The organism is Candidatus Polarisedimenticolia bacterium (assembly GCA_036004685.1).
In the GTDB taxonomy this organism is placed as follows: Bacteria; Acidobacteriota; Polarisedimenticolia; order Gp22-AA2; family AA152; genus DASYRE01.
The window spans coordinates 57672-115342 of the sequence record DASYRE010000024.1 but is presented as its reverse complement, the minus strand read 5'-3'; the positions used below and the strand labels follow the sequence as shown (position 1 = coordinate 115342).

43 protein-coding genes and 2 pseudogenes (2 of these 45 cut by a window edge) are annotated in these 57671 nt (G+C 66.5%); 14 read left to right on the top strand and 31 right to left on the bottom strand.

Annotated elements, in window-relative coordinates:
* The 5 genes from VGR67_05730 to VGR67_05710 form a co-directional block, all read right to left on the bottom strand.
* On the bottom strand, positions 1-901 hold the 5' portion of the coding sequence (locus VGR67_05730; protein HEV8335896.1) for a hypothetical protein. It extends 35 nt beyond the left edge of the window; only the first 901 of its 936 coding nucleotides appear in the window; the start codon lies at positions 899-901; the stop codon falls past the left edge of the window.
* A 169-nt stretch (positions 902-1070) separates the two neighbouring features.
* On the bottom strand, positions 1071-3032 hold the full coding sequence (locus tag VGR67_05725) for an Nramp family divalent metal transporter (GenBank protein ID HEV8335895.1): 1962 nt from the start codon (positions 3030-3032) through the stop codon (positions 1071-1073).
* Positions 3029-3694 carry a metal-dependent transcriptional regulator gene (locus VGR67_05720; GenBank protein ID HEV8335894.1) on the bottom strand — a complete coding sequence of 222 codons (666 nt, stop codon included), beginning with the start codon at positions 3692-3694 and terminating at the stop codon, positions 3029-3031. The genes VGR67_05725 and VGR67_05720 overlap by 4 nt, the downstream gene beginning before the upstream one ends.
* A gap of 58 nt (positions 3695-3752) precedes the next feature.
* The gene (locus VGR67_05715; protein ID HEV8335893.1) at positions 3753-5651 is read right to left on the bottom strand and encodes an acyl-CoA dehydrogenase family protein; all 1899 of its coding nucleotides are present in this window, start codon (positions 5649-5651) and stop codon (positions 3753-3755) included.
* A 97-nt stretch (positions 5652-5748) separates the two neighbouring features.
* Positions 5749-6864: a site-2 protease family protein gene (locus VGR67_05710; GenBank protein ID HEV8335892.1), complete on the bottom strand. Its 1116-nt coding sequence runs from the start codon at positions 6862-6864 to the stop codon at positions 5749-5751.
* A 131-nt stretch (positions 6865-6995) separates the two neighbouring features.
* Here VGR67_05710 and VGR67_05705 point away from each other — a divergent pair, with 131 nt between their 5' ends.
* Positions 6996-9035 carry an aconitase family protein gene (locus tag VGR67_05705; protein HEV8335891.1) on the top strand — a complete coding sequence of 680 codons (2040 nt, stop codon included), beginning with the start codon at positions 6996-6998 and terminating at the stop codon, positions 9033-9035.
* Between the two features lie 429 nt (positions 9036-9464).
* Here VGR67_05705 and VGR67_05700 read toward each other — a convergent pair whose 3' ends face one another.
* Positions 9465-9713 carry a VOC family protein gene (locus VGR67_05700; GenBank protein ID HEV8335890.1) on the bottom strand — a complete coding sequence of 83 codons (249 nt, stop codon included), beginning with the start codon at positions 9711-9713 and terminating at the stop codon, positions 9465-9467.
* 199 nt (positions 9714-9912) lie between these two features.
* Here VGR67_05700 and VGR67_05695 point away from each other — a divergent pair, with 199 nt between their 5' ends.
* From VGR67_05695 to VGR67_05680, 4 genes and pseudogenes are all read left to right on the top strand, one after another.
* The gene (locus tag VGR67_05695; GenBank protein HEV8335889.1) at positions 9913-10419 is read left to right on the top strand and encodes a MarR family transcriptional regulator; all 507 of its coding nucleotides are present in this window, start codon (positions 9913-9915) and stop codon (positions 10417-10419) included.
* Positions 10420-10472: 53 nt separating this feature from the next.
* Positions 10473-10925: pseudogene (gene arsN2, locus VGR67_05690) on the top strand (arsenic resistance N-acetyltransferase ArsN2).
* Positions 10926-10931: 6 nt separating this feature from the next.
* On the top strand, positions 10932-11777 hold the full coding sequence (locus tag VGR67_05685; GenBank protein HEV8335888.1) for an arsenite methyltransferase: 846 nt from the start codon (positions 10932-10934) through the stop codon (positions 11775-11777).
* Positions 11778-11895: 118 nt separating this feature from the next.
* Complete coding sequence (locus VGR67_05680; protein ID HEV8335887.1) at positions 11896-13215, top strand: M20/M25/M40 family metallo-hydrolase; 1320 nt, start codon at positions 11896-11898, stop codon at positions 13213-13215.
* 136 nt (positions 13216-13351) lie between these two features.
* Here the strand turns inward: VGR67_05680 and VGR67_05675 are convergent, their stop codons facing one another.
* Complete coding sequence (locus tag VGR67_05675; protein HEV8335886.1) at positions 13352-13696, bottom strand: hypothetical protein; 345 nt, start codon at positions 13694-13696, stop codon at positions 13352-13354.
* Between the two features lie 270 nt (positions 13697-13966).
* Between VGR67_05675 and VGR67_05670 the strand changes: the two genes are divergently transcribed.
* From VGR67_05670 to VGR67_05640, 7 genes are all read left to right on the top strand, one after another.
* A complete protein-coding gene (locus VGR67_05670) occupies positions 13967-17194 on the top strand; it encodes a putative metal-binding motif-containing protein (GenBank protein ID HEV8335885.1) in 3228 nt (1075 codons plus the stop codon).
* Positions 17195-17403: 209 nt separating this feature from the next.
* Positions 17404-18279, top strand: coding sequence for a sigma-70 family RNA polymerase sigma factor (locus VGR67_05665; GenBank protein HEV8335884.1), 876 nt, complete (start codon positions 17404-17406; stop codon positions 18277-18279).
* Positions 18280-18293: 14 nt separating this feature from the next.
* Complete coding sequence (locus VGR67_05660; protein HEV8335883.1) at positions 18294-18938, top strand: zf-HC2 domain-containing protein; 645 nt, start codon at positions 18294-18296, stop codon at positions 18936-18938.
* Complete coding sequence (locus VGR67_05655) at positions 18938-22261, top strand: CHAT domain-containing protein (GenBank protein HEV8335882.1); 3324 nt, start codon at positions 18938-18940, stop codon at positions 22259-22261. Before VGR67_05660 ends, VGR67_05655 begins: the two co-directional genes overlap by 1 nt.
* 1397 nt (positions 22262-23658) lie before the next feature.
* Positions 23659-24675: an ABC transporter substrate-binding protein gene (locus VGR67_05650; protein ID HEV8335881.1), complete on the top strand. Its 1017-nt coding sequence runs from the start codon at positions 23659-23661 to the stop codon at positions 24673-24675.
* Positions 24676-24685: 10 nt separating this feature from the next.
* Complete coding sequence (locus tag VGR67_05645; protein HEV8335880.1) at positions 24686-25522, top strand: ABC transporter ATP-binding protein; 837 nt, start codon at positions 24686-24688, stop codon at positions 25520-25522.
* A complete protein-coding gene (locus VGR67_05640; protein ID HEV8335879.1) occupies positions 25519-26298 on the top strand; it encodes an ABC transporter permease in 780 nt (259 codons plus the stop codon). The genes VGR67_05645 and VGR67_05640 overlap by 4 nt, the downstream gene beginning before the upstream one ends.
* 96 nt (positions 26299-26394) lie before the next feature.
* On the opposite strand, the gene VGR67_05635 is transcribed toward VGR67_05640, so the two are convergent.
* The 23 genes and pseudogenes from VGR67_05635 to VGR67_05525 form a co-directional block, all read right to left on the bottom strand.
* The gene (locus VGR67_05635; protein HEV8335878.1) at positions 26395-27072 is read right to left on the bottom strand and encodes a M15 family metallopeptidase; all 678 of its coding nucleotides are present in this window, start codon (positions 27070-27072) and stop codon (positions 26395-26397) included.
* A gap of 99 nt (positions 27073-27171) precedes the next feature.
* Entirely contained in the window at positions 27172-27582 is a 411-nt protein-coding gene (locus tag VGR67_05630) for a VOC family protein (protein ID HEV8335877.1), read from the bottom strand.
* Between the two features lie 25 nt (positions 27583-27607).
* A complete protein-coding gene (locus VGR67_05625) occupies positions 27608-27760 on the bottom strand; it encodes a hypothetical protein (protein HEV8335876.1) in 153 nt (50 codons plus the stop codon).
* 59 nt (positions 27761-27819) lie between these two features.
* On the bottom strand, positions 27820-29736 hold the full coding sequence (locus VGR67_05620) for a PAS domain S-box protein (protein ID HEV8335875.1): 1917 nt from the start codon (positions 29734-29736) through the stop codon (positions 27820-27822).
* A gap of 99 nt (positions 29737-29835) precedes the next feature.
* Positions 29836-31341, bottom strand: coding sequence for a helicase HerA-like domain-containing protein (locus VGR67_05615; protein ID HEV8335874.1), 1506 nt, complete (start codon positions 31339-31341; stop codon positions 29836-29838).
* A gap of 302 nt (positions 31342-31643) precedes the next feature.
* Positions 31644-33053, bottom strand: coding sequence for an FAD-binding oxidoreductase (locus VGR67_05610; GenBank protein ID HEV8335873.1), 1410 nt, complete (start codon positions 33051-33053; stop codon positions 31644-31646).
* Positions 33054-33171: 118 nt separating this feature from the next.
* Positions 33172-33930: a hypothetical protein gene (locus VGR67_05605; GenBank protein HEV8335872.1), complete on the bottom strand. Its 759-nt coding sequence runs from the start codon at positions 33928-33930 to the stop codon at positions 33172-33174.
* Between the two features lie 64 nt (positions 33931-33994).
* Positions 33995-35479 carry a hypothetical protein gene (locus VGR67_05600; protein ID HEV8335871.1) on the bottom strand — a complete coding sequence of 495 codons (1485 nt, stop codon included), beginning with the start codon at positions 35477-35479 and terminating at the stop codon, positions 33995-33997.
* An 82-nt stretch (positions 35480-35561) separates the two neighbouring features.
* Positions 35562-35858 (bottom strand): hypothetical protein, encoded by a 297-nt coding sequence (locus VGR67_05595; protein ID HEV8335870.1) that lies wholly within the window; start codon positions 35856-35858, stop codon positions 35562-35564.
* Positions 35859-36087: 229 nt separating this feature from the next.
* Complete coding sequence (locus tag VGR67_05590; GenBank protein ID HEV8335869.1) at positions 36088-38172, bottom strand: sigma 54-interacting transcriptional regulator; 2085 nt, start codon at positions 38170-38172, stop codon at positions 36088-36090.
* Positions 38173-38338: 166 nt separating this feature from the next.
* On the bottom strand, positions 38339-39289 hold the full coding sequence (locus tag VGR67_05585) for a TIGR01777 family oxidoreductase (protein ID HEV8335868.1): 951 nt from the start codon (positions 39287-39289) through the stop codon (positions 38339-38341).
* 97 nt (positions 39290-39386) lie between these two features.
* Entirely contained in the window at positions 39387-39983 is a 597-nt protein-coding gene (locus tag VGR67_05580; GenBank protein ID HEV8335867.1) for a hypothetical protein, read from the bottom strand.
* Positions 39984-40077: 94 nt separating this feature from the next.
* On the bottom strand, positions 40078-40638 hold the full coding sequence (locus VGR67_05575) for a hypothetical protein (GenBank protein ID HEV8335866.1): 561 nt from the start codon (positions 40636-40638) through the stop codon (positions 40078-40080).
* Between the two features lie 192 nt (positions 40639-40830).
* Complete coding sequence (locus VGR67_05570) at positions 40831-41817, bottom strand: NAD(P)-dependent alcohol dehydrogenase (protein HEV8335865.1); 987 nt, start codon at positions 41815-41817, stop codon at positions 40831-40833.
* 84 nt (positions 41818-41901) lie between these two features.
* Positions 41902-42768, bottom strand: a complete 867-nt coding sequence (locus tag VGR67_05565) for a hypothetical protein (GenBank protein HEV8335864.1) — start codon at positions 42766-42768, stop codon at positions 41902-41904.
* 122 nt (positions 42769-42890) lie between these two features.
* Positions 42891-43427, bottom strand: coding sequence for a hypothetical protein (locus VGR67_05560; protein HEV8335863.1), 537 nt, complete (start codon positions 43425-43427; stop codon positions 42891-42893).
* A 22-nt stretch (positions 43428-43449) separates the two neighbouring features.
* On the bottom strand, positions 43450-43905 hold the full coding sequence (locus tag VGR67_05555; protein HEV8335862.1) for a hypothetical protein: 456 nt from the start codon (positions 43903-43905) through the stop codon (positions 43450-43452).
* Between the two features lie 88 nt (positions 43906-43993).
* Complete coding sequence (locus VGR67_05550; protein ID HEV8335861.1) at positions 43994-44308, bottom strand: hypothetical protein; 315 nt, start codon at positions 44306-44308, stop codon at positions 43994-43996.
* 670 nt (positions 44309-44978) lie between these two features.
* Entirely contained in the window at positions 44979-46682 is a 1704-nt protein-coding gene (locus tag VGR67_05545) for a phospholipase D-like domain-containing protein (protein ID HEV8335860.1), read from the bottom strand.
* A 323-nt stretch (positions 46683-47005) separates the two neighbouring features.
* Positions 47006-47908 (bottom strand): hypothetical protein, encoded by a 903-nt coding sequence (locus tag VGR67_05540; GenBank protein HEV8335859.1) that lies wholly within the window; start codon positions 47906-47908, stop codon positions 47006-47008.
* Between the two features lie 5 nt (positions 47909-47913).
* The gene (locus VGR67_05535) at positions 47914-49287 is read right to left on the bottom strand and encodes an alkaline phosphatase family protein (GenBank protein ID HEV8335858.1); all 1374 of its coding nucleotides are present in this window, start codon (positions 49285-49287) and stop codon (positions 47914-47916) included.
* A 686-nt stretch (positions 49288-49973) separates the two neighbouring features.
* A pseudogene (locus VGR67_05530) lies at positions 49974-50961 on the bottom strand (IS5 family transposase).
* 91 nt (positions 50962-51052) lie between these two features.
* The gene (locus VGR67_05525) at positions 51053-53230 is read right to left on the bottom strand and encodes an ATP-dependent RecD-like DNA helicase (protein HEV8335857.1); all 2178 of its coding nucleotides are present in this window, start codon (positions 53228-53230) and stop codon (positions 51053-51055) included.
* A 290-nt stretch (positions 53231-53520) separates the two neighbouring features.
* Between VGR67_05525 and VGR67_05520 the strand changes: the two genes are divergently transcribed.
* Complete coding sequence (locus VGR67_05520) at positions 53521-56199, top strand: protein kinase (GenBank protein ID HEV8335856.1); 2679 nt, start codon at positions 53521-53523, stop codon at positions 56197-56199.
* Positions 56200-56466: 267 nt separating this feature from the next.
* On the top strand, positions 56467-57357 hold the full coding sequence (locus tag VGR67_05515) for a hypothetical protein (protein ID HEV8335855.1): 891 nt from the start codon (positions 56467-56469) through the stop codon (positions 57355-57357).
* Positions 57358-57361: 4 nt separating this feature from the next.
* Here the strand turns inward: VGR67_05515 and VGR67_05510 are convergent, their stop codons facing one another.
* Positions 57362-57671: the 3' portion of a glycosyltransferase family 4 protein gene (locus VGR67_05510; GenBank protein HEV8335854.1), read on the bottom strand. The gene runs 923 nt beyond the window's last position; 310 of the gene's 1233 nt are visible here — the last part of the coding sequence; its start codon lies off the right edge, out of view; its stop codon occupies positions 57362-57364.

Sequence of the window (57671 nt, the reverse complement as noted above, 5' to 3'; positions counted from 1 at the left end):
AGCCCACTTTGGTCACCAGGGCCAGTCCGAAGCCGATCACCGACAGAACCAGCCAGACCAGCTCGCCGAGGACCGGCACGAACCGGACGAGCGCCACGAGAAAGAACCCGACCATCACCGTCGCCAGGACCGACGCCTCGGGGCCGATCAGGCCCGTGCCCAGGCCGACCCGCCTGCCGAGGGGCACGAGGATCGCCGCGACGCCCATCAGGCACAGCACCTTGGCGACCAGATAGAGGAGGAAGGCCAGCGGAATGCCGATGATCGTGACGAAGAATATGGCGAACAGCATCCCGACGAGCACCGACGCCAGCAGGCCAAATCCGAGGGAGGCCGGCCAGCGGGGCTGGACCGAAAGCGACATCCTCTCGATCCGATCGGGGACGAGCAGGGCGAGCAGGAAGACGATGACGAGCGACGTGATGATGGAGATCAGCCGCAGGAGGATCAGGATCCCAAGCAGGCCGCGCGAGACGAGGTGCTGGATTCTCGGTGGCAGGTGCGAGCCGATGTCGATCCGCTGCCCCCCCACGGTGAAATCGGCAGGTTTCTGGAGCGTCCCCAGGATCTGGACGAGATCCCCGTGCACCGAGGCTCCGGGAGAGATGGTCGATTCCGACAGGACGGCGATCACGTCCTTGGCCTCTCCCGAGAGGTTCAGCTTGCCGTCGATCACGATCACGTTCCCCTCCACCTTCCCTTCGATGGTGGCGGTCCCCCGGAGGCAGATGACGTCGTCGGGAACGACTTCTCCCTTCTCCACCTTCACGTCACCGAGCACTCCCACCCGCGGCTTGTCCCCGCCGAACGCCGGGGGTAGGAAGAGGAAGGCCGCGGTCATCGCGACTCCGGCGATGCGAGCCAGACCCAGGAGCGATCCCGTCGCGCGAGTTCTCCCCATCTCCTCCTCCTTTTTCCACCGCCCGGGAGCTGGATTGGAGCGCGAATCTTTCCCCGTTGCCAGCGAATTCTATGTCTCGCCCTCGGCCTGGGTCAAGCCAGGGCCGAGCCGGAGCGCAGGAGGCGCGGCGCTCGCCGACCGGCGGCGCGCGGGCCTGGGGGCGCGGCGATCAAGAGGAAGGAGGCGGCAGGGTTCCTGAAGGGATGGGCCCGCCGGGCTGGCGGATCGTGACGACGGGAATGGTGACGGCGTGGCGGACCGAGGAGATCGTCTGCCCCTTCATCATGTCGGCAAAGAGCCGGTGGCCGTGCCCGCCCAGGACCAGGAGATCGATGTGGTACTCCTTGGCGATCTCCACCAGCGCGACCGACGGGACGCCGTAGCCGAGGACCGTCCGGGCCTTGTAGCCGCGGGCGACCAGATCGGCGCAGATCGAGTCGAGATAGCGGCTGGCCTCTCTCGTCTCCCGGTCCCCCACTTCCTCCCCGTAGACCTGTGCGCCGACTCCCTCGACGACGTGGATCAGGATCAGGGTCGTGTCGCGATCCCGCGCCAGGCCGAGCCCGTACGACAGGACGCCCTTGTCGTTCACCGACCGATCCAGCGCCAGGCCGGCCCGCTTGACGGACGGCGCGACCAAGCCGCTGAGGACCTCGGAGGCTTCCAGGATCACCGGCACGGCCTCCACTTTCCTCGCCGGCAGGAACGGCCTGAGGATGATCCATCCGAGCAGCAGGGTGCACGCACCGACCAGGGGGACGACCAGGGACCAGGTCAGGGTGGAGGCGGGCGGAGGCAGCGCGACCCAATCGGCGATCAGATCGTAAATCAGCTTGGCATTCAGCGCGATGATGATGGTGGCGGCGATCCACGCCAGGATCTTCACCCAGGGAGGGCTGACAAACTCGCCCATGCGCTTGCGATCGCTGGTCACCTGGATCAGCGGGATGATGGCGAAGGGGAGCTGCAGGCTGAGAATGACCTGGCTGACGATGAGCAGCTTGTAGGTGCCCCCCTCGCCGTGAATCAGGATGACGACGACTGCCGGGACGATGGCGATGGAGCGCGTGATCAGCCGGCGGACCCAAGGCTTCAGGCGGATCTGGAGGAAGCCTTCCATGACCACCTGTCCCGCCAGCGTCCCGGTGAGCGTCGAGCTCTGGCCGGAGCAGAGCAAGGCGATCCCGAAGGCGGTGGAGGCGAAGGCGGTTCCAAGGAGCGGGGTCAGGAGCTCGTGGGCCTGCTGGATCTCGGTGACGACGATGCCCCGCCGGTTGAACGTCGCGGCCGCGACGATCAGGATGGCGGCGTTGACGAAAAGGGCGGCGTTCAGCGCCACCGCGGTGTCGACCAGGTTGTATCGGCAGGCTCTCCGGATTGCCTCGGGGGTACGCTTCACCCGCCGCGACTGCACCAGGGCCGAATGGAGGTAGAGGTTGTGCGGCATCACCGTGGCGCCCAGGATACCGATGGCCACGAACAGCGCCTCCGGATGGGAGAAGACGTACGGAGTGCTGGATTGAAGGCGGGGGATAAAGCCCTTGAAGACCTGGCCCCATTGCGGGTTGGAAAGGAAGATCTCCAGGAGGAAGCAGCCGCCGATGGTGAGGACCAGCAACAGGATAAAAGCCTCCATCTTGCGGATCCCGAGACGCTGGATGGCAAGCAGCATGAAGGTATCGCAGAGCGTAATCAGGCAGCCCCAGAGCATGGGGATGCCAAAGAGAAGGTTCAGTCCGATGATCGTCCCCAAGACCTCCGCCAGATCGCAAGCGGCGATGGCGACCTCGCACAGGATCCAGAGCACGAACCCAACCGGTCTTTCGGTACTGGCGCGGCTCGCCTGGGCCAGATCCATCCCCGAGGCCAGCCCCATCCGGGCGGCGAGAGTCTGAAGAAGCACCGCCATGGCATTCGACATCAGGAGGACCCAGCACAGCTCGTAGCCGAAGCGCGCCCCCCCTTCCAGGTCGGTGGCCCAGTTCCCCGGATCCATGTAGCCGACGCTGACCAGATAGGCGGGGCCCGCGAAGGCGAAGAGCCTGCGCCAGGTGCTCGGCTGATCGACGGCGACGGAGGAGTGCACCTCGTCCAGCGAGCGCTGCCGGAGCGTCTCGACGCCCGTCCTCATGACGCCGCCCCCCGAAACTCGCGGACGACCAAGGCCCCGGCCACGCCGGGGCCGATCTCGACCGTCTTCCTTCCCACCGCCAGGCGAATCGGGCCGCCGTACGGCTCGACCCCGCTGACCCGGAACCGGCGGCCGGGCTCGAGCCCCATCCGCCGCAGATGCTCCAGGAGCCCCGCGTCCTGATCGAGACAGCGCAGGATTTCGCCGCGATCGCCGGCCTTCATCGCCGCGAGCGTCAGCCGGGCGGCGTCCCGGATCACGCCGTCGTCGCCGGGGATTGGATCGCCGTGAGGATCCCGCGAGGGGCGGCCCAGCAGCTCGAAGAGCCGGCGCTCCAGCTCGTCGTCGGTGGCGTGCTCCAGCTTCTCGGCGTGCTCATGGACCTCCTCCCACCCGAACTTGAGGTGCTGGACGAGGAACAGCTCCCAGAGCCGGTGCTTGCGCACCATGCGCAAGGCGAGCGCCTCCCCCGCGGCGGTCAGCCGGACGCCCCGGTAGGGGACGTGCCGGAGCAGCTTCTTCGCGGCCAGCTTCCGCACCATCCCGGTGACGGAAGCCTCGGAGAGCCGGAGCTTCCGCGCGATCGCCGAGGTGCTCACGGCCCCCGCGCGCCGACGAAGCAGGTAGATCGCCTTCAGATAGTCGTCGACCGTGTCGCTCATCGGGCGGAGTGTATCATTGTTCGGCGGATGGAAACAATAATTTAGGCGAGCCAAACTTTCAAGAGACTTCGCGCTCTCGCTCGGCCGCTTCCGGCGCCGCACGGGAGAAGTCCGGCGCGAGGGCACCCTCTTCGAGCCAGCCGTACCGGCCCGCGAGGACTTCCCGGGAGACGCGGTATTTGGCGGCGTCGTCGTTGCGCCAGATGGCGCGGAAGTTCTGCGCGATCCTGCGTCGGGCGTTGCGGCAGAAGAGATCGGCGAGGACCTCGGCGTCGCGCCCGGCGTCCGATCCCGAGGCCGAGAGCGCCCGGGCGCGCGACAGGGCCGCCGCCATGGCGAAGAGATCCGCGCCCACGTCCACCGCCCGGAACAGCAGCGCCTGCTTCTTCTCCAGCCGCGCGCCGTAGACGATCATGGCGTGGAACAGGTTGCGCGCCAGCCGGCGGCTCGCGCGATCCACGTAGCGCACGTGCGTCGCCAGCCGGCCGAACTCGGAGTAGCGGGGGAAGTGCCCCCACCCCAGCCAGCGGGTCGGGTACCACCCGGCGTAGAAGGCGACAACCTTGGGAAGGCTCGCGAGCTTCTTGCCGGCCGGGGCCTTCGGATCGACGAGCGTCCCGGCCACCGCCAGATGCCGATCGAGGGCTTCGCGGGCGATGAACAGCCGCATGATCTCGCTGGACCCTTCGAAGATCAGGTTGATCCGGTAGTCCCGCATGATCCGTTCCACCGGGATGGGCTCGTCTCCCCGGCCCCTTAAGGAGTCGGCCGTCTCGTATCCGCGCCCCCCGCGGACCTGGAGCGTGCGATCGACGACCTCCCATCCCGTCTCGGTGTTCCACATCTTCGCCACCGCCGCCTCGAGCCGGATATCGTAGCCTCCCCGGTCGGCCATCTGGGAGGAGAGCTCGGAGACCGACTCCATGGCGAACGCGGCGGCGGCCATGTCGGCGAGAATCTGCGCGATCGCCTCGTGCTTGCCGACCGGCTGCCCCCATTGGACGCGCTTGCCGGCCCAGTCGCGGCAGATCCCGACGCAGACCTTGGCCACGCCCGCCACCGAGGCCGGCAGGGTGAGCCGGCCGGTGTTCAGCGTGACCAGCGCCAGCTTGAGCCCGCGCCCCTCTTCCCAGAGGAGGTTCTCGCGCGGGACCTGCACGTTCGTGAACCGGAGGACGCCGTTCTCGATCCCCTTGAGTCCCATGAACTCGCACCGGTGGATCATCTCGACGCCCGGCCAGGCGGTCTCCACGATGAAGGCGGAGATCTTGCGGTTCTCGGGATGGCGCGCCATGACCACCAGGAGCTCGGCCACCGTCCCGTTCGTGCACCAGAGCTTCTCCCCGTTCAGGATGTAGGTGCTCCCGTCCTCGGTCTTCTGGACGGTGGTCGAGAGCTTCGCGGGATCGGATCCCACGTCGTGCTCGGTGAGCGCGAAGGCGGAGATGGCACCGGCCGCGAGGCGGGGGAAGTACTTCTTCTTCTGCTCCGGCGTCCCGAAGAGCTTCAACGGCTGCGGCACGCCGATCGACTGATGCGCCGACAGCAGCGCCGTGACGTTGCCGTCATGGCTGGTCACCATCTGCATGATCCGGCTGTACTCCACCTGCGTGAAGCCCAGGCCGCCGTATTCCTTCGGGATCTTCATGCCGAAGGCGCCGAGCGCCTTGAGGCCTTCGACCACCTCCGGCGGGACCTTCCCCTCCCGATCGATCCGATCCGGGTCGACTTTCTCCCGGAGGAAGCGCTCCATTTTCCCGTAGAACTCCTGGTATTCCGGGCGCGGGGCGCGCCCGGCGTCCGGGAAGGGATGAATCAGGTCGAGCCGGAAGTTGCCGAGGAACAGCTCCTTGAGGAAGGAAGGCTTGCGCCATTCCACTTCCCGGGCCTCTTCGGCGACCCGGCGCGCCTCGATTTCGCTGGCGGTCGGCGGACGCGGCGCGTCGGAAACACTCATGTCAGGTCGTCTCCTGGATCGATGAGCAGAGAGAGCGGAAGCCTTCGCGGCATTCTATCACCCCCGGTCGAACGCCCTCCGCGAGCCCCGGGCGCCCTCACGTCTTCAGCTCCAGCCGGTTCTCGACGAGGGCGAGAAGCCGGTCCCGCCCGACGACGCCCATCACCTTGCCGTCCTTCACGACCGGCACCTGCCCGATGTTCCCTTCGATCATCATCTGCAGGACCTGATGGACGGGAGTCTCGGGAGCGGCCTTCTTCAGGCTCTCCTCCGGGACCATCACCGCCTGCAGCGAGGTCGTCTCCCATTCCTGGCGCGGGATCTTCTTGATCTCGTGGAGCGTGAGCAGGCCGCGCAGCCGATCGCCGTCAGTGATCAGGGCGCATCGCGCCCCGCCGCGCAGGAGGTGGTGCTCCACCAGCTCGGCGACGCTGAGCGACCCCGGAACCTCGAGGCACTCCCGCGTCATGAGGTCCTCGGCGCGGATGCCCCGGAGCGCCCGCCGGAAGCTCACCTGCGCGGCGGTGGTCTGCGCAGCCGTGAGGAGGAACCATCCGATGAAGCCGATCCACAAGCCTTCCAGCAGCTTCTGGGCGTAGAAAGCCCGCCACCCTCCGTAGATGATCATGCCGTAGGCGAACATCTGGCCCGACGCGACCGCGACGTCCGTGGCCCGCTCGAAGCTCCCGGTGAACCTCCAGACCAGCGCCCGGAACACCCGTCCCCCGTCGAGCGGCATCCCGGGGATCAGGTTGAACAGGGCCAGATACAGGTTGATCGTCCCGAGCCACTGCCCGAGAAAGGCCACCCCTTCGAAGTCGTCCCGCGTCAGGAAGTAGATGGTGTAGAAGAAGAGTCCGAGGGCGGCGCTCACCGCCGGGCCGGCCGCCGCGATCTGGAACTCCTGGGCGGGCCGCTCCGGCTCGCGCGTGATCTGGGCGACGCCGCCGAAGATGAACAGCGTGATCGACTTGACCGGAATGCCGAAATGGAGCGCCACGACGCAGTGCCCCACCTCGTGCAGCAGCACCGAGCCGAAGAACAGCAGGCTCGTCACGATGCCGAAGCCGAAGTGCTGCGGGCCCGTCCAGGCGGGATGGAGGTAGGCGTACTGGGTGGTGAGCGACAGGGTGATCAGGATGAAGATGATGAACCAGGAGGCATTCACCCCGACGGGTATGCCGAGGATCTTCCCGACTCGGAAGCTCTGCATCAGCGCCGTCTCCGCCCGCGGCCGGGCGCCGGGGCGAAGATTACTCTACCACCGCTCCCCGCTCGATGCACCCCCGCCCATCGCGGCCGCCCGGCCTCTGATAAGATGATTGTGACGTTAGGGAGACTGAAGTGACGCCGATCCGACCTCCTCGCTTCAAACCCGGGATGACCGCCGAGGCGATCGCCTCGGCGTCTGCGGGGCAGGCTGCCGCCGCCGATCCGCGGCGCCGGGTCACCGGGAAAGCTCTCATTTTCTGGGATCCGGCCCGCCCGGGAATGAAGCGCGACGCCATCGACACCGACCAAATCACGCCCTCCGCCGATTGCGTCTCGGAGAGTCTCGAGACGCTGGACGCGCGATGGAAGGCGGGATCCTTCCGGCACCTGATGCCCGATTTCCGCGAGCGCGTCCGCCGGGGGGAGACGTTTCTCATCGCCGGCGACCGCTTCGCGATTGGCTCCTCGCGGGAGATGTCGCCGGCGGGCCTGAAGGGGGTGGCGGAAGAGGCCGGGCGCGAGCTGGTGATCGTCTGCGGCGAGAATATGGGGGACATCTTCCGGAAGAACGCCTTGAACCTCGGCCTGCACGTCGTCCAGAGCCGTGAGGCGGTGGAGGAGGCGCGGGACGGCGACGAATTCTCGTTCGACACCGAGACCCGCGAGCTGCGGAACGTGACGCGGGGCAGGACGTACCGGGTGGCGCCCTTGACCGATCGGGAGGAGGAGATCCGGCGCGGCGGCGGGATCTTCACCGTGGGGCGCCGGGACTTTCTCGAATCGCTCCGGACCGTCCCGAGCGTGGAGTTTCCCGATCCGGAGACGGGGCGCCGGATGACGACGACGGAGCAGATCGTCTGGGCGCACCGCGTCGACCGGCGCGCCAAGGTCGCGCCGCGGGAGACCCTGCGGCTCTACGCCGATCTCCTCCCCGCTTCCGACGGCACGGGGCCGTTCGCCATCTACACCTTCAACCGGATCACGGGGGGCGACGCGATCGACCCGCGGCAGGCCGCCTTCGCGAGCGATCATTTCGTGTTCACCGGGAAGGAGGCCGATGAGAGGCAGACCTCGATCTCCCGGGAGTTCGCGAAGCTTCACGGGATCGAGCCGCCCTACTTCGCCACTCCGGGAGACGGGATTTTCCACTTCTATTTTCCGGAGCAGGGCTTGATCGTCCCCGGAGGCTTCTATCCGGGGGCCGACTCGCACAGCCGCGCCTACGGCGCTTATGGGGCCGTGGGGATCGGCGTCGGGAGCACGACGCTCGGTTACGGCTGGGCCACCGGATCGATCTATTTCACCCTCGCGCCCCAGCGGCGCGTCGTCTTCAGCGGCCGCCTCCAACCGTGGGTCAACGGGAAAGACGTCGTTCTCGAGCTGCTTAGGCGTTGGGGCGCTCCGCAGTCCCGCGGCATGGGCGTCGAATTCGTGGATCGCAACGGCCAGCTGCCGATCCCGTACCGCAACACCATCGCCAACATGATGGCCGAGGCGGAGGCGCAGAACGGGATTTTCTCGCCGGACGGGATCACGACCGCCTGGTTCCGGGAACGGGGGATCGAGCTTCCCTACCCGCCCGTGCGCCCCGGGGACGACGCCCGGTACGAAATCGACGAGACCCTCGATCTGTCCGGGGTCGTCCCGATGGTCGCCAAACCCTACAGCCCCGGCAACGCCTATCCCGCCGACGAGGTGGCGCGCGAGCGCATCCGGTTCGACAAGGCGTTCATCGGCTCCTGCACCAACGGCGGCTACGAGGATCTCCTGGGGGCGGCGCTCGTCATCCGCGCCGCGCGGCAGACGGGAGCCGTCCAGATCGCGCCCGACGCCGAGTTCGTGATCTTTCCCGGGAGCGGCCTGGTCAGAAAGCGGATCGAGAACCCCGACCCGCGCCTGGCCGGCGAATCGATCGCCTCCGTCTTCCGGAGCGTCGGTGGAAAAATTCGGGAGTCGTGGTGCGGTCCCTGCTTCGGCCAGGGGCCGGACGCCCTCCGCCCCGGCGAGCGCGCCGTCACCTCCTTCAATCGCAACTGGCAGAATCGCATGGGGGTCGGAGGCGAAGGGTACCTCGCCTCCCCTCAGGTGGTCGCCGCTTCGGCACTGCTCGGCTACATCGCCTCCCCGGCCGAGCTCGGCCTTGCCTGGAAGCCGGAGGAGTTCTCGGTCTAGGGTCGCGTCTCCGAAATCCCGTTACATTCGGCCGTCGGTCCATCCCGGCTTGCTGCGTTGCGCCTTGCTTGCGTACCACATGGGTACGCGGCACTTCGGCGCGCCTTGCAATCCGGGCGCCTCGACGGCCTCGATGTTAACGTCAATTTCTGAGACACAACCCTAGCCAAACCCCGCGACGACCCGCACCTACCTGCCAAAGAACTGGAGCAGGTTCCCCGAGTTGTCCCGAACGACGACGTTCGCTCGCTGGTTGCCGCGCGCCGGGAACGGCCCGTAGGCGATTTCGAACGCCTCGTGACCTGAGCTTTGCGAGGGTGCCCTCGAAATCTTCCACGAACAGCCCGGCTTTGAAGATGCCGTGAACCGATTGCGCTCCTGGCAGGCTCGGCGACACCTTGCTCGACGGCAAAGCCCCGTCGAGCTGCATCAGCTCGACGGGGAGTCCTCCCCCCCGAGGACTACGACAGCCGCCTTGTCCTGCTTCGGGGTCTCCGTCACGATTCTGAGGCCCAGCATCTCCGAGTACCACCGGGAGCTGGCCCGCAAATCGGCGACCGAAAGCGCGAAAAAAGCCCCCGAGGCGGACTTGAACGGCCACTCCACCCCGGACTCGGACGACGGTCCTTGGGTCGCCACGGGGAGAATCAGCCCCAGCAACAAACCGATCGCTTTCATGGTGTCTCCTCGGAATGAGAAACGCCCGGCGTCTTGAGCCCTTTTCCTTCTGGGCCATGGACCTGTTCTGGAACCTCAAGCCTTGATACGCAGAGACGAGCCTACGCCCGCGGGCGCCCGGCGGATTCGCCAAAAAAAGGACTTGACGCCCCGCTTCCTTGGCCGTAATGTTGTCAGCGACAACTATCGGAGAGGCTTCATGCCGACCGCCCCTGCAAGTCTGGCTCGCGACCCGGCGCTGGATCGGGACACGCGCGACCTGTACGCCGCGCTCACCGACCTCGTCCGCCTTTATCAGTTCCGCGACCGGAACGTGATCTGCTGCCACGACGTGTCGGTGACCCAATGCTACGCCCTCCAGACGCTCACGCGCGGCGGCTCCATGACCCTCGGGGCGCTGGCCAGGGATTTGCTGCTCGACAAGAGCACCGCAAGCCGCGTGATCGAGACGCTGGAGCGCAAGGGCTACGTGCGCCGCTCGTCGCACCCGCAGGATGCCCGCGCCATCCTCATCGATCTCACGGCGAAAGGTCGCGTCCTGCACGATCGGATCGAGCGTGAGCTGCTCGCCGAGGAGCGCGGCGTCATCGCCAACCTGGAGCCGGAGGTGCGGCGCGCGGCCATCGGCGTGGTGCGGGATCTGGCCCGGGTGGCCGCGGCGCGCATCGGGCGCAACGCCTCCTGCTGCGCCCCCGACGGGGAGTGATTTTTTTCGACCACACTGTTGTTACTAACATCTACATTCAGCGAGGTGGGATCATGACGGCGAAGTGGCTGAAGCGCGCGGAGCAATCCCCGGCATCGTGGGCTCTGCGGACGGCGCGCGCCGAGGACCTGGAGGCGGCGCGGGCGCTCATGAGGAGCTGTGACCTTCCGGCGGAGGGGCTCGCCGATCAGTTGGACGAGCGCTACGTGGTCGCCGAGAGGGAGGGCGATCTGGTCGGCGTGGCCGGAGTGGAGCGGCACGGCCGGCTGGGCCTCCTCCGCTCGGTCGCGGTCGCCCCGTCGATGCGGCGCTCGGGGCTGGGCGCGGCGCTGGTGGGCGAGCGGATCGCCTGGTCCCGCCGGCACGGCATCGAATCGCTCTACCTCCTCACCATGAACGCCGAGCGCTATTTTTCGCGCCATGGGTTCAGGAGCCTGGATCGCGACGCCGCGCCGCCCGAGATTCGGGCCAGCAGCCAGTTCACCGACCTGTGCCCGTCCAGCGCGGTGCTCATGCGCTACGAGAGCGAGCGGTCCGCCGCGCCCCTGACTGCCGCCGGCGGCCTGCGCGAGGCAGTGCGCGACCACTACGCGCGCGCGGCGCGCGAGGCCCGCGCCGGCAAGAGCGCCTGCTGCGGCGCCTCCTGCGGCGCCGGCGACCCCATCACCTCGGGCCTTTATGAGGCGGCGGAGCTGCAGGACCTGCCGGAGGAAGCCGTCCGCGCTTCCCTGGGCTGCGGGAATCCGGCGCTGCTCGCCGAATTGCGCGAAGGCGAGACCGTGCTCGACCTCGGCTCCGGCGGGGGCATCGACGTTCTCCTTTCCGCGCGCCGCGTCGGCCGGAGCGGCAAGGCCTACGGGCTCGACATGACCGACGAGATGCTGGAGCTGGCCCGCGAGAACCAGCGCCAGGCGGGAGTCGACAACGTCGAGTTCCTCAAGGGGGAGATCGAGGCGCTGCCGCTGCCCGACTCGTCGGTCGACGTCGTCCTCTCCAACTGCGTGATCAACCTCTCGGCGGACAAGGGCCGCGTCCTGAAAGAAGCCTTCCGCGTCCTCAAGCCCGGAGGCCGCTTCGCGGTCAGCGACATCGTCGTGCGCCGCCCGGTCCCGGCCGAGATACGCCGCAACGCGGAGCTGTGGGCCGGTTGCGTCGCCGGCGCCTTGGAGGAGTGGACGTATCGCGATCTTCTGCGCCAGGCGGGCTTCGAGGACGTCGAGGTCGTGCCGACGCGCGTCTACACCGCGCGGGACGCCAAAGCGATCACGGCCAAGGCGGCGCCCGATCCGGAAACCCTCGCGCGGCTTGACGGCGCGTTCATGAGCGCTTTCGTGCGGGCGACGAAACCCCGTAAATAACAGCACTTTCCCCTCATCGTGGGGCGCGCATCCGACGCATGAGTCGGCGGCGGGGAAGCTCGTCCCAGCGGTTCCGGAGGGTTGGCCGATCAACGACTCGACGAGACAAGGAGGACCGATGCGGAGAAGGATGGAACTGGCGACGGCACTGCTGCTCCTGGTCGCCGGCGCGGCGAATCGGCTCGAAGCTTCGGGAGGCATGGCGCCGGCGGCGGATAGGGAGCGCATCGTGGCCGCCGCCCGGGGCGGCGCCAGCGCGGGGACCTTCGCGCGGCATCTGGCGGGCGAGATCGGGCCGCGGCTCACCGGCACGAAGAACCTGGCGATCGCCGAGCGTTGGGCGCGCGACGAATTCGAGCGGATGGGTCTGGAGAACGTCCGCCTCGAGAAGTGGGGCGTCTACCAGGCGGGCAAGGGCTTCGCCAAGCGGCCGGGGCCGCGGGCGCTGGCGGTGCACAACGTGGTGGGCGAGATTCGCGGCAGCGCCAAGTCCGACGAGCTGGTGCTCGTCGGGGCGCACCTGGATTCCTGGGACTTCGCCCAAGGCGCGACCGACAATGCCGCGGGGTGCGCGGCGATCCTCGAGGCCGCCCGGTCGTTGCGGGCTTCGGGCGTGAGGCCGGCGCGGACGATCCGCTTCATCCTCTTCACGGGCGAGGAGCAGGGGCTGTTGGGGGCGAAGGCGTACGTGGAGAGCCACCCCGAGGTGCTCGCGAAGACCTCGGCCTTTCTCAACATGGATGCCGGAACCAACCCGATCTCCGGGCTCGTCGCCACGGAGGCGATGCGCCCCGATCTCTCCGAGGCCCTTGCCGTGCTGTCCCGCCTCGACGCCTCGCGGAGCTTCACGTTGACCACCGTCGCTTCATTCGCGCTCCCGTCGGACTGCTGCAGCGACGGCGCCACCCACTCCCGCGAGACCGGCTCTTCCTGCCGCCCGGCGGGCGACTCCGGCGCGAGCGAACGCGCGGGCGCGCGGCCCCCCGAGCCATCCTGCACCAAGGCTTCGAAAGCCTCGTGCGCGACGGCGCCGCGGGCCGACGCCCCTCCCGGCCCCTCGTGCTCCGAGGCGCCGGGCTTAGGGAAAGCTCCCTGCGGCTCGTCGGCCTGCGCGCGGCAAGCCCCGAACGCGGGCGCGGGCGGCTGCGCCAGCGACCACACGGTCTTCCTGCGCGCCGGCGTGCCGGCCTTCATCTTCGAGCAGGAGGGCCGGGCCGACTATGCACGCACGCACCACACCGAGTTCGACACGTTGGACGCGCTCGATCTGGAGGCGATCCAGCACTCGGCGTTGGTGGTGGCGCTGGCGGCGTTCGGCATCGCCGATCTTCCGGAGAGGCTCTCCCGCGCCAATCTCCTGTCGGCGGACGGCCCGGACGCGCCGCCCCGCTGCGGCGGCCCCTCTTCGAACGGCGCACCCGCGCTCCTGTCCTATTGAGGGCGCCATCACCGGACGGAGGATTGATCCTTCAGCGGTCAGCGCGTCGAGCTGGTGATCCGGGTCCTCGAGCCGATTTTCTTCCTGCTGCAGGCGCGCGATCAGCTCCGCCTCGCGGCCGCGCCGTCCCTGAAGCTCACGCTCGATGGAGGCCACCGCCTGCTTGATCCGTTTGGCTTCCTCCTCGAGGCTGTGCTGCTCCGGCCCGGTCTCGAGCTTCGAGTGCTCCTCGGCGGTCCTTCGGGCGGTCGATCGTGCCCGCTTTCGCATCCTCCAGATTGGCCAGCTCCGAGCGGACGTGCGCCTGCTGGATCCTCATCCGCTCGATCGCCATCTGGAACCGGGTGTTGGCGAGCGTCGCGCGCTGCAGCACCACCCGCAGCTGGTGAACCTCGGCCAGGAGCTTCGGGAGCGTCGTCTCGGCGCCCTGGATCGCGGCGGCGGGCGAATCCTTTCCTTTCAGGAGCCGGCGCGGCGGCAACCGCCAGAGCCCATCCGGCAAGCAGGCCGAGCAGGCAGCACCACGCTGACGTCTTGGCGATGCCCATGAAATCCTCCCCTCAGCGCATTGAAACGATCCTTGAATCTCCTCTCCCGACTCCCCTTCGTCGCCGGCCGAGCCCTCCCCCGGGAGGGCCGCCGAGAGGCGCAGCGGCGTTTTTTGTCCGTTGATCCTCCGGCGAGAGCAAACAGGCCGCGCCTCCGGACCGGCTCCCGCGCCGGAGTGCGCCGGCCCCCAGGGAGGGGAAAGATGAGAGTTCACCGGAGTGCGATCTACCCGGCCGCGTTCCTCGCATTGATCCTGCTGGCGCTCGGCTTCGTCGCCGCCCGGCCGCGCGCCGAGACCCGCGCCAAGCCGCCGCGCCTCAGCTTGGCCCAGAGGGCTTACCGCGTCACCACCGAGAAGCTCCCCACGGGAGAGACGGAGATCAAGAGGGTCTTCAAGAAGGCCATCCCCTATGACGAGTATGTCGAGGCTCTGAACGAGGAGCGCTCGGGCGCCTCGGGATCCGGGCCCGTGATGCCGACGCCCCTCTCCCTCCCTCCGAGCCGCTGGAGGACGCAGGGGATCGCCGGCCTGGAATCGACCAACGTCATGTGCACTCCTCCTCTGGACGGCGACTTCGACGGGGACGGCTTCACCGACGCGACCGTCCCCACCGACGATCGGCCGGAGCGCTCGGGCGCGTACGTGGCGGATCGCGCGCGGATCACCGCCGAGTTCGACACCAAGATCGAGCCCTCGATCACCTACCACTACAACAACAGCACCGAAATCCTGACCGAGATCCAGAGCTTCCACCAGGACAACGTCCAGATCAAGACCGCGGTGAAGGAAGCGCTCGAGATCATCAGCAAGTTCAGCACCCCCGGAGGGATCAAGCTGGGCTTCGGCCTCAAGCTCAAGAAGCCCTTCTTCTCGCTGAGCGACGTGAACGTCGTCTTCGAGACGCAGCGGAACCGCAATTACGCCTGGACGCGCGAGACGACGCGCGACATCGAGACGCGATTCTCGAACCTCCGGACGCTCAAGGAGAACAACATCGTCACCGTCGGCGAGAACGACGGGAAGGTGACGGGCTCGTTCCGCCTGATGAACGTCTCCGACTATCCGATCACCATCGACGTCACCAACTTCACGATCCTGGTCGTCGCCTTCAGCCCCTTCACCGGAGTGAAGCACGTCATCGCCGACATCACGATTCCCGACACCCTCACGCTGGGGTGGGGCGAAAACAACAACTTCGTCTCCCGGCCCGCCCAGCTCGTGGGCGTGAACACCAACGACATGTTGAATTCCCTGGCCGAGGGGTGGGTCTACGATTTCGAGCTGGCGGGCGGGTACACGGTCACGGACCATGCCAGCGGGGCCGACGTGGGGGCGCTGATCTCCCGGATCAACGGCCGGAACGCCCGGATCTCCATCATCTATGGGGATACCACGCCGCGGCAGTACGGGCAGGTCTCCGTCTATCAGGCGGGCTCCGCGTGCCTGACGGCCCGCGACATGCTCACGACCTACGTGGGAGCCGCGAACGTCGACTTCGGCCGGATGCCCGACAACACGCTGATCGTCACGCGGATCAACCATCGCGCCAACAAGTGGGCCGACCAGGATTTCGACGACCTCACCCCGGCGCAGCAGGCCGAGTACGGCCGCTGGGTGGTCGGATTCCGGTACGCCACGCAGCCGCTGACCACGCTGGACATGGAGAACACCTTCATCTTTCCCGAGGACAAGATCTACTTCTACTACGTCACCGCGAACGACTACCGCGAGGACGCTAGGCCGGCCGACGTCCAGCCTTCCTTCGCCGTAGCGAACGACGGCACGGGGCCCTCCGAGATGGTGGTGGCGACCGCCGTCAACACGAACGACCTGGTGCAGCTCAACGTCCAGGGCGCGTTCCAAATCGAGCAGGCCTATTCGCAATCCGCCGGAACCGTCGCCGCGTGCGGCAAGATGATCTACAAGTCCACTTATTACGGCCATCGCGTCCAATACGACTCGCGGAACCACAGCATCACCGTCCCCAACGCCGACTTCTATGGGCTCCAGATCAAGTTCGGCGGGCTGAGCTGGATGACCCTGGCCGACCTCCTCGCGGATCCAACGGCCGGCGCCAAGGTCGTCTCCTTCCGCGGCTACCCCTACTACGACTTCGCGATCCAGTTCCGGGCGACCCCCTCGCTTCTCGCCAACTACCCGACCCGCAACCTGCAGGTCCGCATCGTCAAGCCGCGCCAGGTCTTCCCGCAGGTCGGCTGGTCGGGGTTCGACGTCCAGGGCCGCGCGACCACCTGCTTCCACAGCGAAACGGCAGGGTTCTTCCACGACACCGGGACCGTCTCCGTCTGGTACCGGCTGGAGAACGCCGATCTCGACCTGGACGGCTTCGCGACCACGGAGAGGACGGGGCTCGATTTCGACGACGCCAACGCCCGGAGATTCCCCTACTCGCCCGAGCACCTCGACGGTGTCGACAACGACGGCGACACCCTGGTCGACAACCGTCCGCTCCTCTGTCCCTCGGAGCTGAAGAGCTACGATTCGGGAACCTGCAAGATCGACGATCGCATGGGATGGTACGGTCCCGCGCCCAACGTCTCGATGGATCGCCGCTGGAACCGGACCGATGGAACGTCCACGGCGTGGGAGGCGATCGGCAGCGGCGTCCTGAAGTACGACTTCACGATGCTTCCCGATCCGGCGAATGCCTCGCTGGAGGTCCGGCTGACCCATTACCCCGCGGGCGGCGGAGTCTTCAGCGGCTCGAACCTGATTCAGCACGTGCCCGGCGGCGGGATTCCCGTCTTCGGAACAGGCCAGGATTTCGAGGCGGAGGCGGGAGCCCTGATCCTCCCCATGAAGGCGGCCACCAGCGGCCCGGACACCTACGTCTCGGTCCCGGCCGGCAGCTCCAATCCCTCCCAGGCCTCGGCCGAATACCGGATCGCGATTGGCTTGGCCGGAGATTACGTGATCTGGAGCCGCGTCTACGCCTCGGGCTCGTCCGACAACTCGTTCCTGGTGACCCTCACCGATCCGGCCGGAGCAGGCGTCAATTTCGGCTTCGGGACGAATGCGAGCTTCCAGTTCGACAAGGCGGTGCCGAACTACGGCGGCGGGAGCTTCGGCTGGACGCAGGTCGGGCACTATAATGCGTCGGTCTCCCCGACGCAGAACCTGAATCCGATCGTCTACCACCTCGCCGCCGGAACCTACACGATCCGCTTCCGGCCGCTGGAGCTCGGCGCGCGCCTCGACAAGATCCGGGTCGACCGCTATTGCGTCGATGCCGACGGCGACGGTTACACGACATGCGCCGGAGACTGCAATGACGCCGACCGCGCGGTGAATCCCGGGCGCGCCGAGGATTGCGCCACTTCGATCGACGACAATTGCAACGGATCGGTGAACGAAGGATGCTCTCCCGGCGGAGGTGGCTCGCCGATTTTTATCAAGGTCAAGTACTAGAGAGGCTCGACGCGGTCCATTGCGCGCCCCGGCCGGCCTTCCGACGGACCCCGGCCGGGGTTTTCTTTGTCCGACGAAATCGGCGAGACTTCCCGCTCTCCCCGGGTATATTCTGATAGGGTGGTTCTTCGTCCCCCCCCCTTCAGGACGCCGCGCGCGACGACGGCTCTCCGGCCGCCGTCGGCCGCCCGGCCGGGATGGCGCGAATCATGGACGAGCAGGCGGAACGGGAGATCCTGTCCCGCGTCGCCCGGCGCGAGCCGGGCTCGTGGGAGGAGTTCCTGGAAGCTTTTGCCGGCGTGCTCTTCCGCGTCGCGTGCCTCTTCGCCGACGGCTACGACGATCGAATGGACCTCTTCCTCCTGATCTGCTCGCGCCTCAAGGAGGATGACCTGAAGCGGATCCGCGTCTTTCGCGAGCGCCCCGGGGCGCCCTGCCGCTTCTCGACCTATCTCGCCGTGGTGGCGAAGAACATCGGCGTCGACTTCGTCCGGGCCCGGGAGGGACGGTACCGGCCCTTCGGCAAGGTGGCGGCCATGGACGAGACCGATCGCCTGCTCTTCGAATACATCCTTCGCGAGGGACGGCAGGTGGAGGAGGCCCGCGGACTTCTGAAGGGACGGCACGGCATCACGCTGGGCTCGGCCGAGGCGGAGGAGCGCTCGGCGAGAATCACCGCGACGCTGTCCCCGAACCAGCGCTGGAAGCTTCTCGCCCGCCTCGCCTCCCGGCAGGGCTCCCTTTCGATCGACCCGGTGCGGGAGTCGGCCGGCGACCCGGATCATCCCCTGCCGCTGCGGAGCCGGAACGGCGATCCGGAGTCGGCGCTGCGAGGCGAGGAGGCGTGGAGGATCCTCGGCGAGGCGATGGAGGAGATGGAGCCCCGCCTGCGGCTCGCTCTGGCGCTGAAGTTCCGCGACGGAATGAGCCACGCGGAGATCGCCGAGTTCTTCGCCGTCTCGCCGGAGGAGGCCGAAGCGCTCGTCCGTGACGCCCTCGGGAGCCTCCGCGATCGGCTGGCGGGCTCCGGCATCGCCCCTCTCGATCTCGAATCGGCCCACGCCGCGTCCTTCTGGCCGTCATGAGCGAGGAGAAGGCCGTGAAGGAGACGCGTGTTCAGGAAGATCATCCCGACGAGCTGACCACCGCCGTCTATCTCGAAGGAAGGCTTCCGCCGGATGCCCTGCGGACCTTCGAGTCGCATCTCGCCCGCTGCGACGCGTGCCGCGCCGGCATCGCGCTGCTGCGATCCGCCGGGTCGGCGGGGGAGGCCGCGCCCCGCGAGTTCATCGCCCGGGCGAAGCAGGCGGGAGACCCGGGAAGCCCGGCGCGGCGATGGCTCACGCCTCCCCGGGCCGCCGGCCTGGCCGCTTCTCTGCTGATCGTGGCCGCGCTTGCCGCCTATCTCTCTCCCTCGACGCCGCCGCGCGGGGCCGCAACCTATCGCGGCGGCGGCGCGGGCGGTTTCGAGGACCTCGTCCCTTCGGCCGGGTCCACGGCGCCCGCGGGAGCGATCGTTTTCCGCTGGTCGAGGGTCCGCGGAGCCGATCGTTACGTCATCGACGTCCACAGCGCGTATGGGGAGAATCTCGCCAGCTTCACCGTTCCCGCGGGCACGTCCTCCGCGCACTGGCCCTCCGGCGTCCCGGGGCCTCGGCCCGGAACCCTGATTTGGCGGATCCGCGCACTGGCGCTGGATCGAGTCCTGGCCGAGAGCCGGCCCATCGCCTTCGAGGCGCGCTGATGAGGATCCCCCCCGCGCTGCGGGCCGCGGCGGGACTGGGCGCGGCGATCGTCGCGATATTCCTGGCTACCGTCACGGCCGGCTTCACCGGCGAAGACGACGCCCCGGCCCTCATCGAGAAGACGCGGGCGCTTCTCGACTCCTCGGACATCCGATCGATTTCCCGCCTGGTGGCGGCCGATCGCGCCGGGACCTACGAGGCGGTCGACCGTCTCCTCAATCAAGGCGACGCCGCGAGCCGGCGGCTCGAAGACGCCTTGTCGGAGGCTTACGCGGCCGCCTTCCGGGACGAATCCCTGCGGCAGCGGATCCGGACCTTCCGCGCCTGGACGCCGGCCCAGCGAGCGGAGCGAAACGCCGCGCTCGGTGTGAAGAACGCCGGCAAGAAGGAGGCGATGGCAGGAAGGTTTCCCCAGGCGATTGCGGGTTTCGCGAAGGCGCTTCCGATCTTCCGCCGTCTCGGGGACCTGCGGGAGGAGGCGCGATGTCTCTCGAACCTGGGGGGGATGGCCGCCCAGGAGGGAGATTACGCGACAGCCCTCACCCGTCTCGGAGAAGCCAAGGACGCGGTGCGGAAGTCGGGTGATCTCGCGCTGTTGGCGGCGATCGAGAGCAACCGCTCGCTCGTCTACTCAGGTCGCGGACAGATGCCGGAAGCGCGGACCGCGCTCCAAGGAGCGCTGGAGGTCGCCCAGACTCTCGGGCTGCGCGATGACCAGGCGGCAATCCTGCTGAACCTGGCGAACCTCGAACAAAATCTGGGGCAGACCGAAGCCGCAATCGACCACTCCCAAAGAGCCGCCCAGGCGGGCCGCGCCCTGGGAGACGCACAAATCGAGTCCCTCGCCTGGCAGAACCTCGGGGTCCTCTACTCTCGCAAGGGAGAAAGGCGCCGGGGAGACGAGAGTCACCGGAGGGGGGCTGAAATCGCCCGCAAAGCCGGCCTCTGGAAGGAAGAGGCCCAGGCGTGGCTGAGTCTCACCGAATCGCAGATCGCACAGCGTGATTTTCAAGGCGCGCGGAGAAGCCTCGAGCGCTGCCGGGCCGCCGCCGGTCAGACCAATTCGATCCTGACCCGCGCCCGGGTGGAGATGGCCGCGGCGCACCTCGAGAACGAGCAAGGACACTACGAGCCGGGTCTGACGCACCTGGACGCGGCGCAGGCGGCTCTCCAAAATGCCGAAGATCCCTCCCTGCTCGGACGGATCCATGGAGAGCGCGCGGCGGCACTCTTCTACATCGGCCGCTACGAAGAGACGGTGTCGGAGCTCACGCAGGCAATCCGCTACGTCGCGACGGCTTCGGAGCCCGGCCACGAGGCTCTCTACCGGATGAACCTAGGACAGATCCTCTCTCTCCTGGGGGAGCCGCGCCGCGGAATCTCGGAGCTGGAGAGCGCTTCCCGTCTCTATCGCGGAGCCGGAGATCGCCGCGGGGAGGCGATGGTGCTCCAGGTCCTGGGACTGATCCGCTTCCAGCTCGGCGAGCCGGCCGCTGGCAGGGAGGCGCTCGAGGCGGCGCTGAAGGCGCTGCGCGACACCCCGAGACCGGCGGAGCGGGCCGAGGCGATGACCGACCTCGCCGCCTTGGAGCTGGCTTCCGGCCATCGTGCAAGAGCGGTGGAGCTGGTCCAGGAGGCGTCGCGGGTCTTCGAGCCCGAGAACGATCTGCATGGCATCGCCTATGCCCATGTCGTCGAGGCGGAGGCTCTGCTTCAGGGAGGGAGCCCCGCCGGGGCGCGCGCCGCTTTGGGGCGGATTCGCCGACTCTCCCAGGGGCGGCCGAACGTCGAATTCGACTGGAAGATCCTGCATCTCGAAGGGCGCGTCGCGGAAAGCACGGGAGATCTCGACTCGGCTCGCCGATCGTACGAACGCTCCGTGTCCGAAGTGGAGCGGCTCCGTAGCAGCGTGCGGCCCCTCCCGTGGCGCGCCGCGGTCCTCGAAGATCGAATCGCGCCCTATCGCTCCCTCGTCCGGCTCAGCCTCCGCCGGGGAGAGGTGGAGGAAGCCTATCGGGTCGCCCGGGCGGCCAAGGCGCGCACCTTCGCCGAGCGTCTTACGCTCCCCGATTTCGCATCCGGCCTCCCCGAGGACGTCGCCTCACGCTCCGCGCTCTCGTCTCCCGCTTCCCTTCATTCCGGCTCCCGGCTCCAGCCGGAGCCGGTCGCGCCGCTCGATCGTCTCCAGCGCCTGCTGCGAGCCCGTGAACTCATGCTCGACTATTTCGTCGCGGACCAAGAGCTGTTGGTGTTCGTAATCCGCCGTGAAGCGCTCGGCGTCCAGGCGATTTCGCTGGAGAAGCGTGCGGCCTCCTGGACCGGAGCGCTCGAGACGCTGCGACATCCGGGAAGGCCGGATCGCGGGGATGCGGCCGTTACTGAGACGTGGAAACGGGCCGCCGCGCTCGCCGGCCGGACGCTGCTCGAGCCGGTCGCCTCCGAGCTCCTCGGCGCCGACCAGCTCCTGGTCGTCCCCGCGGGGCCGCTCCAGGGCGCGCCGTTCGGGGCGCTCCTCTGGCGGGAGCGCCCGGTGATCGAGCGCTGGAGCGTCTCGATTCTGCCCGCGGCGGAGTCGCTCTTTTCCCGCGCCGCTTCGCGCGCCGGCCCTGCCGGCGCGATCCTCGCCATGGCCAACCCGGGTGAAGAGAACCTGCCGGGCGCCGAAGAGGAGGCGCGGCGGATTGCCCGCCTCGCCGCCGCGCGGGTGGACGTTCTGACCGGCGCGTCGGCCCGCGAGGCCGTGTTGCGAAGGAGCGCGGGAGACTATGAGGTGATCCACCTTGCGGCTCACGGCAGGCTCGACCCACTCTCGCCGCTCCATTCCTACCTGGCGCTCTCCCCCGGCGAAGGGGAGGATGGACGCCTCGAAGCGGGAGAGATCGCGGCGCTGCCGATCCGGGCCGCACTCGTCGTCCTGAGCGGCTGCGAGACCGCCGTGGAGCGCGGCACGGCGCGCGGCGACGCCCCGGGGGAGGAGCGCACCTCTCTGGCGCGCGCCTTCCTTTCGGCCGGAGCCGGGACGGTCATCGCGAGCCTCTGGGAGATGGAGGATCGATCGGCTCTCTCCATCCTGCCGGCGCTCTATCCGCGCCTCTCCCATTCTTCGCCCGCGGCGGCGCTGGCGGAGCTGCAGCGCGATCTCATCCATGGGCGGATCGCGGGGGCGGGAGGCCGCCCGCTCGACCACCCCTTCTATTGGGCCGGTCTCGCCGCTTTCGGCGCCGGCGGGCCGGAGGCGGCGCCGGAGCGCGACGCCTCGAAGCCGGACCGGGAAGCTGCCAGACCGAGAAGCGCCCGCAGCGTCAGGAAGCTCGATCCGTAGGATGCCGGCTCGGCGTCCCGAAGCCTCCAACACCCGTCCTTCCCCTGCGCCTCGAGAAGCACTTCGACTGCCCTTCTTCTCAGCTGCTTTCCCGTCTCGTCGTCGAGGATTTCGCAGGTCGCCAGGTTGGCCCATTCGACGAGGGCGGGGCTCGAGGCGCCCGCCTGCCGGTCCGCCCAGATCCGCAGGGCCTCGCGTGCCTCGCGCTTCAATTCCTGCGCGCCGTACGCGTCCCCTTCACCTTTTCCCGCGCCCCCGCCGGGAATGCGGCCTGCGCGCTGCGCTTCCTCGAGGACCATCCCCAGGTGAAAGGCCTCGTAGAACGCCGCCCGGCTTCCCGGTTCGCCCGTCGCGGCGCGACGCAAGGTCGCTGCGATGCGTGCCAGGACCGAGGAGGCGCCAGCCAGCCCCGGGCCCGACGGAGAAGCCAGGAGCTTTAGGCACCAGCACTCGTCGGCGTCGGCGCGAAAGCGCTCTTCCTCGGAATAGAGATTCTGCGGAAGCCAGCCGTCCCCGTCGATCGCCCGGGCGACGTTCTCCGCCATGACCCGATCCTGCGCGAGCCATCCGACCATGCAATAGGTGTCCAGGGCGATCCCTTGCGGGCTCGGCTGACGGCGGACGTTGGATAGTCTACGGCTTCGCCAGAGGGGCGCCGTCCGCTCCAGCGTCCGCCGGGCCGCTGCGGCCGCTCCCAGGATAGGATCGAGGCTCGCCCCACCGGGCGGCGACTCGCCATCCAGCAGCGCCAGGATGAAATCGGCGTCGATGCGCCTATAGGTCAGCGGCGGCAATCCCGGAGGAGTCGGGAGAGCTTCCCCGCGATACACGAAAGTGAGGTAGGGATCCCGGAATCCGATGCCGTCATGATCGCGCCTCAGGCAGGCCGCGCCCGCTTGCAAGGCGCGTGACACTCGCGCAGAAGAGAGACGATTGCCCGGCGATCGGCCGGCGGCCGATTCCGGCGACCGATCCAATCCGCCGGCAAGCGCGTCGCCCATCACGCCGGGAGCCCCGAGGAACGATCCGATGCCCGTCCAGAAGACCGCCACGCCAAGAACCTTGGCTCCGAGACTCCCTTCCCAGCCTCGAGGCTTCCCCGACCGGGAGGCGTGCGTCGGATCCTCCAATCGGGCCCGGAGCTTTCCTGCCCCGTAAACGACTCGCATGATGCTTGCTTAAACGGACGAAAACCCGGTCACCAGCCTGAAGATGCTTCCTAAACTATGTCATTCGGGACTCTTGGCTTGAATTCCGCCGCAGGCTGGTCGAGAATAGCGGGATTGCTCTCGCGCTGGATCATCGTCAAGTTCATGTGCCCGCTGCGGATCGAGGCGACCTCGTAATTGCGCTGAAGGGGCGGTGCACCCGCGCCGCGAAAAGCAGGAGGTGACAATATGGCAAGAAAGCTTATTATCGGTCTTCTCGCCCTCGCTTTCGGTCTGTCTGCCGGGACCGGCTTCTCGCAAGAGGCCCGCCAGCTTCGATTGGGACATTTCCCGAACATCACCCACGCCCAGGCGGTCTACGCGCAGTCGACGGGCACGTTCGAGCAGAAGGTCGGCGTGCCGATCAAATGGAGCATCTTCAACGCCGGACCCACTGCCATCGAAGCCCTGTTCGCCGACGCGATCGACGCCACCTTCGTCGGCCCCAGCCCGGCGATCAACGGCTATCTCAAGTCGAGGGGAAAGAAATTCGTCGTCATCGCTGGCGGTGCCAGCGGCGGAGCCGGCTTGGTGCTGCGCAAGGACTCCGGCATCAAGACGGAAAAGGATTTCAACGGTAAGACGATCGCCACCCCGCAGCTGGGGAACACCCAGGACGTGGCCGCCCGGCTCTGGTTCGATGCCCACGGCTACAAGCTCAAGGAGAAGGGAGGAAAGCTGACGGTCCTGCCGCTGGCCAATCCGGACCAGCTCACCCTCTTCCAGAAGAAGGAGATCGACGGCGCCTGGACGGTCGAGCCGTGGCTGGCGCGCCTGGAGATTGAAGGCAGCGGCGCCCTGTTCCTCGACGAGAAGGATCTGTGGCCCGACGGCCGGTACGTCACGACGCTGCTTATAGTCAACCAGAGCTTCCTGGCCCGGAACCCGAAGATAATCCGGAGCCTTCTGGAGGCCTTGGTGGAAGTCACCCAGAAGATCAACGCCGACAAGGCGGCGGCCGCGAAAATCCTGAACGCCGAGCTGAAGAACGAGACCGGCAAGGCGCTGTCCGATCCCGTCATCGCCAAGGCGATGGGCCGCGTCGAGTTCACCTGGGACCCGATCGCCGCCTCGCTGCGCAAGTCGGCCGAAGGGGCCCACAAGATCGGCTTCCTCAAGGAGCCTCCCGATTTGCGGGGTATCTTCGCGCTCGCGACGCTGAACGAGGTTCTCAAGGCACACGACCTGCCCGCCGTCACGGAGTGAATCGAGCTGCATGCCCCTGAGCCCTGACGCCAGCTACCTCCCGGAACCCGCCGCCGCCGCGGCCCGCGCCCCGGTCAAGCTCCGCTTGCATCAGGTGACCAAGACGTTCGACAGCGAGCAGCAGTCGGTCGAAGCGCTGAAGCCGGTCACCCTGGAGATCCGGGAGGGGGAATGGGTCGTCCTGTTCGGCCCCTCCGGATGCGGGAAATCGACCCTCCTCAACCTGATCGCCGGCTTCGAGTCCCCCACGTCCGGTGAGATCCTGCTCGAAGGCCAGGCGGTGACCGGCCCCAGCAACGACCGGCTCATGATGTTCCAGGAGCACGCGCTCTTTCCCTGGATGAAGGTCATCGACAACGTGAAGTACGGCTTGATCTGGGAGCCGGGATACCGCTATCGGCCGCGCCTGCGGCGCGAGAAGGCGATGGAGCTCCTCCGTCTCGTCCACCTGGAGGAGTTCGCCAGATCGTCGATCCACGAGCTTTCCGGAGGGATGAAACAACGGGCCGCGCTGGCGCGGGCCCTGGCGCCCGATCCGAAAATCCTGCTGATCGACGAGCCCTTTCCCGCCCTCGATGCGCTCGTCCGCGCGAAGCTCTACGGCGAGCTGCAGGACATCCTGGTCCGCACCAACAAGACGATCATCTCGGTGACGCACGATCCGCGGGAGGCGGCCTGCCTCGGCGATCGGGTCATCGTCTTCACCGGACGTCCGGGAGAGATCAAGGCCGAGATTCCCGTGGACCTGCTGCGGCCGCGCGACATCAACGATCCACAGGTCGCCGAGCACGCCGGAAGGATCGCGGCCTTGCTGAAGGAAAAGGAAGAGGAAGGAGGGAACGCTTGAGGCTTCCCGAACCGAAGCGACGGAATCTGATCGTCCTCGGCTTCTACCTGTTCCTGTTCCTGGCGTGGCAGGCGGTTTTCGAAATCAGGCTGGTGCCCGACTATCTCTTCCCTTCCCCCTTCAACGTCGGCGAGAGACTCTGGGAGCTCGGGCGGGAAGGGATGCTCTGGCCGAGCATCCGGGCCACCTTGTACCGGATGGCGGTCGGCTTCTCGATCGCCGCCGCCATCGGCCTCGCCGTCGGCGTGCTGATGGGGACGAGCCGGATCGTCAACAGCAGCCTCAAGTCGCTGCTCCTCGGGATGCAGACGCTCCCTTCGGCGGCGTGGGTGCCGATCTCGCTGCTCGTCTTCGGCCTGAGCGAGCGCGGCATCTATTTCGTCATCATCATGAGCTCGATCGCCGCGGTCGCGATCTCGACCGCCGAAGGGATCATGCACATCCCCCGGATCTACCTCCGCGCCGGGCGGACTCTCGGAACTCCCGCCTACGCCATGCCGTTTCGCGTCATCCTGCCCGCGGCCCTTCCCCGGATCGTGACCGGCATCAAGCTCGGCTGGACCCTCGGCTGGCACGGCGCCGTTTCCGCGGAGCTGATCAAGTCGAGCGTCGGGCTGGGATTCCTGCTCTACATGGGGAGGGAGCTGAACGACGCCTCGCAGGTTCTCGGCATCATGGTGGTCACGATCCTCTTCGGACTGCTTCTCGATCGCTTCCTGTTCGGGCTCATCGACGTCCGGATCCGCCGCCGCTGGGGCCTGCTCGCCTCCTCCTGATCCGCAACGCAGCCGGGTTTTGATTCACCGAGGTGGGCGGGCCCCCGGGACGCCTGCGGCGCTCCTGGACTCGCGGCGGCGGCAAGCGCCCCCGCCTCACCGCCCGGCTCGCTCGAGATCCAGGTTCAGGATCGGGTATTTCCCGCAGGATGCGTGGTTGAAGTGCCACCATTCGGCGTCGTTGACCGAGAAACCCTCCTTCGCCATCGCCGCGCGGAGCAGGTCCCGCTGCCGGCGCGACTCGGGGTCTCCGCCGGCGTAATCGGCCCGGGCGCGCTCGGTGAACTCGTCGTAGGCGCTCGGCATCGAGGCTTCCCTTCCCGTCTGGCGATCGAAGAGCGTCACATCGACCGCGCAGCCGCGGTTGTGCTTCGAGCCGACGCTCGGATCGGCCACGAACTGAGGCTGCCGCTTCTCGGCCGGCGCCGCGTCCCACAGCCGCTTGGTGACCGACCAGGGGCGGTAAGCGTCCCACACCACGATGCCCAAGCCGGCGCGCGCCAGGCGCCGATGAGCCCGGACGAGGGCCTTCGCCACCGGCCGCTGGAGGAGGGCGCGGGCGACCGGGTAAAGGGGGCTGCCGGTGAGGTTGTCGGACGTGGCGTATCGAAGATCGAGACGGATCCCCGGATCGAGCGCGGTCACCTCGACCAGGTCGGGGCGGCGGAAGCGCCCCGCTTCGCGCGGCGGCTCCTGGGCGGCGGCGGGACAGAAAAGAATCCACGCGGCCGCCAGCACCGCCGGCAGGCTTCGGGCCCCGGGCTCCTTTCTCAAGAGCCTATCGCTTCGGCTTCGCCATTCCCAGGACCCGGCCGTCGGGATCCTCCCCTTGTTGCCCGCACCTGGGCGCCCGGGAATCCTTCCCCGCGGCCGTCATGAGCTTTCCGCGATCGCGTCATAGCCCTTCCCGGTGAACTGCAGGATGCAGAAGCCGTGGCCGAAAGGATCGGACATCCTCGCCAGCCGGCCCCAGGCCCGGTCCTCGATGGCCCCTTCGAGGCGGGCGCCCGCCGAGACGGCGCGCGCCACGACTTCCTCCACGTTCTCGACCGCGAAATCGAGATGAACGGGCGTCCAATGGCGGCCATATTCGCGGGTGAGAGCCGACCCCTCGAACGGCGGCGAGCCCGGTTTCTTGCGCAGCAGGTAGATCGCCGACGAGCCGCCCAGCAGCTCGATCGCGTCGCCGCCGAAGCGCCGGCCCGTCTCCAGTCCGAGCGCCGCGCCGTAGAAGGCGGCGGCTTTCTCCACGTCGTCGACGTCGATGTTGACCAGGAATCTCATGATGGAAACGTCACGCTCGCCGTCTTCACGCGCGTCGCTTGAAGTACTGCACCGCGCGCTCGTGCTTCTCCGCGGCGGCGCGCGTCTTGAACGTGCCGAGATTGCGCCGGCGGCCGGTCCGCGGATCCTTCTCCCTCGAATAGAGGCGATAGCCGCCCGACTTCAGCTTGCGGATCATCGATGCGCCCCGGACTCCTTGCTCAAGCTTCCCGGCAGGCGCCGCGAGCGCGGCGCGGCTCACGGCCCCGCCAGCTCCGCGCGGCCCTTGGCGCCGAAGGACGCCAGCAGCTCCATCAGCTCCGCGTGCGACACCGGCTTGACCAGATGCGCGTCGAATCCCGCCTCCTTGGAGCGCCGCCGATCCTCCTCCTGTCCCCATCCGGTCAAGGCGACGAGGAGAATGTTCTTGCCCCACGGCTGCGCGCGGATCCGGCGGCAGGTCTCGAAGCCGTCCATCTTCGGCAGGCCGATGTCCAGCATCAAGACGTCCGGCTGGAACGCCTTCGCCGCCTCGACCGCCTCCAGGCCGTCGTACGCCGTCCGCGTCTGGTTGCCGTTCATCGCCAACAGCGTCGAAAGGGAGTGCGCGCTGTCCTGGTTGTCGTCGACCACGAGAATCCGCAGCGCCGGCGCCACCCGGCGATCGCGGGCTGTCCCGTCCAGGCCGCCCTCCTGCGTTTTCTCGACGAGCGCCGGCAGGCGCACCTGGAACGTGCTCCCCTGGTCCGGTCCGTCGCTCTTCGCGTCCACCCGCCCGTTGTGCATCTCGACGAGCTGCCTCACCAGCGTCAGACCGATGCCGAGCCCGCCGGAGGCGCGGTCCAGGCGCTGGTCGCCCTGAGTGAACATGTCGAAGATCCGGGGAAGCATCCCGGTGGAAATGCCGATCCCGTTATCCCGCACCGACGCCGCGATGATCTCTCCCTGCCTCTCGGCGCTCACCTCGATGCGCCCGCCGCGCTTCGTGTACTTGCAGGAATTGTTGAGCAGGTTGCCGAAGACCTGCGCCAGGCGCACCGGATCGCCATGCACGAAGAGCGGCTCCGCCGGCAGGCGGACGCGGATCTCGTGACCGAGGCGCTCGGCCATCGGCCGGCTGGTTTCCACCGCCTGATGGATGACCGCTTGCAGGTCGACCCGCTGCCGGCGCAGCTCCAGCCGGTTACGCGTGATGCGGGAGATGTCGAGCAAGTCGTCGATCAGCCGCTCCATGTGAGAGACCTGCCGGTCGATCATGTCGCGGGCCTTGGTCGCGACCTCGGAATCGGCTTCGGCCAGCTTCATGATCTCCAGCGAGTTCCGGATCGGCGCGAGCGGGTTTCTCAGCTCGTGAGCCAGCGTCGCCAGGAACTCGTCCTTGCGGCGATCGGCGTTCTTGAGCACCTCTTCCTCCACCTTGCGCGCCTCGATGTCGATGACGACCGAAAGCCAGCCGGTCACCGATCCGGTGGTGTCGAACGTCGGCGAATACATCGCGCTGATCCAGCGAGGGCCAATCTTCTCGTAGTCGATCTGCGTCTCGAACTGGACTTCCTCGCCGGCCAGGACGCGATCGACATAGGGCTGCAGCCGCGCCATCGCCTCGGGGCCGAGCACCTCCGCGATCGGGCGGCCGACGATTTCCTCGGGGCGGCGCTGGAGCCATTCGGCAAAGCGCTTCCCGACCCAGACGTACCGCAGGTCGCGGCTGCAGCGGGCGACGGGGGCCGAAAGCGATTCGGTGATGATCTGTAGCTGGCGCTCCGCGGCGCGCAGGCCCTCCTCCGCCCGCTTGCGCAGCGTGATGTCGCGGGCGATCTTGGAGGCGCCGATGACGCGTCCCGAGACGTCGTGGATCGGCGAGCTGGTCAGGGAGATGTCGAGCCGCCGGCCGCCCTTGGCCACACGGACGGTCTCGAAATGATCGACCCGCTCCCCCCGCCGCAGCTTCTCCAGGATGACGCGCTCCTCGTCATGGCGCTCCGGAGGAATGATCAGGAGGATCGACTTCCCGACCGCCTCTTCGGCGGTGTATCCGAACACCCGCTCGGCGCCCGCGTTCCACGTCAGGATGATTCCCTCGAGCGTTTTCCCGATGATGGCGTCGTCCGAGGCCGAGACGATCGAGGCGAGCAGCGCCTGGAGGTTCTGGGGTGCATCGAATGGCTGGTTCATACCGTGTCCGCAATCTTCTGCCGAACAATCGAGCTCTTGATTAAACTCCTTCAGAGACCCGATCATATACGCACTTTGACCGCGTTGGCCAGGACAAGGCTACCGCTGTTGCGGCTCTCGGAGAAGTCCTCCCAGAATCCCCCGCAGGAGCCGCCGCCCGACCTGGCTGCCGACGGTGCGCGCCGCCTGCTTCGCCATCGTCTCGACCATCCCCTGGCGGCGCTTCGTTCCCCACAGCAGGTCGTTCAAGGCCCCGCCGGTCTGGAGCTTGTCCTCGGCCGGGGATCCCTGATTCGCCGGCGAGCGCTCCGCCGCGCTCCCGGCGGGAGGAGCGGCGGCCTTGCGGCTCAGAGTCTCGTAGGCCGACTCGCGGTTGATCCGGGCATCGTATTTCGCGCCGAGCGGGCTCCTCGCCCGCGCGGCGGCCCGCTCCTCCTCCGTCACGGCCCCGATCCGGCACCGCGGAGGGCAGATCAGCGTCCGCTGGACCGGCATCGGGACGGCGTTCTCCTGCAGCGTCGAGACCAGGGCCTCCCCGACGCCGAGCTGAGAGATGACCGAGGCGACGTCGAGCGGCGGATTGGGCACGAACGTCTCGGCCGCGGCGCGCACCGCCTTCTGATCCCGCGGCGTATAGGCGCGCAAGGCGTGTTGGATGCGATTCCCGAGCTGGCCGAGGATCTCCTCCGGCACGTCGTCCGGGAACTGGGAGCAGAAGTAAACTCCCACTCCCTTGGACCGGATGAGGCGCACCACCTGCTCGACCCTCTGCCGGAGCGCGGGCGGGGCGTCGCCGAAGAGCAGATGCGCTTCGTCGAAGAAGAAAACGAGCTTGGGCTGGTCGAGGTCGCCCACCTCGGGGAATCTCTCGAAGAGCTCCGACAGGAGCCATAGCAGGAAGCTGGAGTAGAGGCGCGGTTTCAGGATCAGCTGATCGGCCGACAGGATGCTGACGATCCCGCGTCCGGTGAGATCCACCCGGAGGAGATCGCTCAGCTCCAGCGCCGGCTCGGCGAACATCGCCTCTCCGCCTTCGCGCTCCAGCCCCAGCAGCGCCCGTTGAATCGCCGCCACCGACTGGCCGCTCACCAGCCCGTACTCCCTGGAGATCTCCTTGTGGCTCTCCGCAAGGAAGTTGAGCAAGGCACGCAGATCGTCGAGATCCAGAAGAAGCAGGCCGCGGTCGTCCGAGAGCTTGAAGGCGATCTCGAGGGTGCCCGCCTGGACGTCGTTCAGCTCGAGAATCCTCCCGAGCAGCTGCGGGCCCATCTCGCTGATCGTGGTGCGGACCGGGTGCCCGGCTCTGCCATAGAGATCCCAGAAGATCACCGGGCTGGCTTCCGGCGCGTAACCCTGCAGTCCGACCCGGGCGACCCGCTCGCGGATCTTGTCGCTGGTAGCCCCAGGCATCGCGAGGCCCGCAACGTCCCCCTTCACGTCGGCCAGGAACACCGGCACTCCGAGCCGCGAGAAACCCTCCGCCAGCACCAGGAGCGAAACCGTCTTTCCCGTTCCCGTGGCCCCCGCCACCAACCCATGGCGATTGCCGTACTTGGCGAGCAGGTTGACCGGTCCCTCCCCCTTGCCAATCAGGATCTGATTCACCTTCGGTCCCCATGTTCGAGTTTCGTCATCGTAGGCGGTCCGGTCAAGACCGGACGCGCGCGCCGCATCCTCCTGGTCCCGGCCAGCTCGCCGAGCAAGCCGGCGGCGAAAAGAGCGGCGCCGGCGAACGCCGGCGCCAGGCGGATCGGGTTGGCCAGCCCTTCCCCGAAACCGGCTCGATCGCGGGCGATGAGGGGAACGAGCCTCAGCCCGGGCCGTCGCGGAGAGGTTCCCGTGCGAGACCGCCGTGGTCGCTCGATTCTTCCACGAAAGCAGAAGACGTCTCAAGCCCAGGTACGATTTCATGCGACAGTGAGTCCGAGGTCTCTCTCCGGCGCCGGCTTGATGTTCTGGTTCATGCGGAACAGGTTGTGGGGGTCGTACTGGCGCTTCACCCCTGCGAGGCGATCATAGTTCGTTCCGTAGGCGGCACGCACGCGCTCTCCCTCGTCCGCGGTGAGGAAGTTCACGTAGACCCCGCCGCTGGCGAAAGGAGCCGCGGCATTGGAGAAATCGCGCGCCCACTCGATGCAACGGGCATCGTCGGCCGAGTCTTCCCAGCGGCCGTGGACGTTCATGACGAAGCGGGCGTCGCGGTGAGGATACGCGGCCGAGTCGGGATCCGGACGCGTCGTGGCGCCGCCGAGGGCGGCCAGGAAGATCTCGCACTGGGGCGAGGGCGGCCTCCCGATCGCCTCGATGGCGACGTCGAAAAGACCCTCGTCGAGCGTCGTGAAATTGTGGGACTTCCAGTAGTTGCGGGCGCCGGCGGCGAGCAGCGGGTCGAAGGTCCTTTGCCAATCGACGTAGGACTGGACCCCCAGGTGCTCGCCGACGGGAGTGCCGAACTTGCGCAGCGGCGCAACGAGCCGCTCGGCGTGCGCCGGATCGCAGGCGCACAAAAGGGCCAGCGCCAGAATCCCCTTGCCGTGGACCGTTTCGGGAAGGAACGGCAGAGGCGGCGCCTGGCGCAGAAGAGCCCACACGGAAAGATCCTCCTGCGCCTTCGCGATGAATTCACCGTACTGCTGCAGCACCGACTTCGCCGCCGAGATCGGATAGACGATCAGGCCGCTGAGAACCCCGGGGCCGACCGGGTGGAGGCGGAACTTGAAGCGCGTGACGACACCGAAGTTCCCGCCGCCCCCGCGCAGCGCCCAGAAGAGGTCTGGATGCTCGACGGCGCTGGCGCGCACCACCTCGCCGGAGGCCGTCACCACCTCGGCGGAGTCCAGGTTGTCGATCGTCATCCCGTACTTGCGGCTCAGCCAGCCGAATCCACCTCCCAGCGTGAGTCCGGCGACGCCGGTGGTGGAGTTGATGCCGACCGGCGTGGCGAGGCCGAGGGCTTGGGTGGCGGCATCGAGGTCCGCGAGCGTGGCGCCCCCCTCGATCGTGACGCGGCGCTCCCGGGCATCGACGGTGGCGGCCTTCATCGCCGAGAGGTCGATGACGAGACCGTCGTCGCACATCGCGTTCCCGGCGATGTTGTGCCCGCCGCCGCGGACGGCGAGCGGCAGCCCTGTGTCCCGCGCGAAGTTCACCGCGTCGACCACGTCCCATACGTCGGCGCAACGGACGATGAGAGCCGGGCGCCGGTCGATCATCGCATTCCAGATCCGGCGCGCGTTTTCGTAGGCCTCGCTTCTCGGGAGGAGAACTTCTCCCCTCAAACCGTCCTGGAACCTCCGGATCCTCGTCGCAATCTTCATGGCTTTCTCCTTAGGCGGTTACCGCTGCTCCGAACGCTTCCGTCCCTCTTCCGGTGAGGCGGGACCGGCGGGAGCCGACCGAGGTCAATCGGCTCCCCGCCGGCGGCCTGGAGGTGGGTTAGGGGGCGGGCTGCGGCTCGGCGTAAATGAAGTCGTCCATCATCACGACGTCCCGGGCGGGGGTCCTGGGGACGCGGTTCCCGCTGGTGATGCGGACCAGGAAGACCCGTTCCCCCGCGTCGAACGACACGCCGATGAAAGAGAGGCTGCCCCGATCGGTCGGGCCGGGAAGGACGTTCCGACTGAAGAGCAGCCGGCCGTTGACGTCGAAATACTCGATCTTCGTGCTGTTGGCGACGTTGACGTCGGTGAACACGGCTCCGAACCCACCCACCGTCGCCGAGGAGGGGCTTCCGGGCACGAAGAAGAGAGTGTCGGTGATGTTGCTGTCCAACGCGGTGAACAGCCTCTGCGGGCTGAAAGTGGTGAACAGTCTCGGAAAGGCGGGATGGATGTTGCCGAAGCGGACCGGAGTGTTCGTCGGGTTGTCGCTGTCGGCGCTCACCTGGAAGCCCGTCCCGGGAGTGAAGAAAACGACCCCGCGCGGGGAGTTGGCGTTGAAGAAATTGGCGGGCAGGTTGTTCGGGGCCGAGAACGCGTCCGGAACGCCGTCCCAGTTGATCTCCCGTCGTCCGCTGGGGAACGAGCCGGGGGTGTTCGGGTTGAGGGTTCCGAGGAGGCCGCGGAAATCGTCGACCGAAGCCTGGATGTCGGCGGGGGTCGCTCCGGAGGCCTCGAAGACGACGGGCGCCGCGGAGGTGAGGACCGGGAATGATCCGAGCAGCAGAGCCAGTGCGAGGACAACACGCTTCATCATGGTTCTTCTCCTTTCGAAAGTTGGGGGGGTGGGAACGGTTCGAACCGTTGCGATCCTTGGAACGTTATCGATCATCCGAGTCCCGCCCTTCGGAAGCAGGCACCGTCGGAATCACTGCCGTCGCGAACCCGGTCAGGACCCAGGCCCGCTGGCTGTTGGCGAAACGGGGCGCCAACATGCCATCGTTGATTTCGCGGGTCACCGCGAACCGGTCGTACGTGGTGGCGGGGAGGAACAGGCGCGCGTTGTCGGGAAACCCGTCGCTTGCGCTGTCCACGTCGCCCTCGGCCGCGGAGATGACGCCGTCCCGATTCTGGTCGACCCGCGCGATCTCCTGGGCGTAGGCGTCGAAGATGCGCTGCGGCTGGGATGCCACGGCGGGCTCGAACGACGCGATTCTCTCGAACACGTCGAGATAGATCTCGTGCGCCAGGCCGCTCGGGATGAAGCGCTCGCGGAACTCGCGCTGCCGGTCGTCCTCGCCCTCGAACTTGTCGGCGTCACGGGGCAGGAACGGGCTGTCGCCGTATACCCGCGGATCGTTGTGGATGCCCGCCGGCCCCGATCCCGGAGTCAGGTCGTTGAGGTCGCCAATCAGTCCCGCCTCCAGCGTGCCGGCGATACCTCCGGTGAACGGCAGCTCGTACAGGGGGAAGACCCAGTTGGTCGTGTAGTTGAACTCCCAGTAGGAATGGACGTCCCCCTGCTGCAGGGCGTTGTAGGCGCCCATGCTCAGGGTGATCGGCACGAGATTGGACTGGATGTCAGGGAAGCTGTCGGACGCGGACGGGAAGCGGGCCGGATTACCGTCGGTCGTGAAGATGTTTCCGGCCAGGTTGTTGCCCTTTCCCATCTCCGCCAATCGCTCCGCGTCCGTCTGGAGGATTTTTCCGAACTGTGCGTGTCCGTCCGGGCGAGCCGACGCCACGCGCGCCACTCGCAGGTCGTGGATCATCCAGCCTTCGTACCAGCCGCTCTCGTTGTTGATGACGAAGAGAGGATGGATGTCGGTGAAGACGTCGATGAAGGCGCGGACGTCGTTGGGATCGGTGGGAAGATCCTCTTTCGGCTCGACCACGAGACGGACCGTGCCGATCGTCGGGAGGCCGCAATCCCCACCGGTGGCCGTGGGATCGACCGCGTCGTTGATCCCCGGCAGCGACGCCGTGAAGACGTTCGGCTCGAACCCGCGGGTGTCCAGAAGGTAGTAGAAGAAAAGCCGGCTCGGGCTGTCCGCTTCCGCGAACGCCTGCATCGGCAGTGTCGTATGCGGACGTCCCGCGAGCCGCACCAGCTGCTGGCGGAGAGGCTGGGGGAGGAACCGGACGTCGCCCCGGTTCGCGACGCCGGCCATGTCGCGCTGGGCGCGTGGATTGGGACGGCAGGGCGGCGGAACGGTGTCGGTCTCCAGCCGGATCGCCGAGGCGGTGCTCGCGAAACTCCTCGATGCTCCCGTGTCCGCTCGGCCGGCGCCGAGCGCCAGAGCGCCCAGGATGCCCGCGGGCAGCAGCAGCGCGCTTGCGGGACGTTTCAGCAGCTTCCGGTTCATGAACATGCTGTCCTCCAGATCTCGAACGTTGGGGGGGTAGTGGCGGCTTGGCCCCATTGCCGAAGACGCCGGGTTTCGACGCTCAATTCCCTTGAGGGTCTGCGGTCAGTGGGATGCCTTCCCCTTCGAGGACGCTGGCGACCATCCCCCGGGGACAGCGGATCTCGATTCCCGCGCGGCCGAGACGCTGGAGAGTCTCCACGCCCAAGCGGTCGACGAACGTGACGCCGGCGAGATCGAGGCAAACCGCGTCCCACGATCCAAGAAGCCGGAAGCATTCGCGCTCGAGGAGGGGCGCCCACCCGGCCACGACGCGCCCTTCCAGTTTCAGCGTCGCCCGCGTGCGTGTTCCTGCGCCGATTGTGATTCGAAGCACCATGGCAGCCTCCCGACTCTTTGAAACACGCTCTTTCTAAGGCACGAGGCGTGCCAGCCCGAGCCGGCGCGTTCGCGGCGGGAGGCAAGCGGCTGAAAGGAACGGAATTGAATGAGCGGAGGTCAGCGGACTCTGTGAGTCCGCGCACGGAGGAACTGCCGAACTATTGGGAGAATGCCGAAAGGATGGCAGGCAAGGAGGGGGGAAGCGGAGCGGGCTTCGGTGATCTAGATCACGAACGGCGCTGAATGCCGAGCTTCCTCATCCGAGCTTCCAGGGTCGTTCGCTTCAGCCCCAAGATCTTGGCCGCGCCCCGCTCGCCGCTGACGCGCCAGCCGGTCTGCGCAAGGACCGCGGCGATGTGCTCGCGCTCGACTTCTTCGAGGGTCCGGGCCGGGTGCTTCGCGCCGCCGCCCGCGGCGGGCGCGATCAGATCCCCGAGCTCGAACCGGGTCGCGGAGGAAAGGATGACCGCCCGCTCGATGACGTTCTGCAGCTCGCGGACGTTGCCGGGCCACGCATAGGAGGACAGCCGGGCGAGCGCCTCCTGGCTCATCGGCCCGACGTGCTTCCCCATCTTCGCCGCATAGTGCATGGCAAAGTGCCGCGCCAGGCGCGGGACGTCCTCCAGCCGCTCCCGCAAGGGGGGGATGACGATCGGAAAGACGTTGAGACGGTAGTAGAGATCCGCCCGGAAGCGCTCCTCGCTCACCGCCCGCTCGAGATCGCGATTGGTGGCGGTGATCAGCCGCACGTCGACCTTCAAGGGGTGCGTCCCGCCCACCCTTTCGAACTCTCCGTCCTGCAGGACGCGCAGGAGCTTTGCCTGCAGCTCCAGCGGAAGATCACCGATCTCGTCGAGGAAGAGGGTGCCGCCATTGGCCAGCTCGAAGCGGCCGATCTTCCGCATGAGCGCACCGGTGAACGCCCCCTTTTCGTGCCCGAAAAGCTCGCTTTCGATCACTCCGGCCGGCAGCGCCGCGCAGTTCACCTTGACCAGGATCTTGTCCTTCCGCCGGCTCAAGCCGTGAATGGCCCGGACCACCAGCTCCTTGCCGGTTCCCGTCTCCCCCATGACCAGCACGGTCGAGTCGGTTCCGGCGACTTTGCGCACGTTGCCGAGGATCCGCAGGATGGCCGCAGACTCACCCACCACGTCGCCGAAGGCGGCCTCCGACCGCACCTCCTCCTGAAGGTAGAGGTTCTCCTCTTCCAGCTGCGCCTTGAGCGCCGCGATCTCCTCGTAGGCGAGCAGGTTCTCGATCGCCAGCGCCACCTGCTCGGCGATCGCCGAGAGCAGCGAGGCGTCCCCTTCGCCGTACCGGCCCAGATGGCGGCTGCCGACGTTCAGCGTGCCGATGATCTTTCCCTTGATCGCCATGGGCACGGAAACGGCGGAGAGGATTCCCTCCTGCAGCAGGGGGCCGTGCTCGAAGAAAGCGGGCGCCTCCCGCAGGTCGACCGTCAGCATCGGCTCGCCGTGATCGAGAATCCAGCCGGAGCGGCTTCCCTGCCGGGGCCACTCGGTGCCGACCGGGATGATGGGAGGTGACGGCACCGCCCCGGCGACTCCCAGCACGCGAAAAACGTTCTTGGCGGGATCGAGGAGAACCAGCGCGGCCCGGTCGTAGGAGAAGACGGGACGCAGGGCGGCCGCCGTCGCCGCGAAGAGGGAGTCACGGTCGAGACAGGTGACGATGGCGTTGTTGACGTCGAGGAGAACGCGCCGGCGCTCCTCGGAGGCGCGCAACTCCGACGTCCGGGCGTCGACGAGCCCCTGCAGTTTCTCGGTCAGGCCCCGCAGCTCGTTCGCCAGGCGCTGCAGCTCGATCTGCGACATCGTGGACGTGGCGAGGATCCGGAGGATCGAGATCTCCTCCTCGGTCCACTTGCGCGGCCGGCTGTCCACGACACAGAAGGTCCCCAGGGCGTGGCCTTCCGACGTGACCAGCGGAATGCCCGCATAGGCGATCACCTCCAGGGGAGAGAAGGGCGCGTAGCCGGCGAGCACCGGTTCCTGGCGGGCGTCGGTGACGACCAGGGGCTCTTGCGAGCCCACGACATGCTTGCAGAAAGAGTGCGTCAGAGGAGTCTGGCGCGACGAAGCCAGAGGCTCGGCCAGGCCGCTCTGACTCTTGAAGAACTGACGATCCCCGTCCACGAGCGAAACGAGCGCCGCCGGAACGCGCAGCACCGCCGTCGCCAGCCGCGTCAGCCGGTCGAACGCCTCCTCCGGCGGGGAATCGAGGAGCGAGGTCTGCCGCAGAGCCTCGAGGCGCGCCTCACTTCCGATGATCTGGGCGAGCTTGTCTTTCAAGCAGGGACCTTGACCAGGCAGGCTGGCTCGGTTCGACCGCCGGGGCGACGATAGCCTGCGCCCTCCGTGCATGGTAGAAAGAAGCTGCCTGCATTCTACCTCTTCTTCGGCATTTGGACACCGCGCCTCATTTCATGGCGTCGAGGAATCCGGGGGGGAGGAGCTTTCAGCTTCTGGACGCTCTGAATCGCTGACAAAGCTCTTGGGCCGCCTCGGACCAGCGCGGGTACCGGAAGGTGAATCCTGCCTGCAGGAGGCGCGCCGGGATGACGCGCCGGCTCTTCAGGATGAGCTCCGACTCGGTTCGCATGAGCCACGCCCCCAGCTCGAGCATCCATTTTGTCGCGGGCAGGCCGATCGGCGCGCCCCAGGCCCGCCGGAGGACGGCCATGAACTCGCGGTTCGCCAGGGGGTTCGGCGACGCCACGTTGACGACGCCGTCGAGGTCGCGCTCGATCAGGAAATAGACGGCCCGGGTGAAGTCCTCTTCGTGGACCCACGAGATGTATTGACGGCCGTCACCGGCCGTTCCGCCCAGCCCGCGGCGCACGAGCGTCACGAGCGTGTCGAAAATGCTTCCCGGGTCGGGATTCATGATCATCGCCGAGCGCAGCTTCACCTTGCGCGTCCGGCCTGCCGGCGCGTCGTCAAGCGCTTTTTCCCACGCCTTCACGACGTCGATGCTGAAGCGCCAGGTCTCGGGGGCGTCCGGCTCGCCACCCCCAAGGATCCCTGTGAATTCATCGTTCGGGGCATCGTAACGGTGCGCGTAGATCGTCGCCGTGCTCGCCTGAAGCCAGACCCCAGGCGGTTTCGCCGCCATGGCGATCGCCCGGCCCACCGCGGCGACCGATTCGACCCGCGATTGGACGATCTCCCCGCGGTTTTTCGGCGTGTAGCGGCAATTCACCGACCGGCCGGCCAAGTTGACGACCACGTCCGCGCCGTCGAGGTGATGGGCCCAAGTTTCCACGCTCGCAGGATTCCACTGCACCACGCGCCACGGCGCCGGCTTGATCGTGCGGCCCAGCACTGTGACTTCGTGCCCGTCCCGCAGGAAGGCGCGCGCCAGCAGCGTCCCGACCTGTCCCGTGCCGCCTGGGATTACGATTCTCATAGGATTACCTTAGAACAGATTCCCCCCATGGCGATGGGGACAGAACGCGGCAAATCACCTCGAACAGTCCCACGGCTCTGACCCATTTCTCGCTCATCTAGTTCATCTTGGTTGCGCGAAGATCCAATCCGCAATGCATGCAATGATGCAGGAGGATATTTGTCGCCCATCCCATGACCCAGCGGCGACGATAGCAGAGTTCCCAACATCTCGGGCAGCGGCTCGAGGCAACCCAGTATCCGGCAAGGATAAGAAGAACCACCGAGATTGCGGCAACGGAAAAGGCGGCCTTCCCGGATCGATCCACCAGCAAGAATAAGAAGGTTATCGGCAGGAAACTCGCGTAGAGAACCCAGAGGAAACGCCGGCGGGTCCTCAGCCGGAGAAGAGCCGTTTCAACTTCTGGGGACTTTGCATCTTCAACCGGCCTAGCGCAGGCATTCGGTGCTTCATTCGTGCCATTTGCCGTATCTTCCTGTCGTATCGACGCGACGAGCTCCCTGGCCTGCTGTTCATCTTCGTGCCGCACGCGAAGTCGAATTCCCGGCGTGAATCCCAAGAGCGGCGTGAGGCCGAGCGGATCGATTCGCTCGACATGGCACTCAACTCCCGCCTCCGTGAGCATCTCGGCGCATGCTCGCGCCAGCATCTCGTCTTCGAATGCCGCGACCTCCACAAGATCTTTCGTTTCCAAGAATTCTTCCCAATACGGCTGACGTAAGCATTCGGGTACACGTTACCTTAAATGGCGTCGACCTGGATGTGCGTGACGCAGCGGGACTTGGGCCCTACGCCGTCGGCCAGAGCGTGCGAAACACCAAGCCGGTCAGCACTGCGTAGATGGCGGCGTCGAGCAGCGAACGCATCGTGTTCGACCAGGGCTGGCCTTTCCAGATCGAATCGCTGAGGTGGGAGATTCCGTAGGCGGCGAATGCGACCGTCCCGGTGATCCGCATCACGAGAAGGCCGTCGGCGCCGGGCTGAAGCGTGTGCCGCGCGACGTAGGCCGCGGTGAAACTCACGAAGAGGCTGAACGCGAACCAGAGGCCGAGGAGCTTCCCCATCGCGGGCCCGCCCTTGGGGAGGATGGTGAGCAACCCGATGGGCCCTTTCTCGAATTTCGCTTTCATCGCCGGGTCTTTCATATGACCGTGGTCGGGGCAGTACGGCAGGAAATAGACCCCCGGGACCAGATTCCCCTTGCCGAGCACGTCGAGAACCGCGACCTCGTTCGGCAGCCCCTTGTAGTCGGCTTTGTGGTACTTGAGCGCCATGTGCATCACGGAGCTGGCCACGAAGACGACGACGGCCGAGACGATCACGGGGAGCCACAGGCTTCCAAACGGCATCGCGACACCTCCTGAAGGGAACGATGAGCGGCTCTGCTCGTTTTTCAAGCCGGCGGGGGAAAAAACCCCGCCTCTCGAGAGCACCGAGTGGGCGCATTCTGATCCAGAATGGGAGCGGTCTTCAAGTCAGGTCGACGCAGATCGGGAATCCTCACGGTTTCCTCTCGAATCGCTCGAGCCGGGGATCGCTGGTCAGCTTTCGCTCCGCGGCGCCATCTTGATGACTACTTTCCCTCGGGCGTGGCCTTCTTCCAGATACCGGATGGCCTCGGAGATCTCCCTCAGGGGGTAGGTCCGGTCGATGACCGGAGTCACCTTGCCGCTTTCCAGGAAGTCTCGTAGGACCTTCCAGTCCTCTTGGTTCGGACGCGCCAGAATCGGGCGCAGCTTCTGGCTCACGAACGGCGACAGCGCGACCGCTCCGAGTATGCTCGTCAGCGGACCGAGCCAAGGCCCCTTGTCCGGCGCTCCGACCAGCACGAGAGTCCCCTCCGCAACCAGCGCGCGCCGGCAATCCGACAAGGAATGGTTCCCCACCGAATCGAATATCAGGTCATACTGCACCCCGTTCTTGGTGAAATCCTCCCGGGTGTAATCCACGACGTGGTGGGCGCCGATGGATCGGACCAGGTCCACATTCCTCGTGCTGCACACGCCGGTCACGTCCGCCCCGAAGCACCTGGCAAGCTGCACCGCGAACGTCCCCACGCCTCCCGCGGCCCCATTGATCAAAACCTTCTTCCCGGGCTGAATTCGTCCCTTGTCGCGAAGCCCCTGCAGGGCGGTGAACGCCGCCACCGGAACGGCCGCCGCCTGCTCGAACGTCAGGTTGGCCGGCTTCAGCGCCAAAGCAGCCTCCCGCGCGCATCCGCACTCGGCGAAGGCCCCTCGGCAGGCGCCGAACACTTCGTCCCCCGGCCGGAACTGCGTCACCTTCCCGCCGACCGCTTCCACCTGCCCCGCCGCGTCGACTCCGAGACGCGTGACCTTCGGCTTGCGCCAGCCGGTCAGCAGGCGCACGAGGTACGGTGTGCCTCTCATGAAGTGCCAGTCGATCGGATTCACGGAGGCCGCACGAATTCTGACCAAGGCCTCGCCGACCCGGGGGGCAGGTTTTGCCATCTCCGAGAGCTGGAGAACATCTGAGGGCCCGTATTCGCTGTAGGTGATCGCCTTCATGTGCTGACGCGCGCTCGACGGAGCAATGGCTTTCATGAACCGTGTGACCGGCAATCTTTCTTGCCGGACGCTTGGACGCGCGGGCTAGCTGTCGGGTCGCGAGCTTTCGGGCAGAGCTTCGTTTCGCTGAATCCGGTAATTCAGAGTCTCCCTCGTGCGCATGCCGGCGTTCTTCTTGTCGGCGACGGAATAGCTTAGGGAGAAGCCGGACGGGTCGGCCCGAATCTCGTACCCCTCGTCGATGGCGATCGCGTCGGTCGAGCGGGAGACCAGTTGCACGGGCTTCTCGAGGCCGCCACCCACCCGGTAGGCCCGGTACCGCAACGGACGCAAGACCGAGGAACACCAGGGCGGGATGTCGGCGATGACGATCAAGCGATTCTTGCCGGAGTCCGGCTCGGAGGCCCGCCAGTTCAAGGACCCGCGGGCCCCGCGGATGTCGGCATAATCCGGGGCCTCGTCGACCAGGATGGGCTGCCAGCCCGCGTTGCCGCGGCGCAGCAGCATGAGGGAGCTGTCGTCTCCGCAGGTAACCGACAGCGCCGTGCTCACGACGAGCAGGTCTGCGTCGTCGCCCGTGCTGCCGACCTCGACCCTGAGGAGGTAGCCGTATCCCAGCTCGGCCTGCCGGTTGGGCTCCAGCCCCACCATCACCCCCTGGCTCTTAAGCTTCTGGATAAGACCTTCGCGCGTCTCGTGGGCCGATACGCGCCCGCCCGGGGCTTGGTTCAGGTAGGAGAGAATCAGCTCTCGGAGATGCTTCTTGGCCTGACGTAGACCCGCCTGGGCCTCCGGCGGAACGGTGCCGTAGACGTAAGCCTCCGTCAGAGGGATCTTTCTAAGCTGCCGAAGGACGAGCGCGAGCGGCCTGCCAGGCTTTGGCGCCTCCCAGGCCGGCGTGACGATGAACGGCAGGAGGAGTATCGCGGCGGCGCAGCCTCTGCTCCTCATCCTCTCTCCACATCCCGCGGCGCCTGGATTGATTCAGCCGACGGCGCAGCCTGTCGAGGGCGAGAGAGGCGCGGTCGCTCGACGTCTTGCTCGCCGACTTCAGGAGTGAATTGACCCATTCTTTATTGGTCCGATTTGCCCCGTTTTCGTTTGAGCGCGATATAGGTCACCGCGTCCCAGGCATTGTGAATTCCGATGAACAGCAAGAACATCGCCGATCCCGCTATGACGAACAACGCGGCGGGCGCGCCGCCTCGCAAGTCGAGCGCCGCGACCAGGAGCGCCACATAGGCGCCGGCAGGAAACACGAAGTGCCAGAGCCAATCCTCGAAGACAGGCGTGTAGCCGCTCTGCTTTCTCGCGTGCCGAAAGACGCCGGCAAGGTACCCAAGCCCCGCGGCGCCGCAAGCCAGGAGACACACGGCGGCGGGCGCTACGGCGCTCCACGGCGCGCTGAGAATCGCCGAGATGAGCAGCGCCGCGCAGAAATGCACGATGGTGGGAGTGCCGAACGCCCGCATAGTCGCTCCGCTGACCACTTCCGCTTCGGCGCCGAGAACGATGACGACGAACTGAAGTCCGGTCAGGGCCGCCGCCGAAGAACCGACGATGACATAGAAACTCTCCCACGCCGCAAGTGGAAGACTGCCAATCTCCATCCCTGCCTCCAACGCGAAACGGCTATTTCGACGGATCGCCCCCGGCCACTTCGCTCGCCGTGGCCCGCTGGCCCCGCGCCATCACGTGCATAAGGACAGCAGCCGCCAGGTTAGGCAGAAGCAGAAGGGTGCGAAACCCCACGACCACCAGCACGAGAACGCCTACGGAAATGCCGAAGGACCGGGCCATTCTTTCCCCTCCCGAGGCCTGGTAGGCGTAGATAACGGTTGCCGGAATCCACGCGGCGGCCGAGGCGATCAGCCAGCTCACCGGTTTCCCACGTCGCCTCAGGAGGTGGTAGCCCGCTGCCGCCATAAATCCGCCCCACAACGCATCACCTGAGGTTGCGACGAAGTACTGAATCACGATTCGGGGCGGCAGATCGTGAAAGACGACGCTCGCAACGGCTAGATTGGCCACGCGCCATATCGCAACGCTCGTGCCGACCACGAGGAGCACGGCTCCGAGCACTTTCATCGCCACTCTCGGGCGGCTCGTCTCCGGTGCAGCTTCAGACACCGCACTCTCCAGATCCTGTCTGCCGCTCGGCGGCGGCCGACTGACCCTAGTTCGCAAATAGGCCTAACCTCATGGCCCCGAGGACCGCCCCGATTCCCAGCGACAGCAAGAGACCTGCGGCTCCGACAATGCGGCTGCGTCGTGGAACAAGCGCGATGATCCCGAGCAGAGCGCCCAAGAGGGGGGCGCCGATTGCAATGATGAGTGATAGGATCATGATCATCCAATCACCTTCGTCGACGACGAACGCGTCCATGACTCCGAAAGCGCTCAGACTGGCGAGCCCGCAGACGATGGACGCAACGCCCGAGAAAACACCGAGTCGTTCGCCACGAGTCAAAGGCATCTGGCCAACGCTCACCCCCTACCCTCCAATTCTTCCGGGTCCTATTTAGCCAAAGAGCGCTCCGGCCTACAGCACCGCTACCGCGGCTACCTGGCCCGGAATCCAAGTCTTCTTCGCTTCGGCGAGCTGACAGGTGCTCGGCAAGTCTCGCGGGTGTTACGAGGCGCATCGGGCCTCCGGACGTGAGATTCGCTGGACACGTGGGTGCTGCGATGCAATATACGCCTCCCGTGATTCCTGGCGCAAACCGCAGATGGGCCGCGTGAGGCGAGGCCGGCGTTCCGCGAGGCTGGCGGTTGTGGGGCCGCGGCTGCGCACGTCGCCTAAGGGGTTTTGCGAGCTTGCGACCAACGTGCCGTCACGTCCTCTTCAGCCGCTCGCGAGGCTTCGGAGCAAGCGGCGAACGCCGCCGGCCAGGCCGCGACGGAGATCGTGACGAACAGGCGGGGCAGCGGGTGGAGGAGTCTTACCCCGGTCAGCTCGTAGAGACGGAGCGTGCAAACCGTGTACGTGCCGAGGGCAAACACGGCTCCCCAATACAGCGGGCTGTAGGTGAGCGGAAACCGCTTGGTGACGTGCCGCCAAAGCCGAGAATCACGAGCATCGGGATCCACCACGGAAGGCCAGATGAAGGCTTGAGCCTCAGCGTTGGCGGAGCAGTCCAACCCGCGACGGGTCGCGGCGGTCACTTCTTCGGCGATACGAAATACTTTCTCCGCTTCGACTTGTAGCTGGCAGGGTTGAAGTGTGGCGGCAACCAGTCGGCGGTCTTCTCCTTGAGGTAGCCCGCCTCCGGATCGGAGCGCCCCTGGTCGGTCAGGACGCGCACGATGTAGCGTGCGTAGTGGTGGTCGAAGACGCGCATGAACTCGCCGAAGTAGATGTCCGCCACGCGTTTGTTGCCGCGGATGACGAGCATGTTCTCGTCGTTCGTGCGCTGCGAGGGCTTGCTGAAGTTGGCCGATCCGGTGACCACCAGGGGGTCCTCGCTCAGCGGGTCCACGAGCATGAATTTGTTGTGAATATAGCGGTTGCGGTTAAGCGGATTCGACCGCTCGCGCAGGAAATTGGCAAGAGCGCCCTCGTCCAGGTACGCACCGGCGGCGAAGATCACGTCCCGGTCCTGGCCGATGGACTCCTCCTCGCCGAGCGGGTCGTCCTTCACGACGTAGCGAAGCACGTCGTTATCCTTGCCCAGGACCTGCTGGAACACCTCGTCGATGTTGAAGGCATACGTCATGCAGGACACTTCCTTGGCCTCGGCGAGCCGGTGCGCGTACCACTGGAGCGTCTCGTTGCTTTCCTTGTCGTCGCGCGCCGAGAACAGCGGACTGACGGAGTTCTTGGGTGGTTTTCCGGCGGGCGTCGGCGTAGCGGCCTTGTTCGGGGCGCGCAGCTTGGTCGGGGTGAGGTTGTCCGCCAGCCGCTGCCAGTAGTCGAGATACTTCGCCGCCACGCTCTCGTCCCAAACGACGTGTCCGACGTTGGAGTGGCCGAAGATGCCGCCGGCGGAGATGTTCGTCGAGCCCGTCCAGACCGCGAACGGCTTGCCGCCCTTCAGCAGGACGATGAATTTGTTGTGACGGATGCCCTCGCTCACGGTCCGCGGGATGACCGCGTCGTAGTCGTCGAGCCGCGCCGTCTTAATCGCCGCCTCGTTCTCGACCCTGTAGTCACTTTCCGCGTCGTACACGATCTTCACGTCGGCCCCGGCCTCGATGGCCTTGGCAAACGCGTTGGCGACGGGCTGGTAGTGGAACTCGTAAAGGGCGGCGCGAAGCCCCATGCCGTCCCCCGCGAGCCCGATGAACCGCAAGAGCGCTTCGAAAAGACCCCGCGAGAGCCACTTCATCTCCTTCGATCGGGGATTCTCGGCATCCGGCTCGCGATTGCCGAATTCCCTCGCATACGCCTGCGAGCCGATCACGCCGCGATTGAAGAAGACGTCGTGCCGGACGCTGTCGGCGGCGGAGTCGAGCGGCTGATCACCCTGCACCTCCGTGGTGATGTCGAGCGCCACTGCCGTTGCCTCGTCGAGTTTCGGGGTCTTCACCGTGCCGTACAAGGGGACGATGCGGTACAAGTAACGGGTTGCCGCCTTGGCGGTGTAGTCGGCCCACAGGAAGCTCTGGATCGGATGCTCGGCGGTGGAGACCGGGGTGCCGGGCGGCAGTCCCTTGTCCCTTTCCTTGAAACGCTTGATCCCGCGCAGCCAGTAGCGCTCCACCTCATGGCCCGCCAGGTCGAACTGCGCGCGCTCGATCGCATAACCCAGCAAATTGGTCCGCGCCGGCGCCTTTCCGTTCGCGGTGTCCCACGCTAGGACGACCACGTACGTTCCCGCATAGGCCGCGGCTTTCAGCTCCGTGCTCTTCGCAGTCGCTCGCATGACGCCTCCCGTTTTCGGCGGATTCAACTGGACAGATGCTTGCTCGCCAATCGCCAGGGACGACAGTATGAACAGAACTTCCGAGAGCGCAGACCCCGCTTCCCGCGGACGCTGCTTTTCCCCATGGGCTTTCCACCGGGCCGCAGACTTTCCTGTCCCTGACGCTTATCCTGCTAGCAGGCGGCGCGGGGCCGCTACGGGTTCCGTACAGTCAACCGCTCCCAACCGCTCCGCCAGCTTTATACATCACGTGTCACTCTGGTTGTTGCGGACGGCGAGCGACAGGCTCTGCGGCGACAGCGAGGCCGCCATCATGACGACCGTTAGCGTTTGACCACGGCGACCTCGGTGACGCTGCCGTCGGGAAGCACTTTCCGCACACGCGCCAGCCATTCCCGCCGATTGTCAGAGGCCGTGTGGAGGTACTCGAGCACGTAGAGTCCCGTGGGCGAGACTGCCACGGCTGCCGGTGACCACGGACTGCTGGAGCGCAGCACCGTCGTAATCTTGCCTTGAGGCGTGACCTTGAGAACCGCGCCGCAGCCGGAGGCGGCCACGAAGACCGAACCGTCCGAAGCGACGTCGAGGCCGCGCAAGTAGGGTCCCAGCCCTAGTTCCGTGCCAGGAATTCGAGCGCAGTTGGGCACCGCGATCCCCTCCGCGACCGTGGAGACCGCGCCGCGCTCGTCGGCCTTGCGCACCGCGTCATTCTCAGAATAGTAGAGCGATCCCCCAGGGCCTTTGGCCAGCCCGTTGATCCACCTCAACTCTCCGCCTCCGGACTTGGATGGAAGATTGGCGCGTACGCTCTCGTCGCCGGAACGAGTAAATCGCATGATCCTCAGACGATGATCACGTCCCAACGCTGGATAGAAGAGCGCGCCATCCCCACCCACGGCGATCGGAACATCACTCGAGAGAAGAACCGTGGGCTTTAGCCCCACCGCGGTGACTTCTCCGTCCGGGATGGAAGGCATTCGACCTCCCCAGGATCGCTCGCCCTCATCGATGGCCATCCAGTGAAACGCCGGACCGTCGTGACGGGCCAGCTTGCCCGCCGTGTCGATCACCCAGACGCCGCTTCCCGTGTCGACGAAGTAGACGTACCCCCGCCGATCGACGGCAATTCCCGAACCTGGATGAGCGATCGCCGTGGTGACCGCACTGGCCACCAGCAGCACTGTAGGAAAGAATCTCAAGGCAACCCGCGCGACCTTCGTGCTCACCTCGATTATTCCGCGGCGCGCCGGACCTCTTCCTGAGTGAACGCCGCGAAAATGAAATCCTGTGATTCAAGGAAGTTTGCCAAGTCGCGCAGCGTGAGATGGAGAGACGCCAGGCGCTCCTCGTCGATGAAGATCTGGCCGTTTTCCGGCTCGAAGGAGGTGACGAGCTGCTTCGCTTCGGGATCGAACTTATCGTGCAAGAGGTCGACGATCGCAGGAGCGAAGTGGCGGCGGTCCGGCGAGGGCGGCTCCGGGGGCATCCCATGGTCCGCGGTGATCGCGAGAAGATAGTCCTTTCCCACCTTGGCCTCCAGCGCCTTCAACATCCGAGCCAAGTGACGGTCCATCTCGCCGAGCGTCACGCGCATCTCTTCCGAATCCGGACCATACTTGTGGCCCACGAAATCCGCGCCCTTGTAGTTCATCAGGATGAGATCCGGCACGCCGTCCTCGCCCAGCGGTTCCCGCTCGATCATCGAAACCATCGCATCGGCTTCGAATGAAGGAAACAACCCCGAATAGCGCACCAAGACGCTTGAGTCGATCGAGTGCCCCATCCACTCTCCATCCGCCCAAAGCGTCCTCGAGTTTCGATCCTTCAGATACTCCGGCAGCCGGAAACACTCGGGATTCGAGCTCCAGGCGCCCGTCTGTTGATCATAGCTGGCAAGCACAACCGGCGCTCCATTGAGCTGGCACGCCCCATGCCCCGCGAGCGGCGTCGCCGCCCGGTCAATGCTTCCCTGCGCCAGGATGATCGCGCGGCCGGACGTCGCGAGCTGCCAGACGTCGGCCAGGGACAAGGTCATCAGATCCTCCGGGGAGGCTTTCTCGAACACGTCGTGGCGACGCCTGTGGATGCGATCGTAGAGGCTGACACCGGTGATTCCGTGCACGCGCGGATCGCTGCCGGTCGAGATCGACGAGTGCCCCACCGCCGTGTTCGTCGGGAGGAAATTGATCTGCGCCCGCGGGAACCAAGCGCCCTGTTTTCTCAAGGCGGTCAGGGTCGGAATCAAGCCGGAATACCGATCGAAGTAATCGCGCCGCATGCCGTCGAGGACGAGAAGAAGTACCACTCGCGGGCGCGCGAAACCGTCCCGCAGGAGCGGCAAGACGTGGCCTGTCGCGGTCGCGGGCATTCGAACACCTAGCGACGCCGCGAGCGTCGGCGCCACGTCCTGTTGCACGGCCGGGATCGAATAGGTTCCCGCTTTGACGGCAGGGCCCACAAAAAGGACCGGAATCGAGGTGTCGTACCCCCAGGGTGAGCCATGCATGAATGCCGCGTCGGCGCCGGGCCGAGTGATGAAATCGCCTTCCCGTGGCACGAGGAGGAGCTGGCCGGTTCGTCCCGGATAGTACGCCCGCCCGAACATCTCCAGGAACCTTTTGCGCGTTGCGACGGCTTTCGTATCGGCGGGCGCCGCTTTGCTGATTCGAGCTGTTTCCCCACCGCGATCCGTGGACGGCCTGACCGGCTCGGCGGAAACCGCCCCGGCCATTGCAAGGATGAGGGTGATAGGCACGATATACGAGGTAGTCATGTTTGAGCGAACCAAGGGACTCACCAAATCCTCCAACTCAAGCTGAAAGTCGATCACTTTTGACGAGACAACTTGGTACTCTTCCCAGGGCTTTTCGGCACCTTCTTCCAGCCAAAATCACCCCTGGTCTGAATTCCTGCTTCGTGTTTCAGTTGCGTGATATGTTCGTTCAGGCGAACATCATCCTAGCCGGAAACTTGAGGGCCATGCACTACCGCCCCTACCGCGAACTATCTCTCAGCTGTGCCGCTCTCGTCCACATACGCAAAGCTGCAAGACTGCTTGCGGTCATGGCGAAGTCGAACCGGTCGCCTCGCGATGATTGACATTTTTTCAGAGCTGTCTAACAGGCTGCGGAAAAACAGCGATTTGAGAGGGGTCTTTTCCTCTCCACGATGAACTCGGAAGTTCGATGAGTCCGATTCGCCCCTATCATCTTGACCTTTCTCTCCTTCCAGACGAATAAGAAACCTGGCTGCGGCGACGGGATGAAGTTGACCGAGGTCCCTCCACTTCCCTCGAACCAGGTTGTAGATCGTGGTGGCGAAGGTGAAAGTCCAGCCGACACGCGCGAGGCCCCGATGCCGCGTCTTCCGCAGCAACGCCACGGTCTTGAGCCAACCGAAGATCTCTTCGACCGCTTGCGCTTCTTCCGACTGACGACGTAGCCGGCGAATCGCGTCGTTCTTCCATCGATGGCGCTGTAACTGGCGTTCTTCCCGGCGATGTGGGGAGTCACCCTCATGGCCCGGAGGGTATGAACGAACTCTCGAACGTCGAAGGCCTTGTCTCCGCCCAGGGTCACACGATGGAAGCCCCGGATCCTTCCCGCCATGCTCAAGGCGGCCTCTCGCTCCGAGAGGCTGGTGGCCTGGGTCAGCTCCACGTCCACCGCCAACCCATGGCGATTGTCCATCAAGATGTGTCCTGCAAAGCAGAGCTTCGATTCGGTCCCAAAGGACTTCCGGTAAAGCCGCGCATCCGGATCCGTCGTCGAGGCGTGCGTCTTGTTGGATCGCTTCTCCCCTATGAAGTCGACCGTCGGATTGCCGGGATCGTCTGGTGGAGTCTTCGTCTTCCCTTCCTTCGGTTTGAAGCTCTTGTGGCCGGCCCAGGCCTCCACCAGCGTCCCGTCCACGGTGAAATGCTCATCCGAAAGAAGCTGCCGTTGCCGCGCCTCCTCCTGCACCCTCTGAAAGAACAGCCGGTCGATCTCTCCGGAGAGCAGTCGTTCTCGGTTCTTCGTGAACACGGTGGGGTCCCAGACCGCATCGTCCATGCTCAGCCCCACGAACCACCGGAACAACAGGTTGTAGTCCAGCTCCTCCATCAGCAGCCGCTCGCTCCGGATGCTGTAGAGCACCTGAAGCAGCAGCGCCCGCAGGATCTTCTCCGGCGCGATCGAAGGACGGCCGACGTCCGAATAGAGCTTGGCGAAGTGGGGAGAGAGATCGGCCAGGATCCCGACAGCTCCTCTCCATTCGTGTCTCGATCAACCCGGACCAGTCCTCAAGCCTTGTTCACTCTTATACCCTTGATATGACACTGGAATATACGCTCTCATTATCGGCGGACGCAAGAGAGTCGATCATCGCGGCTACGTGCGTCGCGCCAACCGCTCCGCCAACCTCGTGCAGCGCTTTTCAATCCGATTATTCCTGACGGCCAGCGAAAGCGCTTTGCGGCTGCCGACGAGGACGACGAGCTTCTTGCCGCGCGTCAGGGCGGTATAGATCAGGTTGCGCTGGAGCATGACGAAGTGCTGGGTGTGCAGGGGGACGACGACACAGGGGTACTCGCTGCCTTGGGATTTGTGGATGGAGCAGGCGTAGGCGGGGACCAGCTCGTCGAGCTCGGCGGCGTCGTAGGCGACGAGCCGGTCGTCGAAGCGGATGTGGACCTGGCGGTTCTCCGGATTCATTGATTCGATGCGGCCGATGTCGCCGTTGAACACGTCGACCTGGTAGTTGTTCCGAATCTGCATCACGCGATCGCCGAGACGCAGCGTCCGGCCGCCTTTCGAGACCGACTCGGGGCGCTTGTTGAGGAGCGCGCCGAGCTGCTCGTTGAGGTTCGACGCTCCCACGTCCCCTTTGTGCATCGGGGTGAGGACCTGGATCTCCTCGATCGGATCGAGGCCGAAACGGCGCGGAATCTCCTCGGCGACGAGGCGCTTCAGCTCCTCCAGGATCTCCAGAGGATCGTCGCGCTCGATGAACATGAAGTCGGCTTGGCCGTCGTCCTGGGGGTTCAGGAGCGGCATCTCGCCGCGGTTCACGCGATGAGCGTTCACGACGATGAGGCTTTGCTGCGCCTGCCGGAAGATTTTGGTGAGACGGACGACGTCGACGGCCCCCGAGCCGATCAGATCGCGCAGGACGTTGCCGGGACCGACGGAGGGGAGCTGATCGACGTCGCCCACCAGGATGAGCTGGCAGTGGGCGGGCAGCGCCTTGAGGACGTGATGGAAGAGGACGATGTCGATCATCGAGACTTCATCCAGGACCAGCACATCGGCGTCCAGCGGGCGGCCGGCGTTGCGCTCGAAGCTGCCGTTGCGCGGGCTGAACTCCAGCATCCGGTGGATCGTCCGCGCCTCGCGGCCGGTCAGGTCTCCCAGGCGGCGGGCGGCTCGGCCGGTCGGCGCGGCCAGCAGAATCTTGCGGTTCTTCTTCTCCAGGATGTCGACCACGGCGTTGATCAGCGTCGTCTTGCCGGTGCCTGGGCCGCCGGTGATGACCAGGACCTTGCGCGCGACGGCGCGGCGGATCGCCTCCCGCTGCTCCTCGGCCAGCTCGATCCCCTGACGGGCCTCGAACCACTCCAGCGCGCGCTCGACGTCGATCGTGACGGGATGGATCGGCGCGCTGAGCAGAGTCTCCATGCGCGCCGCGGCGCCGATCTCGGCGGTGTGCAGGGCAGGAAGGAAAGCCGCCTCTGCCGCGTCGTCTCCGAGCGGCTCGAGGACGACCTGACGCGCCGCGGCGAGATCGCCCACCGCCTCGTCCGGCAGCCCCGGCTCCAGCTCCAGGAGGCGCGCGGCGTGCTCGGCCAAGATGGGCCGCGGGACGTAGACGTGCCCTTCGGCGGCAAACGTCTCGAGAACGTGCAGGACGCCCGCCTGCGCGCGGCGCGGCGAGTCCCGCGGGATGCCGAGGTTCATGGCGATCCGGTCGGCGGTCTTGAATCCGATCCCGAAGATGTCGAAGGCCAGGCGGTAGGGGTCCTCGCGGACGACAGCCGCGGCCTCGTCGCCGTAAGCCTTCCAGATCCGCGCGGCGAAGGTGGTCGAGACGCCGAGCGTCTGGAGAAGGACCATCAGCTCCCGCAGCTCGCGCTGCTCCGCCCAGGCCTTGGCGAGGGCGGCCCGGCGGACCGGGCCGAATCCTTCGACCTCGGCGAGCCGCTCGGGATGGGCGTCGATGATCTCCAGCGTGTCGAGGCCGAAGTGATCGACCAGACGGCGCGCCATGACCTCGCCGATCCCGTGCACCAGGCCGGAGCCGAGGTATTTCTCGATTCCCACCAGCGTGGCGGGCTTGAGGATGCGGTAGGAGACGACCCGGAACTGCTCGCCGAACCTCCGGTCGATGACCCACGAGCCCTCGAGCTGCAGGCTCTCCCCCGGCTGGACGCCGGGAAGGTTCCCGACGGCGGTGACCGGCTCGTGGCGCCCCGCGACGGTGAGGCGCACGACGCTCCAGGCGCTCTCGTCGTTGGCATAGACGATGCGCTCGAGGACGCCTTCGAGGCTGGAGACGGGCGCGGAATCCATGGACCCCTATCTTACACATTCCTGGCGCCGGGGCGGGATGGGACAGGGATCCTCTTGACACCAACCCCTTTGAGCAGCTAAGGAAGAGGCGCTTCGGCCGTTCGTTCGGAAGCCTTGGGATCGGAAACGTGAGCCCCGGCGAGCGGAGTCTGGCCTCGCACTTTTGACACAAGAGTCTTAGCCACGGGGCGAGGACAGCGCGGTCCGGTCAACCTTGGTCCCAAAGCAGGTAGAATGTCGGCCGGCGGCCCCTTCCTGGGTAGGGCGAGGGGAATCTTGGAATCGCGACCATGATCGGCAGGACGATCAGCCACTACCGGATTGTTGAGAAGATCGGCTCCGGCGGGATGGGGGAAGTCTACGCCGCCGAGGACTTGAAGCTCCACCGCCGCGTGGCGCTGAAGATCCTCCCGCACCATCTGGCCGAGGACGCGGCGCGCCGGGAGCGCTTCGAGCGCGAGGCGACGGCGGTGGCGTCCCTGAACCATCCGAACATCGTGACGGTCCATTCGGTCGAGGAGGCCGAAGGGATCCACTTCATCACGATGGAGCTGATCGCCGGAAAGCCTCTCACCGCAATCATCCCCAAGGGTGGGCTCTCTCTGGCCCCGTTCTTCGAGCTGGCGATTCCTCTCTCCGACGCCGTCGCGGCGGCGCACCGGGCGGGAATCATCCATCGCGACCTGAAACCAGACAACATCGTGGTGGGGAGCGACGGGCGGCTGAAGATCCTCGATTTCGGGCTGGCGAAGCTGCGCGACACGCCGGTGGCCGTGTCGGAGGCCAGCGCCATGCCGACCCGGCACCTGACGGAGGAAGGGCAGATTCTCGGGACGGTCGCCTACATGTCGCCGGAGCAAGTCGAAGGAAAGCCCTTGGATCACCGGACCGACATCTTCTCCCTGGGAGTCGTCCTGTACGAGATGGCCACGGGCAAGCGGCCGTTCCAGGGGGACACGAAGGCGTCGATCATCTCGTCGATCCTGAGGGACGCTCCGGCCTCCGCCACGCAGCTCAACCCGGTCCTGCCGCGCCATCTCGGCCGCATCCTCCGCCAGTGCCTCGCGAAGGATCCCGAGGAGCGGACGCAGAGCGCGCAGGACGTCCGCAACCAGATTGCCGATTTGCGGAAGGAAATCGATTCCGGGGCGCTCGACGCCGGCGAGGTCGCCGCGGCGATGGCGCGTCCGCGCGGTCGCAAGTTGCGTCTCGTCACCGCCGTCGTGGCGCTGGCGGCCCTCGGCGTGCTGGCGCTTGTCCTGTCGCGCTCGGGAAAGAACCCCGAGAAGGGGCGGCGCGGAGCTTCGATGATCGGCACGCAGATCCAGCTGACCGATTTCGCCGGACAGGAAATCACTCCGAGCATCTCGCCTGACGGGAAGCTCATCGCCTACGCGAGCCGGGCGGCCGGTAACTGGGACATCTACGTCCAGAGGGTCGGCGGCAGCAATCCGGCGAACCTTACGAAAGACTCGTCGGACGACGACATCGAGCCGGCGTTCTCTCCCGACGGCGAGCGGATCGCTTTCCGCTCCGGCCGCGACAAGGGAGGGATCTTCGTCATGGGAGCGACAGGCGAGTCGGTCGTCCGGGTCACCAACAAAGGCTTCCGGCCGGCCTGGTCGCCGGACGGAGCGCGAATCGCCTATCAAACGTCCGATTTCGATCAACCCTACGCTCGTCCGAACCTGAGCGAGCTGTGGGTCGTGGACGTGAAGTCGGGACAAACGAGGCAGCTCTACGCGACGGATGCCGTCCAGCCCAGCTGGTCGCCCGCAGGCACGCGCATCGCCTTCTGGTCCCTGTCCCGTGGAGGCGGCCAGCGCGATCTCTGGTCGATTCCGGCGGAGGGCGGAACGCCGGTCCCGGTCACCCAGGATCCGGCGCTGGACTGGAACCCGCTGTGGGCCCCGGACGGGGAGTATCTCTATTTCTCGAGCAATCGGGGCGGCAGCATGAATCTATGGCGCATTCCCCTGGACGAGGCAACGGGCAAGACGCAGGGACCGCCCGAGCCGGTCACGTTCGGCTCGGCTTCCGAGATACATTCCGCCAGCATCGCGCGCGACGGCCGGCGGATCGTCTACGTCGCGTCGGTCGGATTCACGGGAATCCGCAAGGCCATCCTCGACCTCTCCCACGACAAGATCGCGCTGGATCCTGCTCCCGTGATCCGCGGCTCGAGTCCCATCGTCTGGCCAACTCTCTCGCCTGACGGCAAGCTCCTCGCGTATACGACCATCGCGGCCGGGGACAAGCCGGGGATGCTGCGCGAGGACATCGTCATCAGCTCCACCGACGGCTCGAGCCGCCGCCGGATCGCCGCGTCTGATTCGCGGAATCGGATATCCCGCTGGTCGCCGGCCGGCGACCGGCTGGCGTTCGCTTCCGATCGGAGCGGCTTCTACCGCATCTACGTCGTCCGGCCCGATGGCAGCGATTTGCAGGTCCTTTACGAGGATCATACCAACACGATCTATCCGGCCTGGTCGCCATCCGGCGACCGGATCCTGTTCACCGATTTCGAGGGCCGGTTTCACAACTTCATCGGCGCTTTTCCCCCCAAGGGCAAGCCGGAGGAGATTCCTCTCCCTCCCGATCCGGAAACTCAATTCATACCTCGGGATTGGTCGCCCGACGGGACGATGATTGCCGGACACCTGCAACGGGTGAGCTCGGGGCCGGCCGGTCCGGTCATCTTCCGGCTGAAGACGCGTGATTATGTCCACTTGAGCGATCGCGGCCAGTTCCCCTTATGGTTTCCGGACAATCGCCGGCTGCTCTTCTCGAGCGAAGACAAGAAGGGATTGTCGGTCTTGGACATCGAATCGCGGCAGATTCGGACGTACCCGCTTGTTCTGCATGGAGACGTCGACCAGTTCGGTGTAGCGCTTGCCCGAGACGGCCGCACGATCTACTTTACCGAACGAGAGCAGGAAGCCGACCTCTGGCAGCTGGATCTTCAGTAGGAGCGCTCCCTCAGCCTACGGCGCTCCGGTGATCATTCTTTTTTCCCTCTGCTTCCCCCCTCGATGCGTGTTCTCGACCAGGAATCGGTCGAGCTCCGGGAAACGAGCGTCCGGCGGGGCGCGGCGAGCGCTGGCGACGCCCCGGCACCGCGGCGATTCCAGACGGAATGATAAGATCGAAGCTCGAGGAACGACACGATGCTGAGCCGCCTGCGAAACGCTTGGAAGAGGCTTCCGGCGGGGTTTCAAAGTCGGGTTTACCGGGCTTTGAGACCCACGGGACTTCCCTACCTTCTCAGCTTCCTGGCCAAGTATTCGGCGGAAAGCAGGTCGGTCAACTTCGCGGGAGAGTGGAGCGCGTTGAAGGCGGAATATCGCCCCGCAGGACCCGAGGAGAGAAAGGCGATTTCGCGCCGCTTCGTCGAGATCGCCGACGCCATCGTCCTGCCGAACGGAGTCCGGAAGACGACTTACCCGGCGCGGCACGATCCGATCCTGCGGATCGTCGGCGAAGATCCGCAATTTGCCATCGAGAGAGACACGCTGCGGGTCCTCGAGGTCCCCTCGTCAATCGGCTTGACGAGCCTCGACGTGCACGAGAGTCTCTCGAAGCGGTACCGAATCGAGAAGTACGTCCTGGCCGATCTCGCCTGGGACGTCCTGATCGACCCGGAACGAGGATGCGTATTCGACGAAGCGGGAAACTTGCTCCAGGTCCGCCACGGTCGCAGGTTCTTCAGCGTCTACCGTCCCCAGGTCTCAGGCAACCTCTACGGGGTGGCCGCCTCCAGCCTGCTCGCGCCGCTGAATCTCGTCTCCTCCTATTTCAAGAAGAAGTACCGCGCCTCCGAGAGCCGGCGTCTCGACCGCGTCGCCCTGGTGCACCCGGACGTGGAGGCGCGTATCGGACCAAACGGCTTCTCGTTGGAAAAGATGGACGTGTTCTCGGAGGTGCGCGGGGAATTCGACTTGATCCTCTCGTTCAATCTTCTTCAGAAGAACTATTTTCCGGAAGAGAGGATCCAGGAGGGATTCGCGAATCTCACGGGCGCTCTCAGCGAGGGGGGCCTGCTGGTGATGGGGAACACCGAGTCCTTCGCCGTTTGGAGGAAGGTGCAGGGTCGTCCGACCCTGCTGCACCGAAGCGGCGACTTCTGAAGCCTCACCCGCCCAGCGATTCCTGGAAGAGAGCCTCGATCCGTCCGACGTTGCGCTCGCGCACGAAATCGGCCAGGGCCCGCCGGCTTCCGCTTCTCCGGAGCTCCTCACGGACCTCGGGACGGGTCAGGAGCGTCTCGAGCGCTTCCGCCAGTCGCGCCGGTTCGCGCTGCGGGACCAGAAGGCCCGCCTTCCCGTCCAGCAACAGCTCGCGAGAGCCGGAATAGGAGGTGCTGACCACCGCGGTGCCGCAGGCCATGGCCTCCACCAGGACGTTGGCCATCCCGTCGAGGTATTTCTGGGGCAGCTCGAAG

What these genes read in the sequence shown, in the direction of transcription:
- VGR67_05575 (HEV8335866.1), bottom strand. Translation starts at nt 40,638, where the DNA reads ATGCCGTTTGGAAGCCTGTGGCTCCCCGTGATCGTCTCGGCCGTCGTC.
- VGR67_05710 (HEV8335892.1), bottom strand. Translation starts at nt 6,864, where the DNA reads ATGCAGAGCTTCCGAGTCGGGAAGATCCTCGGCATACCCGTCGGGGTG.
- VGR67_05585 (HEV8335868.1), bottom strand. Translation starts at nt 39,289, where the DNA reads ATGAGAATCGTAATCCCAGGCGGCACGGGACAGGTCGGGACGCTGCTG.
- VGR67_05555 (HEV8335862.1), bottom strand. Translation starts at nt 43,905, where the DNA reads ATGAAAGTGCTCGGAGCCGTGCTCCTCGTGGTCGGCACGAGCGTTGCG.
- VGR67_05560 (HEV8335863.1), bottom strand. Translation starts at nt 43,427, where the DNA reads ATGGAGATTGGCAGTCTTCCACTTGCGGCGTGGGAGAGTTTCTATGTC.
- VGR67_05665 (HEV8335884.1), top strand. Translation starts at nt 17,404, where the DNA reads ATGGACGAGCAGGCGGAACGGGAGATCCTGTCCCGCGTCGCCCGGCGC.
- VGR67_05610 (HEV8335873.1), bottom strand. Translation starts at nt 33,053, where the DNA reads ATGAAGATTGCGACGAGGATCCGGAGGTTCCAGGACGGTTTGAGGGGA.
- VGR67_05570 (HEV8335865.1), bottom strand. Translation starts at nt 41,817, where the DNA reads ATGAAGGCGATCACCTACAGCGAATACGGGCCCTCAGATGTTCTCCAG.
- VGR67_05685 (HEV8335888.1), top strand. Translation starts at nt 10,932, where the DNA reads ATGCGCTACGAGAGCGAGCGGTCCGCCGCGCCCCTGACTGCCGCCGGC.
- VGR67_05645 (HEV8335880.1), top strand. Translation starts at nt 24,686, where the DNA reads ATGCCCCTGAGCCCTGACGCCAGCTACCTCCCGGAACCCGCCGCCGCC.
- VGR67_05565 (HEV8335864.1), bottom strand. Translation starts at nt 42,768, where the DNA reads ATGAGGAGCAGAGGCTGCGCCGCCGCGATACTCCTCCTGCCGTTCATC.
- VGR67_05680 (HEV8335887.1), top strand. Translation starts at nt 11,896, where the DNA reads ATGCGGAGAAGGATGGAACTGGCGACGGCACTGCTGCTCCTGGTCGCC.
- VGR67_05620 (HEV8335875.1), bottom strand. Translation starts at nt 29,736, where the DNA reads ATGAACCAGCCATTCGATGCACCCCAGAACCTCCAGGCGCTGCTCGCC.
- VGR67_05650 (HEV8335881.1), top strand. Translation starts at nt 23,659, where the DNA reads ATGGCAAGAAAGCTTATTATCGGTCTTCTCGCCCTCGCTTTCGGTCTG.
- VGR67_05520 (HEV8335856.1), top strand. Translation starts at nt 53,521, where the DNA reads ATGATCGGCAGGACGATCAGCCACTACCGGATTGTTGAGAAGATCGGC.
- VGR67_05725 (HEV8335895.1), bottom strand. Translation starts at nt 3,032, where the DNA reads ATGAGGACGGGCGTCGAGACGCTCCGGCAGCGCTCGCTGGACGAGGTG.
- VGR67_05715 (HEV8335893.1), bottom strand. Translation starts at nt 5,651, where the DNA reads ATGAGTGTTTCCGACGCGCCGCGTCCGCCGACCGCCAGCGAAATCGAG.
- VGR67_05595 (HEV8335870.1), bottom strand. Translation starts at nt 35,858, where the DNA reads ATGGTGCTTCGAATCACAATCGGCGCAGGAACACGCACGCGGGCGACG.
- VGR67_05605 (HEV8335872.1), bottom strand. Translation starts at nt 33,930, where the DNA reads ATGATGAAGCGTGTTGTCCTCGCACTGGCTCTGCTGCTCGGATCATTC.
- VGR67_05600 (HEV8335871.1), bottom strand. Translation starts at nt 35,479, where the DNA reads ATGAACCGGAAGCTGCTGAAACGTCCCGCAAGCGCGCTGCTGCTGCCC.
- VGR67_05545 (HEV8335860.1), bottom strand. Translation starts at nt 46,682, where the DNA reads ATGCGAGCGACTGCGAAGAGCACGGAGCTGAAAGCCGCGGCCTATGCG.
- VGR67_05630 (HEV8335877.1), bottom strand. Translation starts at nt 27,582, where the DNA reads ATGAGATTCCTGGTCAACATCGACGTCGACGACGTGGAGAAAGCCGCC.
- VGR67_05695 (HEV8335889.1), top strand. Translation starts at nt 9,913, where the DNA reads ATGCCGACCGCCCCTGCAAGTCTGGCTCGCGACCCGGCGCTGGATCGG.
- VGR67_05700 (HEV8335890.1), bottom strand. Translation starts at nt 9,713, where the DNA reads ATGAAAGCGATCGGTTTGTTGCTGGGGCTGATTCTCCCCGTGGCGACC.
- VGR67_05625 (HEV8335876.1), bottom strand. Translation starts at nt 27,760, where the DNA reads ATGATCCGCAAGCTGAAGTCGGGCGGCTATCGCCTCTATTCGAGGGAG.
- VGR67_05720 (HEV8335894.1), bottom strand. Translation starts at nt 3,694, where the DNA reads ATGAGCGACACGGTCGACGACTATCTGAAGGCGATCTACCTGCTTCGT.
- VGR67_05535 (HEV8335858.1), bottom strand. Translation starts at nt 49,287, where the DNA reads ATGTTCGGGCGGGCGTACTATCCGGGACGAACCGGCCAGCTCCTCCTC.
- VGR67_05655 (HEV8335882.1), top strand. Translation starts at nt 18,938, where the DNA reads ATGAGGATCCCCCCCGCGCTGCGGGCCGCGGCGGGACTGGGCGCGGCG.
- VGR67_05670 (HEV8335885.1), top strand. Translation starts at nt 13,967, where the DNA reads ATGAGAGTTCACCGGAGTGCGATCTACCCGGCCGCGTTCCTCGCATTG.
- VGR67_05525 (HEV8335857.1), bottom strand. Translation starts at nt 53,230, where the DNA reads ATGGATTCCGCGCCCGTCTCCAGCCTCGAAGGCGTCCTCGAGCGCATC.